This is a genomic window from Veillonella sp. AF13-2 (genome assembly GCF_003603295.1).
GTDB lineage: Bacteria > Bacillota > Negativicutes > Veillonellales > Veillonellaceae > Veillonella > Veillonella parvula_E.
The window spans coordinates 230,687-288,357 of record NZ_QTMT01000002.1; the positions used below are offsets into that span (position 1 = coordinate 230,687).

Consider the following 57,671-nt stretch of genomic DNA (forward strand, 5'->3'; position numbering starts at 1 on the left):
ATGAACATTTACAAGTTGCTCTGCCATTGTCATTCTCCTTATATATCTAGCTTAAGTAGCTTGTTATAACAAAAATAATACCTATAGCTATGCTACTCTTTATCGCTATACTACAATTTCTATTTCGGTATTAGAAATATTTCCACTTAATGTAGTTCAAATCATATCACAATTTTTTAGAATTGCAAGTATTTTATAGTATCATTTTTTAGGGTACAAAAATTTTTGAAAAATTTTTAATCAGTAAATATCACAATTCTATCATATTTGATAGTACCTATCTCAAATAATTCTACTATTCAAAATATTTGCACCAATATATAATAAACTCACTAACTAAATACAATTATCGGTTGGTGAATCAATAACTATTAGATTTAGTCATCAACATTTATAGCTAAACAATTGTATCAATTTTACAGCATTAAACAGATTACACATTATCAATTGAAGGATTAGGTGATATTATGAAACGCATGCCTACACTATTCGTCGGTCACGGCAGCCCTATGATGGCTTTAGAACATACAGAAACAACAAATACTTTCAAAAGTATAGGACAAAATATAATTAACAACTATGGCAAACCAAAAGCCATACTTGCCATCTCTGCCCATTGGTATGCAGATGGCACCTACATTCAAAGTGCAGAGAATCCAAAACAAATTTACGATATGTATGGATTCCCTCAAGAACTCTACGAAGTTGTGTATCCTGCTAAGGGTGACAGCAATTTAACGAAAGAAGTACAAAAATTACTGGGTAACTCCATTTCTATAAATAACACTTGGGGTATCGACCACGGCATGTGGACCGTGTTAGTTCACATGTTCCCTGATGCATCAATTCCTGTTGTCCAACTATCTATCAATAAATACCTAAGCCCAAAAGAAGCCTATCAATTAGGCGTAAAACTTCAATCATTACGCGATGAAGGCTATCTCATCATGGGCAGTGGTAATATCGTTCATAATCTAAGACGCATAGAATGGGATAATCCATCTGGCACCTCCGCCACAATTGAGTTTGACCAATACATTTCTAAAGCAATCTTAGAAAATGATGTAGATACTGTTGTTAATTACACCCAACATCCTCAGGCTAGCTATGCTGCACCTACACCAGATCACTATCTACCATTAATCTATATTATGGCCGCTAGCGAAGGGACAAAACCGACTGTATTTAATCAAACCTATAAGTCGGGCTCCCTATCGATGACGGGATTTATCTTTAAAGATGAGCCTCAAAACATACTTTAAGCCCATAATGATACAAAAAATCTCCTAGGAAATTTTTATTTCCTATTCACATAAAACCTTACATTACTATGTATAAACAAAAATAAATATATATATATATATATTTATTTACGCAAAAGAACCGCTAGTTACAAAAACTAGCGGTTCTTTTCTTTACCATACTAATGACTCTACTAAATGAGTTTTTTAATGAAAGCTTCCATTTCCATCGGTTTTACAACAGGCTCGAAGCGTCCTACCACATTACCTTTACGATCTATAACAAACTTAGTGAAGTTCCACTTTACCTCATCGTCCTTTAAATAATTAGGATCGATACCATTGAGATAATTTAAATCCACATTTGCTCGCCGTGTTAACAATGATAAGAACCTTACCTTCATAAGTTTGTAAGGATTGTAATTCACCAGACTTAGTAGGCAGGGAAAATTGATATACAGACATGGAATCTCCTAATTTAAATTAAAAATCTTTATTACACTAATAATGTTTTCACATCATAATTAAATTTTGCCGTTGTTTCCGCCGCAGTTTTTTGCCATTCTGTTGTTGCTGTACCATCTTTTTCAAGGAAGAATCCAGAGTCAAGATAGCGAATAATAATATAGTTGGAATCATTTTGATCAAAGCCATTACCGCGGGAGAAATCGATACCATGGCCTGTATTACGCGTTACGATAGCTTCCAACAAAGGCAACGTAATAGCATTCAACGTGATTTTCATATCACATTTGTCGAAAATCTTTTTGAAGAAGGAACTAGGTTTTTCTTCTTTATATACTAATAGTTTACTAATTGTACCATTAGATGCACACACTACGCGACGAATTTCATTAATAGGAATATCTACCTTACCATTCGAGATAACACCGTTTTTAATGGTAATTTCTCGTTTACCCATGTAGGAGTAATCTAGTGGTAATTGAAGAGTGTCTAAATTTGCAGGGAAGTCCGCTGTCAATTTATGGCGAGCAAAGGCAGCAATGATTGCTTTAGTTTCACGAATATTATGACCAGCATTAGATTCTGTACGGTCCGTATCTAAATCTTGACCTTCTATATTTTTCCAATTATGGTCTCTAAATATAATCGAATAATTACTATTTGAATTTAAATATCTTGTAAGATGAAGCTCATTTACATCATCAAAATCAATGTCAGTTATCACCTGACCATTTGCATCTTTGCAGAGTACACCATTGTAACTAACCGTCAATATACGATCCGTACTTTCAAAAACAACAGGATTTGTGTCGAATACAGAAATCATAGCCCTCTCCTTTTCACGACTTCAAACATAACTACACCTGTATATATCAAGTGCATTTACTCAATATATTGATTAAATATATTAATCAAATATAACTAATTTAATCATACACCTTCTATATGAATTTACGCAAATGATGTATTTCCCCCATACTATAGCTACAAACTCATGATTCTCAAGAAAACAAAAGACACCAACCATTCGATTGGTGTCTTTACTACATACAAGGAGCCATTTTGCAATAGCTCCTTGTCATTATACAGATGATATTATAATCTATTTCATGTCAAACAAAACAGAATTTTCTAAGAAAATATGTTCATGCAGGCCTTCTTCTAAGGCTTTCATGGTCTTAAATACATAAACATAAGTAGCACAACCATCTGCTGGTGCCGTGTACTGATTGGTCAATGCACTTAAGGATTCCAAAAGTACACCTGCAGCTTCGTGTTCAGCACGAAGTTCTTCAAAGTCTACGGGTTTACCCGCTTTAAATTCAGGGAAGTCTACATGTTCTTCATGCCGGAAATGAGGTACAAGAGCAGATTTGAGGTTCAAAAAGGTTTGATAAATCTTTGTCAATTCCTCACCATGATGGTCATAATGTACATTTAGCAGTTTTGCCAACCCTTGGTCAATTTCATCAATCATATTTAATTGTTCTCTATGATAGGTATGAACAATGTAATCAATCAATTGGTCTTTAGAATAGCTAAGCACCTCTGCACGAGAAGATTTCTGAGCAACTTGTACATCATTTAGCATAGCAATGTATGCATCCACATCTTTACCTTTTTCTGCAATAGCCTCCGCTAAAGGATGTCCACCACCACAGCAAAAATCAATTCCATCTTTTGCTAATACATCCATTAACTCTGGATTTACTTTAACCGCATCAGCTACGGTCATGGATTTATTAATAGTCCCAAAACTCATAAGATACACCTCCAATGGTTTACGCCGATCTATTTTCTTATAGTTATACTATACGACCAACCATGGATTCTGTCTGTCGCAGTGGCTACGAATTTGAAAGTAACATAACAATAATGGTAATGCTGTAGAAAATAATATAGAGTAATGAATATAAAAATATATGGATATATATTGAACATACAAAAAGCTGGCCCTATAGAGCCAGCTTTCAGCATATCAAAACATATATGACATATATGTATATATAAAATTATGTAGGCAGCTATTAGATACTTTCAACAGCAGCGATAGCAGCAACGTCTACAACGTCTTGAGCAGAGCAGCCACGGGAAAGGTCATGAACTGGTTTAGCCAAGCCTTGAATCAATGGGCCAAGAGCATCAGCGCCGGAGAAGCGTTGTACCAATTTGTAACCAATGTTAGCAGCTTGAAGATCAGGGAAAATCAAGATGTTAGCTTTACCAGCTACATTGGAGCCAGGAGCTTTCTTTTCTGCTACGGAAGGAACAATGGAAGCATCCAATTGTAATTCGCCGTCGAATTTGAAGTCAACGTTGCGTTCTTTCAAGATGTTAACAGCTTCAACCACTTTATCTACTTCTGGAGTGGAAGCAGAACCTTTTGTGGAGAAGGACAACATGGATACGCGAGGGTCAGCCATGCCAACAACTTTGCGAGCTTTTTCTACAGTGGATTCTGCAATATCAGCCAATTGTTCGCTAGTTGGATTAGGCAATACGCCGCAGTCAGAGAATACAAGCATACCGTCGTCGCCATATTCTTTTTTGCTTGTGAACATGAACATGGAAGAAGATACAGTTTTAAGACCTGGTTTAGTACCTACAACTTGCAATGCAGCGCGCAATACGTTTGCAGTTGGGCAAGCGGAACCAGCAACCATGCCATCTACTGCGCCAAGGCGAACAAGCATAGCACCGAAGAACAAGCAATCGCCTTTCATAGTTGCGTCAGCTTTTTCAGGAGTCATGCCTTTTTTAGCGCGCAATTCTACGAATGTATCAACCATTTCTTGGTAACGATCGTAGTTAGCAGGATCGATGATTTCAGCACCTTCGATGGATACACCAACAGCTTTAGCAGCCTCAGCGATTTCAGCAGGATTACCAACGAGTACAGGTGTTACGAAACCTTCTTTCAAAATAATTTCAGTTGCTTTCAATACGCGTTCATCTTTGTATTCTGGCAACACGATTTTTTTACCTAATGGTTTTACTTGGTCTTTTAATTTTTGAATTAAATCCACGATTTTTGCCTCCTTAACATTGGCATTACGCCATATCAATACTATTATTATAGCAAGTTAACGACTCTCTAACAACCATTCTAAAACATTTCGTTGTTGAATTCCGTCGTAGTTGGCATTTTTATTTAGTTCATCTAAGGTGAGCAAAAACTTAGAGTATTGGTCTTGTACCGCCTCAAGCGGTGCTAGTTCTCGGCTCAAAGTATTAGAGTCAAGTACGGTCTCACTAACTTGATAATATTCGGTAATTCCCCCTTTTTGTGCTACAAAATCTATTTCACCCTTAGCCAGTTGCCCTACATATACGGTGTATCCTCGTCTAATGAGCTCTAGAAAAACGATATTTTCTAGAATATGACCTGTATCACGGCTCGCATTCCCAACTAGCAAATTTCGTAATGTTACATCAACACTATAATACTTTGCATTGATACGTAGTAATTCTTTACCTCGTACGTCATAGCGATTTACCTTATATAACAACAAGCTATCCTGTAATCCTTGTAAATACCGTTCTACAGTTTTATTATCGATTTTTCGACCTGCATTAACGAGAGAGTTGGCTATTTTATTTGGTGAAAGTAAACTACCAACATTCGCCATAATATACCGCACTATATCTTGTAAAATTGTGACATCATTAATTTTCAATCGAGCCACAACATCATGCAATAACAAAGTATTATATAATCCACGTAAGTATTCTTGAATATCAAAGTCTTCGCCCCCTAATTGCTGAGTATAAGGGAAGGAACTTTCACGAAGATAGGCCTCATAGGCAGGAATCAAAGAATACTGATTACCCTCATACTTGCTATGGTAAAACTCACTGAAGGACAATGGCAACATCTGAATTTCCACATATCGTCCAGTCAATAATGTGGCGATATCAGAAGACATAAAGTATGCATTGGAGCCCGTAATATATAAATCTGTGTTCTCTTTTACAAACAAGCTATCTACGACACGATGAAATTGTTCTACATGCTGAATTTCATCAAGAAAAATGTAATTCGTTTCATTAGGCTGCATACGTTCTAAAATATATTGATACAACGCATGGTAATCTCGCAAATGCTCGTATTCCAATTCTTCAAAATTAATGGAAATAATCTGTTCAGGCTTCACATTATCTGCCAATAACTCATCTTTAAACAGCCTAAACAATGTAGATTTACCACAACGGCGTATGCCTGAAACGACCTTAATAATAGGCCGCTCTCGATTACGCCGTAAAAAATCTAGATATCCTTGGCGCTGAATTAACTTCATAAGGGCCTCCTCATCTATGTACCTTCTCATAGATGGAACCCATGTATTAGTAATATCAGATATCATATCACTTACCTAATAAATTTGGATTCCATTCCAACTTTATATTAATTTTATCATAAAGTTGGATTTCATTCCAAATTTTTATTATTTTAAGTATAAAATTGGATTAGATTCCTAAAGTTTTACTTTAAATTTTAACATACAGCACTTCAATTAATGTTTATCTATGAACTACATACCAATAATTGAACTCTTTACACATAATACGCTACAATAATAGAAACAAAATACGGATAGCCAAATGCCAATTTATATTCCTTATACACCCATTTAGGAGGTCTTATGGCGAATACAGAGACAACGATCAATGCTGTTATACATCCAAAATACAATGACACACCTATAGACATAGAGAAAACAATTAAAGCCTTGGAACGCAATAATTTTGTAGTCCATTATTTCGAAACAGGTACTGAAGCTATTTCCTATTTAAAAGATCGTATTCAAAACAAACATGTAGCCATCGGGGACTCTCGCACATTACTAAAACTCAATGCTTATGAAGCCCTATCCGAAGTCAACGAAGATGTAACGGATATTCAACGTCCCCTTCCTAGTGAAAGCTTCCGCGACACCGCATTGCGCACCATGGGACGTGATGTATTTCTCACCTCTGTCAATGCTCTTGCTCAAACGGGGGAAATGATCAATATTGATGGTACGGGTAATCGTGTTGCCGCCTCACTCTTTGGCTCTCAAGAAGTATTTTTTGTGCTAGGCATCAACAAAATCACGCCGGATTTAGCTTCCGCCATCTATCGTGCACGTAATGTGGCCGCTCCGCTCAACAGCAAAAAGAACAAAAAGAGCTCTCTCAATCCATGTGCCACATTAGAAGAAAAATGCTATGACTGTGGTTCTCCCGACCGCATATGTAATGCATTAACCATTTACTATAAAAAGATGCGCAATATGCAAACTATGGAAGTCATCATCATTAATGAATCTTTAGGCTTCTAATGGTTTGCGGCCCATTCAAAAAATCTTGTATGTTCATCTCTCCAAGTCCATATACGACTCTATAAATTGTGGACCACCGAGGATCTACGGCACCACTTTCAAGGTCACTAATATAAGATTGGGCTAAACCAGATTTATCTGCCAATTGATATTGAGTCATTCCCAATTGTCTGCGCCAAAGTAAAATCAATACACCAAGCTTGTGAACTTCTTGTCGAACTTGTAGATCTTGACAACATACGATAGGATTCATGCCAACCTCTATCTACTTTCTCCCTCAACACATATTTATGCCTTTACTATAAATCTGGGCTCAATCATTTCCTAGTAGTGGTTGAAAAGCGATAACACAAAAGCCTTAACAAAAACTAATGTGTAAATCATTTTAGTTAAGGCTTTTGTGCTATGCAGATTTCATTACGTAGGATTTCATCATTTCGTGGAATTTTAGTATATATAAAAGTTATTATCATTAAAAATACAGATAGTAAATCAAAAATACAGGTATTATCTATATATTGCAATTCTTATACAGTATTCATATATTATGCATACACTTGATTTATAAAATTACCTAGTTCTATCCATAATACAAGAAGACTATACGATATATAGTAAATGCGATATATAGTAAATACGCAATATTGTTAAAATACATTTAGGAATAATAAGTTTATTAACAATACAAAAGGACTATACAGCTGAACTGTATAGTCCTTTCTATGTATTCATATAAAATTATTGATTTGCGCTTTCTTGTGCTTTTTTGATTTCCATGTATTTAACCATACCATCAACAGCTTTTTTAGCTTCACGCATAGCCAATACTACGGTAGCAGGTTTATGAACAACGTCACCACCTGCAAACACGCCTTCACGACTAGTCATACCATATGGATCTTCAGATGTAATAATATAACCTTTTTCATCTACCTTTAAGTTATTACCTTCACCTACAAGACGAGCATTTGGTTTATGACCTGCGGCGATAATGATTTTATCAACAGGCATTACTTGGAAATTACCAGTGCCGTGGATACCTGCACCATCTTCGTTAAGCGCCATCACTTCATATTTGAAGCCTTCAACCTTATCTGTACCTTCTACGCCTACTGGAGAAGCGAACCATTGGAATTGAACGCCTTCAGCGCGCGCTTCTTCGTATTCAGACAACAAGGCTGGCATTTGTTCTTGGCTACGACGATATGCTACTGTTACCGCTTCGCAGCCTAAACGTACGCATGTACGAGCCGCATCCATCGCTACGTTACCACCACCGATGATGATAACACGGTCACCTTTTTTAACAGGAATTTGATTTTCATCAAGTTCCCCATTTTCTACCAATTGTACATTCGTCAACAAGTACATTGCTTGGAATACACCAGGTACTTCATCGTTTTCCATGCGCACGTCTTGAGGAATATGCGTACCAGTACCGATGAAGATAGAATCATATCCTTCAGCAAAGAGATCGTCCAAAGTTTTATCTTGGCCGATAAATGTATTGCATACGAACTTAACGCCTAACCCTTCAAGACGAGCGATCTCACGACGTACAACGGCTTTAGACAAGCGGAATTCCGGAATACCAAATAAGAGTACGCCCCCTGGTTCAGATTGACCTTCAAATACGGTTACTTCATAACCGAGTTTAGCCACATCACCTGCTACGGACAAACCTGCAGGACCAGACCCTACTACCGCTACCTTACCAAGATCTTGTTTAATCTTCTTAGGTTTGCGAAGTTCATTGATGCTTTCAAAGTCAGCAGCGAAGCGTTCTAATTTACCGATGTTAATAGGCGGTTTTTTCGCCTTATTCATGATACAGTTGCCTTCGCATTGATTTTCTCGTGGGCATACGCGACCGCAGATAGACGGTAAATTTGTTCGTTCCGCTAAGATATCATTAGCTTCACCAAAATTACCACGTGCGATAGCTTGGATGAAACGAGGTATTTCGTTTTCAATAGGACAACCCATACGGCATAAAGGTTTTGGACAATTTAGACAACGTTTCGCCTCCGCGAGCGCTTCCTCCATCGTATAATCCGCATCAAAATGTAGTGGTTTTAATTCGTTACTCATGGCACATGCCTCCTAACAAGGATCCAGTATACTATACTTACAGCGTTGCATGCACCTAAGCATTCCGATGAGCCCTCTCACATAGGGACGCCGCCACATGCTGCTAACATTTATCTTTTGTAACCATTCGATAGACGTGTGGTCACTGGTCAGACTCACACTATTCTATAGTATATTCTAAATTGTGAAAGTCCCAACAGTCAAGCAAATATAACACCTTTTGTATACGAATATAGCCCCTATTCATGCAAGGATTGCATAGATTTTATACAAGTCCATTTACATATAATAGGATGCATGTATACTGATAATAGATACAATAATAAGAATTATAGATACACCTTACGAAATAGAAATATCTATTTCGTAATTGAATATATACATACATATAAGAATTAAAGATATAAAAGTCAAGGTATATCCTTATATGAGGTTTCTTATGAACACAGCAGAATTCACTAGCAAATACTATATAGACCGCCACGGTTCTCATTCCCGCAAATGGGACGGTGAGCACTTAAAATTCAGTCGCACCGACCTATTACCATTATGGGTGGCAGATATGGACTTTATGCCGCCTCAGTGCATCCAAAATGCCATCTGTAGCTATGTGAAAGCCAATCCTCTAGGTTATACTATGACAAATCCAAATTATATAAAGGCGGTCATAAATTGGTACAAACGGCGTCACAACTGCGGCATTGAACAGGACTGGCTCACTAGCGCCCCCAATGTCATTACCGGTATTATGTGGTGTATTGGGGCTTTCACAAAACCAAACGATTCCATCGCCGTTCTAAGTCCTGTATACGGCGCCTTTGATACGAGCGCCAGCGATGCACAACGTCACATCATCGCAGTTCCGATGAAACGGAACGAAGATAATCGCTATACTGTCGATTATGAGACCTTTGAAATAGCAATTATCGAGCACGATGTGAAGCTGTTCATTCACTGCAACCCACACAACCCTGTGGGCCATGTGTGGACGGAAGAGGAGATGGTCCGATTATTTGGCATCTGTAAGCGCCACCATGTGCTCATCATAAGCGACGAAATCCATCAAGATCTCATCACAGGCCCAACACCATTTACATCAGCCTTAACCGTAAAGAACGGAGCCTATGCAGATAACATGATTGCCATGTCCTCCTTGTCCAAGTCGTTCAATATGGCTAGCTTGCACCACGCAGAGGCTATCATTCCTAACGAAAAGCTACGAAGCCAATTCAACGCCTATAAAGCTCATGTATACCATACGGACTCAGACGTTATTGCCGAAACTGCCGTCACAGCAGCCTACACTCACCCAGAGGGCGAAGCATGGTTAACAGATATACTAGCCGTCGTTCGTAAAAACTATGAATATCTGTGCCGAGAGCTTTGTACGGCATTACCAAAAATCTGCATCAGCCCTATGGATGGCACCTATTTAGCCTGGATTGACTTTGGTGCCTATGTAAAGCCCGAAGATATGCACGACCTATTCGAAAACAAATGCCGCCTCGCACCTAGCTTTGGCGAATGGTTCGGAGGCGAAAACTACGCAACCTTTGTACGTCTGAACTTAGCTACAAGCCTAGAAAACATAAAAACCGCTACCCACAGCATTATTAGAAATATTTAACATATCAGTCATATTAAGCATAATAATCGTATCTAATCATACTATTTCCCTACACAACCTTAGTACATACAAGGATGTATGTACGGTAAATTATGAGGCATACAAAAAGACTGCTCTACCACCAAATCGTGTAGAGCAGCCTTTTTTCTATATATGTCTTACTTTTCTATATATGTCTCATATATGTTACCTATTCAGGTTACCACATATATAGGGTCTTATTTAGTTCTAGCGAAATGATCTTTTGCAAATTGCATGTCTTGTACGAGTTCCAATGTACCAATATAGTTATTGTTTTGGTCACGAACAGCCATGTAATTAACATAGAAAGGACGGCCTTGCTTTTCAAGCCATACTGCTACATTATCGCGATCACCTTTACGGAAGGAATCGATGATACCACGTACGATTGGTTCTACCTTTGGCGGATGGCAGGAATACACATCGCGACCAATAGCTGTCGTAGGGCGTTTGAAGACCTTTTCACCATCGTTGAAGTAACGGTTAATGTCTTCGTGATCAACGAAAGTTACTTCCATTGGCATTGTATTAAGCATGGCATTTAATTGATCCACAGTCAAGCTACCACCGATTAGAGCAATGGTATTATCATCGCCACTTGCTTTTGTTGTTTGTGTTGCTAATGCGGTTTCAGCCTCTGACCAAGCAGTGCGTTTTACCCCAAAAATTTCTTCATACTGCGCTGTATCTTTGTAGATTTGGTACCACTCTTCAGTGCTGAAGTTTTCTGCACAGATTGGGAACAAAATATTTTGTTCTTTATAGATCATTTCTTGCGCACGTGTAAGAAGCTCATCAAAACGTCTATACCAATCATCTACGCTTTGGCTAGACTTAGCTAAATCACCTAGTTGGTCCCGAATATCACCATCAACAGTCCACATAACCATAGATGGACCAGAAATATCATAGGCTACTTTCAAATGCGGATACAAAAGGTCACCCTTCTTAGCATAGTGAACAGATACTTGACGCACTGCATTTACATCATCAACGGTTGCCGTTTTATCTGCCACCTTAGGTCGAATGGATTCAATTAACGCATCAAGAGCCTTGTTTTCTTCTGTTAATTGATGGAGTGGATGTCCTACTGTTTCAATTAAGGATACCACACTTTGGCTCTTCTCTTGAGCCTCTAGCACAGCCTCAACCTTAGCATGTTCTGACTCCATTTGTTCATGAATAGTAGAACCGTGGAACAAGGCAGAGTGAAGGTCACATAATTGTTGCACCTCAGCTAACGGTGTACCTTCACGCATGAGACCTTGCTCAGCTTTCATGATTTCACTAGCCTCAACATGGGCGAATTGACTAGCAAAATCTTCACGAACGGCACCAAGGTCTTCACCTGTACCTAAACGTTTCAAGAAACCTTTAAGTTGCTCTACACGTTCGCTGTCTTGAACAGCATCTTCAGCCTTAGCTTCGGAATTTTCTTCCGTGTTAGCTTTCGCTGTAGTAGATGCTGCTGCATTTGTTTCTACTGCGTCTGCTGCAACTGTACTAGAAGCTACCTTAGCAGATGCATCCGTAACATTAGACTTTGTAACCGCTTCAGTAGATGCCACGCCAGGATGCCCCGCAGATTCCGCATCATCACCCGATAAGTTTGGCATGTCACCTTCTAAGGTAAAACCAGCTTTCATAAAAGCACCCACGATATCGATCATGGATACACCTTTCATCTTAGCCCCTTTCGGGATAGTCATGATTTTACCAACAGAATTCAACATCACCTTATTTGTGATTTCGCTGAATCCTAATTCCTTCATAATATCTGTTACTTCAGGATATTCTTTCACCAAATCATATACCGATTTAGATAAATCTAATTTCTTTTCCATTTTGCTCCTCTCGTGTCAAAAATTTCTATACTATACTTATAAAATAGTATCATTCCTCTATATGCGTATATTACACATATGAGGCTATTTATTTACGGTAAAAGGTCTATATGTAATGACCTATGGTTCTATGATAAACGATATCGATTAAAAAATCTGTATCCGTGGCTATACTTTTGAAAGTTATTTATAAGATGAAATAACAGTAATAAAACACCGGATAATCGATCATGTAGACCAACTATCCGGTATTTACGTTGCATTATATTATTATTCTCGTTTCTGTTTCTGTTTCTGTTTCTGTTTCTGTTTCTGTTTCTGTTTCTGTTTCTAACAAGTATACACCTTAATCATGATGTGGTTTCAATGCTTTTTCGTAGTTTTCAGAAACTTTGTCCCAGTTAATAACGCGGAAGAATTCCTTGATATAATCTGGACGACGGTTTTGATAGTGCAAGTAGTATGCATGTTCCCAAACGTCTAAGCATAGAATTGCTGTTTTACCTTCCAATATAGGATTATCTTGGTTTGCAGAGGATGTCACTTCTAGCTTGCCATCTTTGTTAACTACAAGCCAAGCCCAACCAGAGCCAAAACGTGTAGCTGCCGCAGTAGAGAAGCTTTCAACAAAAGCATCGTAGCCGCCAAGTTCAGCGTCAATAGCCTCTTTCAAAGGGCCTTGTAATTTAGAAGTATCTGGTTTTGTCATGATTTCCCAGAACATGGTGTGGTTCTTGTGACCGCCACCATTGTTGATAACTGCTTGACGGATATCTTCAGGCACATTAGCAATATCGCCAAGAATGCAATCTACACAACCATACGCAAGATCCGGATATTTCGCGATGGCCGCGTTCAAATTATTAACATATGCTTGATGATGCTTGTCATGATGCAATTTCATTGTTTCAGCATCGATAACAGGCTCTAGGTAATCATAAGCATACGGTAATGGTGCGAGTTCGAAAGGTTTCATAGTAGTCCTCCTTAAATTTAGGGCATAGAACAATGCTAACTGTTTCATATCATCGTTCTTGTGAAAGCGATTCGATGCACCTGCATCGTAATATAGAATCAATCTACTAGCATAGCATATATACTTCAAGAAGAGACGTATTATCCCAACTTAACCAGAAGTTAGGATATAATATTTCAGCCAATAAATTGATATGAATTATCATTCTTTATCTAATTGTACACATTATATAGAAAAACGTCAATATAGAGGACTAAGAATGCAGATATCAATATACTTTTATTTAAAAATCAATCTACCCATACTCAACTGATTAATTTATCTTAACAATCAACTACAAAATACTCATTTATATTTTTTGCAAGTAATTTTAAAACTTCATTTTTCGCTAAAAAGCGTAATAATTTTTTCCGTTGATTATTTTCCTTATTCTCATAGTATAATGATATCAAATTAGCTTTCAAAGGTTCTTTTATTAATTTAATTTCATCCTCATTATATAAAGACTCTAAATCAGTAATGTTAGAGGCATCATCAGAAAGAATTTCGCTTAATGTTCTAGAAATATTTCCAAACTTATCTTTAATATTTTTACAAGCAGTACTACCTTCTGTATCATTATCAAATAAAAGCAACACACGATTACTTAATCCAAGGCACAATGTTACCAATGTGCTTTGAAATGGTGCACCACCTGCAGGTAATATAATAAGTTCCTTATTTAACAAATTTCTTTCTTGTAATAATTTTAAGATAATCATATCAGTTAAGCCCTCGACTACAATAACATTTTTGCCAGAAATATCTGTTGGAAAACTCTTCAAATGAATTGCATTCCAAATGGGCTCAAAACTACCACATAACTTAGGCCCTTTACTATTATTAAGTGCTTCTACTAAAATACCATTAACACTTTTTGAAACTACATGAATAGTATTTACATTAATAATATCAGGACTTAACAAATTCTCTAAGTGAGTAGTATAAATTATATTGGATTTTTGCTCTTTTGCATCACGTTTTAATAGGCGTAATAATTCTTTTTGAAATGCAGCATGTAAATAAACACCCGGCTCATCTAATAAAATAATACGTTCCTGTTCACTGTCAACAAAAGTATTGCTCCTAGCAATTTTATTATTAAAACTTACTTTAAATAAATAATTAAAATACCATTTAAACCCTTTTGAACGTTGATTGAAGTTATAACTACTTTTAATATTTCCGTCTTTATCTATATCCCTAATTAAAAATTCAAAACAACTATCTCTATATTCTAATTTAATATCCACCCTAAATAAGTTATCTTGGTGGCTACTTTTTAAAATATGATTTTCATTCCAAGCACGCCCAATATGTTCATTTATAACTCTACTAATCTGTGCTAATATTGTAGATTGATCCGCACTACTAAATGAATCCAACTCATCAAAATCTGACTCCGTAATCCTCATATCAATCATATTACATGCAATATACTTTATCCGTTCATATTGTTCAGTATCAGAATGCTCTATTTGATTTGGTATCAGATCTTTAAAATCATCAATATAAATTATAGGTGGTAGTCGATCTAATATATAATCAATTATAATATCATTCGTTGCCAAAAGCTCCTTATCTAAATAATATTTTTCTCCATCATTAAATAGAACTTCTATAGCAGGTATCTTTGAGCCTTTCAATTTAACACGTTTATCTTTATTTATGTTAAACACAATATCAAATATATCATTATCGCCTAATAATAATTTATATTTTCCAGAACCAGATCCAAACTCACGCTGAATTTTTAACTTAGGTAAACCCTGTTCAAAAGTTATATTATTGATTATATCAAGTAAATATTCCTTAATTTCTTCCCATAATTCTTGACTAATAGATTGATAATACGTTTTTTGCTCCTCTTCATAAAAATTAGGAGTATAAACTAAATCATATAATTCAGCTTCAGTTTCAAATAAACCTTTAATAAAAGACTTCGCCTCTGCTTCATTTATAAATATGTCGGCTATAATTTTAGGATTATCCCTTCTATTAAATTTACTTATTATCAAATCGTTATTAATAAACTGACCATCATACAAGATATCATTATCTTTATCAAAACTTGCAATGGCTTCTAAAATAGTACTTTTTCCAGATTCATTAACACCTATAAATGGACTCAGTCCTGAATTTATATTTATATTTGATTCAATAATCCCTTTATAATTAATAATTTTAAAAGATTCATACCTCATAAATAACTCCCCTTAGCTAAATATTAGTCTATAAAACTATACTTAAACAAATTATATATATGAAGTAATTATTCAACAATGCACTGACACATTTTCATGGTTGTTAATGCCGCTTGATGGGACTCCTCTGTTACGCCAGCACAACAGCTCGAATCGATGTGAATCGGAATCTCTGGCAAGCCTGCTTTCAGCATGATTGCATTAGACACAACGCAAATATCTGTGCATAATCCGATGAGTGTAATAGATTCAATAGGATTTACTTTATTCATGCCCTCTAACCGAGTGAGCAGCTCAAAAGAGGCAAAGTTTGGTTTATCTACAAAGGATACAGGGCTCATGATTGAGCGGCCTTCTGCAGCCTCAATCAAGCCATCCACAATATGCCAGCCCTCGGTATTTTTAACGCAATGTGGCACTGGTAAAAGCTTTCCTTCTTGGTGTTCCAAGTAATCTCTATCATGCGTATCACGCGTAAAAATAATAGGGCCATCAAAGCTTTCAATTTTCTTACGCACATTATCTACGATTAACTGTGCTTGCGATGAACCAAGGGCACCATCTACAAAATCATTTTGCATATCGATTACTACTAGAACCTTTTGCATAGCTCCTCCTGTATATAGCTACAAAACAAAGTACTTATTTCCAATCAATATTATTTATACTCTTTATTCTTTATAACATCAATAGTATCTAGCAACTCTATAAATTGTTATCAAGTTGTTGTGAAAGTGTCATCATGTTGTTGTGAAAGTGTTATCAATGAGTCATCGAAGCCCACCTCATACTTTATCGATAAGTAGATATATGACGGACTTCTATTCTTCTGCTATAGCATGTTGCACGCGATTTGGTTCATTATGTGCCAGTTTTCCTGCCGCTGCTGCCGCTACAGCACCTACCAAATCATCGAGGAATGTATTACAATGCCCGCCCTCTTCACTATCTAGTTTTTTGATAATGCCCGGCTTTACCTTATCTAAATATCCATAATTTGTAAATCCAATGGACCCATATAAATTAACGATGGAAAAGGCTAAAATTTCATCAATCCCATATAGGCTTTCATCATTAGCCACTATGCGTTGCAATGGCTGAGATAGTTTATTCTGCTCCGTTAACTTATCAAGCTCTATACCCGTAATAATCGCATTATGCACCTCCCGTTTAGATAGTACAGAAGCCACACTTGTGCGACACTCTTCCAGTTTTAAATTCGGCATATACGGTTTCTGTACGTAAAAAACAAGCTCTGCAATGTCATCTAATGTGACACCACGCTCAGCGAGAAGATCATAAGTATATTTCTCTAAATCTTTCGTAGTTTCCATAAGCCCTCCTTTATCGTTTTTTAGGATTAGTATCAGATAACATGACAATACTAACGGGAATCGTTACAACAAGCGCTTCATCAGTATCAACATGTTTAGTATTCCAAGCCGCTTCTTTAGCAGCCTCCTCAAAGATAGGATACGCTTCACGATCTAGTTTCCAATTATTAGGACCTGCTTCAACAGCTACAATATTACCCTTATCATCCGTCTTAACCTCTATAGGAACGATTAATGTTCCATCTGCACTCGTTTCAAAAGCCTCTGGTGGAATGATCACATTATAAGAAATCTGTTGTTGCAATTCATAATTACGCTTGTCCGCAGGCTTTATATCTGCAGCTATAGAACTAATAGGACTCATCGCAGACACTAATAAGGCCAACAATATAACACGATTAAACATAGTTTCCTCTCATCTAAATACTCTCATACTATATGCATTATAAGTTGATTATACCACGAAAAAATCCCTACCGAATTTTTATCGGTAGGGATTTCTTAGATTAGATTTTCTTAACCATTTCGGATTTCAATGCCATCGCACCGAAGCCATCAATTTTACAATCGATATCGTGACCATCGCTTGCATCGGTGATGAGGCGAATATTTTTTACGCGCGTACCTTGTTTCAATACGCCCGCGCCTTTTACTTTGAGGTCTTTTACAACAACCACTGTATCGCCATCAGCGAGCTCATTGCCGTTAGCATCGCGAATAATACCCGCTTCAGCTGCAGCTTGCGCATCGGCCGCTGTCCATTCGTTGCCACACATAGGGCAGATAAACATATGCCCATCTTCGTATGTGTACTCGTCGCCACACTTAGGGCAGTTAGGTAAATTTGCCATTTAAATCTCCTTTGTTTATTACATAATGAAAGTATTATATCATACCTTGGAAACCAAGCTCTATATTGATATGATGACCATTAGCTCCATATTGATACGATGGCTATATAATGTCTACAATAAAAACCTACTCAATCTCATTTTTCTTTACCAAAGTTTCATACAACTCCAACTTATCTTCAAGATTATTCTTATAGCCTTCCAATCGTTTGATTTCGGCCTCAATAAATCGATAGTGTTCCTGCAACAGTGTCATTCTTTTACGGGCCGTATGAGCTCCGGCATACCGCAAGTCCGCATATCGCTTGATGTTCGCAAGCGGCATTCCCATGTCTTTCAAGCGTTTAATAAACTGCACAAAGCCCACGTCCTCCGCATGGTAATTGCGAATGCCGTTCTGTCGCTCGATGTGAAGGAACCCCTGATCCTCATAATATCGCAATGTAGAAATGGACAGCCCTACCAATTTTGAAAATTCACCGATTTTCATACTTTCACCACCTTGACCTCAAGTATACTCGAGCATATATCATACGTCTAGACGGAGGTAATAATTATGAAAGAAACACGTTTTAACATCGGTATGAACACATTGAAACAAATTGACGGACTGCACGGGGAGGAGGTGTATAACACAATTCAAGAGATTTCACCGGCCATCGCTGATTTATTGGTCGAACTGTTCGGTGATATCTACATGCGCCCCAACCTGAATTTCAAGGAACGGGAACTGATTACGCTCGCGTCCCTGTTAACGCTGGGCGGTTGCGAGGCTCAACTGAAAGTACATACCAACGCAGCACTCAACGTCGGTATTGCGCCCGAGCAAATCGTAGAGGTCTGCACCCACTGCATCCCCTATGCGGGATTTCCACGCGTGCTGAATGCACTGTTTACGGTGAAAGCGGTCTTTGAAGAGCGAAACGTACTGTAATTAAGGAACGACGACAACAAAAATAGAGGATTCCTACGGATCCTCTCAACAGCATTATTATATTATGTACATTACACGACGCATCCAGATTGACGATATACGCCAATATCATTATAATGTAATAAAGAGATAGTCGACGAGTGGTTCCGTCAGGCTCATCCCTGAACACAATTAAACATGTAGAAATGGCCTTTCGTTTTCAGCTACCAGTTGGTAACGAAGGGCTATTTGTCGTTATTACGACAAATCAGCACTATCAATGCTCCAAAGGAAATAACGACAGTTAAGATCCCGAGGACAATCATAATGACTTCATAAGCATTCATAGGCTTTCACCCCCTTCAAAGAAAAAGGGTGGCCCAACCTCGTTCGACTATCTTACGTTCATTATAAACCGAACTTATGTTCTATTCAATAAAAAATCTATTAATAAATATTAGTCTATTTATAACTAACAAAGGGAGACTCTTGATAGAGTCTCCCTTTTATTCGTGTACAAGTTGTACGAAATTAATCCGTGTTTTTCAATCAATAATTTCTGCTATATACTAATAACGAAAGAGCCATTAACGTGAGTTAGGTAAAAAATAAACCTAACGTTTAAGACTAAGTACGGCAATACTTAGACACGTTAGGTTTATCAAATTCACAATTCTTTGATGAGCCTAACGCCTAGAACACGTTAATTGGCTCTTTTGTACTTATAGTATAGTCTGAATTCTAAAGACTGTCAATTTACATCGTCATTAGAGGATATTATAAAATTAATGGGAACATGAAAAACAAGTTCTTCTTTAACATCAATATACCCTATATTCCAAACGGTATCCTTTGCGGACTGTACTAACTCTAAATATATCTCATCATTAGAGGTACTCTCATTTGGATCTAACTCAACAGAAGTAATACGACCTTGAGTATCCGTTTTTATCTGTAAGGCAAAACTATAATCTCTATTAAGCTTCGTTTTAAGGACTTTTGCCGGAATCTTTAACTGAGACTGTATCTGCTCATTAAGAGAGCGTTGTATATCAAGCGTGTCCCTCTGATAATCAGCAAAAGCATTAATAGGACTCAAAACAACTAGCAATAAAAATAAATATAAAACTCTAACCATAAAATTTCACCAATCATAACACACAACATAAAATTATTATTGAGTTTTATATTAACAAAACAAATAAAATATGTCCATTTATCTAAGCATCAATACTTTAAGGAAAATAATGACAATTAAAAGTTCATGGATAATTATAATAAAAACAAAGAAAGCACAGCGCTACTAGCGCTGTACTTTCTTGAGTGTCATCATTAACTATACTAACATCTTTTTCTACATCGTATACCAATAAGTATACTATTACGCAAGTCGTCTCCGTAATATAGCATATAAAATCATGCTAATAATGACACTCATAACGGCTTGAATGGCGTTCGTCAATATACTAGCAATGGCTACGCCTGGGTCGAATACAAAGTATTCAGCGATAAAGTAGCCTGCTACGATGATAATACCACCTAGGATAGTTGCCGCTAAGGCAGAGGTAGTTGTCTTATTTTTATAGACAGTACCGACAAGATAGCCTTCAAGTCCTTTCACCACGAAGGTGATGGGTACAAAGACTACATAGCCGAGAAATAAATCGGCTAGCGCCGGGCCGAGAGCACCAATATAGGCGCCATATTTTCGACCTAATAATAGAGCTGACGTCATAATAACGACATCTCCTACATTGAAATAGCCGCGAATGCCAGGTACTGGAATTTTCGTGTACATGGTAAGCAATGTAGTGAGGGCAATCAATACGGCTGTGAGCACTAACGTGGATGTAGTACTGCGGGTTTGAACGTGTTGCATAGCGTCCTCCTTATAAAGAAAAATAGATATGCGATAAAATACACCGCATATCTATACTATATACCTTTATAACAACACCCGCAAACAGAAGGAATTAATAATACACTCTTCCCAACATTTATCGTTATTTACGTTTAGAATAGGTGCTCTTCACTAGACTTTAACTTAATATAGCTACCATTTTACTATACAGATTCTCTCAACCTGACGATGATTAACAAGAAAGGAACTAGCCATGAATATTTTAATCATTTACACCTATCCTAATCATCAAAGTTTTAATCACGCTATTCTAAAAGTAGTGCAACAGAATCTTTCAAAGGACCACAATGTGAACACCTTGGATTTATATGAGGAGCAGTTCGATCCTATATTGCGATTTGATGACACGCACAAACGTCGAGATTTAAGCACTGTGCCGGACATGGAAAAGTATCGCAACTTAATTACTTGGGCAGACCATTTCATCTTTATCTACCCAATTTGGTGGAGCGGTATGCCGGCAATGCTCAAAGGCTTTATTGATCGCGTATTTACAGCGGGCTTTGCCTATTCATATGGAAAAAGAGGGCTTATAGGTCATTTACAGGGAAAATCCGCCTGGATCATCACCACCCACAATACTCCCGCCTTTTTGACGCCGTTTATTCAGGACTATGGCAAGGTGTTAAAAAATCAAGTTCTGAAATCATGCGGCATTAAACCGGTTACACATACCCAGTTGGCTGGCACAGAAAATAGCTCAGACGAAAAACGCCGGCGCTTCTTAGACAAAATCGCTAATATCGCCGGCAGTATTTAACATTTCTAGTATACTATGATTTTTTACCAAAGATTACTTGGTTACCAAAATCACAAATAAATTTACATTAGACTGCTTACAGTTTGCTCTAAGTCAAAAACAAGCTGTATACGAAAACCTTCCCAATTACATAGATATTACTCTTCAAATCTCTCTTCTACATTGTAGAGAACCTCGCAGTCACAACCGCCACCTTCGTTGACGATCCAGTCTAATACGATTTCTACATCTACCTTTTGTTTTTCCAAGAATTCCCTAGTGAAAGTCAAACTATGATCGCAACCGTCATTTTCCTCTAATTTCTCGTCTACATAATCAAAGAGATTCCAAAACAACTCTTCATCCATAGGTAAACTATCTTTAAACGATTGCTTTTGCTCGTCTGCATAAGCTTTCAGCAACTCTTTTTTACGTGCTTTATCCATGATAATAATTTCCTTTTATGAACTTAACAAATCGATACAAGCACATGCCTATTAGCTTCAAGCACTTGTTTATAAAAGCGTTTCATTTGCTCGAAATCATGAAGAAGTTCGTCTCTGATTTCTTCCTCTTCCTCATCGTAGTCCCAGATATTTGGATATAATTCTGCCTCTTTGCAGGCTTTCATATCAAAAGATTCCAGAGCATTTTCAATATCAAACTTCTCTAAGGCCACCACGATATTGGCTAAATGATTGTGTTCTGTATATGCTACATAGTCTGATACATCCTCCACAGCCGTTACGCCTAATACCGCTTGGCTAAGAGGGTTATTATCGTCCTTATGGTCAGTTCCTACTCCGGTAAGCACGAAATGGAGTACATCCCACATCTTGTCGATATCAAGCAATAACTCATCATTTTCTCCCCACTCTTCAACGCTATCAAGGATTCCCTCTTCTTCTGAGCCCATCGCCTTAAGTTCTTTTAAATTCGCATCGCTTAAACAGTTATAATTTGCAATTAATCCCATAGCCCATAACCTCCTAATCCTGTAATCTCAGTAGATATGTAATAATCTGCTATCCCTTTAGATATTTAGTACTCTATCTCTCATTTAGTACTCTATCTCTGTCAGTAAGTCTAGTAAATTAGCTTCTCCTTCATGAGATTTATCTAATAACGGAATAGCTAATAAAAGCACTTCCAGGGAGTAGTAATAGAAGCTAAAGAATAAATCATCAGGAAATACGTCTTCTTCCTCATATCTAAGAACATCTTCGTCTTCATCGTATTCTTCAGACCAAAGGTATTCTTCGTTAAGCATATCCACAAAATGAGGTAATGGATCTGCATGCTCTAGCACGAGACCATCTCGGATGCACTCAGCAATCACAGTAAATAGGTCTACCAATTGTTCTGCTAAATAATGAGCTACTTCATTCTGAGTTCTCTCTTCTAGGGCTTTCTTAAAAATACGAAGCAAAAAAATCATAGCAAATGGTGTAGCATGCCACAATGTCGATTGGTGCTCAATATTCATTGCTAACGCCTCACCAGCCGCATCAACAGCATCAATACTTTTCATGCTCCACAACACATCAAGCTCTGTAGGAAAATCTGTGGCACGACCGTAAGTTGTGGTTAACCGATGCCACGGTATATCACTGACTTTCACAGTTTCTATATATTGTTTCGTCACAGTATCCATTATAGTTATACCTTTAGCATTATATATACGCCTACCTATTAATGCGTTTACCCCATAATTATTTCTGAATAACCTTTTTCACCAGTTCATAGGTGTCTATGAGACGCAGTTTTCCTATCCTAGGATTATCTGTAATCTCCTCATAAATATCTTCCAACGTGCCTGCTGGTGCTAGTTTCCACAATTTACACGGATATAGTTCGACGTTCCCTATGATTTCTAAATCGTCTAGCAATAGGCCTAGGTCTTTATGATTAAACCAACAATCTGTATCGATACCGAAATTTGTATTATCTTTCCGGCAGGCGATTTTACTATTTAAAAACTGCTCCATTGTAGGTTTTTCTTCTTGTAAAAGTCGCGTACAGGCTAAATGATATTCGATTTTCCGCGGTGATTGATCCACGTCAGAAACAAAAATAGTGCCATACTCGTTTTCAAATTTAACAGCTAATACGTCGCCCACCTTAAAATAAGGTTCTCTCTTTGTTTTAGATTTACGAACCTTAAGCGGCTTTGGATTTTCGCTCTGTAGCTGCAGGGCTAACTTATCTAATACCTTTTGACGCTGTTTAAGGGCCTTACTATCGATGTCTAGCCAAAACTCATGAGGGCCCTTAGCAATTACGTTTAATGCCTTCTCTTTAACGTCATCTGGCAGATGCCCTATCTTCCACAGCGAATAGGCCACAGCAGTCCAATAAATTTCTGTGTAAAACTCATCAGTACAAAAATTTTGTTCCTCACCTAAGATTTCAGAAATTATAGTATCGACACTGATACCATCCTTGTACCGCTCAACAATAGCATTATAAATATCATGACCGTCATCGCTGTCTATGATCTTTACTCCATCAATTGCCATACGATTCTCCTATTACAACACAAAACCTCTTGAAACACTCTTTAATTGCTGATTATTTTCCCATTTTACATATTAAAAGAATAGACCTTCATAAGCCGTAATACTACCATCTTCTTCATGGTAAAAGCCTTGGTATACAGGTTCTCGATGTGCCGCATCGTAAAACTTTTGCAGTACAGCAGCCAAGTTTGCTTCAGAAGGCATGCCTAGCGCCTTAACAACTATTTCCCATTCGTCCATTTCTGTATAAGATGTAATTTGAGCATATCGCTCCTTAGCATACGATTCAAGAATTCCTACATCCGTATATTGGCTAGAGTCACAATAGTCATGCCAGCAAATGCTATACACCAATAAACAAATTAAATCGTCTATACTTTCAGCTATGCGACCACATTCACCTTCGCTGCTCATATAACCGATAGAGCCATCCTCTAATTGATGATACTCACCGCCAGCACCATCTCGAGCAAAAGCCTTCCCATCCAAGGAAAAGGTGCATCGCCCCTCTACCTCATCACGTTCCATTGGCTCATCGAGCAAAAAGAAATCAAACAGAGCATCAAAATCTGCTGCCAAGTCGGAGTCTTCATGTAGTATTTTTAAATAGTCCATATTCTTACCTCTTATAGATTCGCCTATTCTCTCTATTTCATCTCTTATTTTCTCGCAATTCTAACAACGCAGAAACCTCGCTCATACTGAGATTAAACATGTTGCTGTCTAAATCAATAGGTACAAAATAATAACAAACTATATCTGCACCAAACTCATCTTCTAGCTTTAGCCATTCTGCCCCTGAAAGCACGGTAAATCCGAGCGTATCATCGCCAAGGCTTTCAGCAAACCAGCGCACCTCATAATCAGGTTTAACGAAGTCGTTGAAATATTTGATAGTCACATCCCGGTCTTTCTCATCACCGTAGGGAATTAGCAATTTTTTATTGCCCTTTTGTAGTACAATATCGTCACCATACTGCTTTCCATTGCTAACGGTTTGAATGTCGATAGGCTCATCCATCATGTCATTAAAATAGTTCACCACATCTTCGTCATCCTCGCGCCAGTCAATCCAGATGATAGCTTCGGAATCAAATAAATCATCTAAATCCATATCATGACTAAAGAAATCTTTGACTAATTTATACATATCTTCCATAGTCTCTCTCCTGCATATCACTTATATTTTTAGGTAGAATACAACACCAGTATCACCACTTTAAAACAACTCTATAAGGTTTCGTATATCACATCTTGTTGAGCCGTAAAGTTTTCATCAAAAGGAACCAAAACATATAGATGTCCTGCTGGGGATTCTCCCACATCATAGCCTAGTGCAAATGCATCGTAACAACCTGATTTATCCAGCATTATATCCGTTAGCGTTAGTACAACAGACTCTTCTTGCGGTATTCCCTTTTGTATGAGCCCCTTCGCCAGTTGGTCTAATTCATCTAATTGAACATATAATTGCTCCCATATTAATAGTGAAAGTACATCATCTTCAGTATAACCGGTACAACTAATATTAAGTTTTTTAAAGGCTTGTCCTTCATTCTTTAAACGATTAATGCCCAATCGGCGAGATACAAAGTAAACGCCATACGGTTCTTCAGACCAGCTTTCAACATTCCATAATGTCATTAATTCCGATTTTCTCATTAGGACTCTCCATTAATTGGTTATCCTGCAATATCTGCATCAATAAGGTTCCCATCCGCATCAATATGGGCTATGATACAGTGCCCCCAGAAAATATCATCATCGTCATAATAGACCTCTATGGAGCCATCGTTACGAAACGCCAATTCACCCATCGTAATACGCTTAGCAAATACGTCTGACGTAATCGGATCTTGATCGTCATTGTCGAGCCAATAATTAGCGAGTTCTAACAAGGTCTCACTAATATATGCACTAATTCGTTGTTCAAATGCTTTGAAATTCTCGATTGTATTGAAAGCCGCCAATGCTACGGTACAGCTTTCATCAGAACCCTCATCTACATCAAGGGTGAATGCATAATCATCAATTCTGGCTGTGTAATATTGATACTCTCGATTTAAAAGGAAGTCACCCCTGTCGGTATGAAGGTATTTAGGGGTTTTCAAATACGTCGACAACGCCTCTAACTCACTATGTTTAGCATGCTCCTCTAATACCTCAAGCACATAATAGCGATTATTCCAAGAGGGGCGCATATAGCCCAGGTCCTCTAAGGGTTTTGCTTTCTTAACTAACAATTTATAGACCCCATGGGGCTCAAAAGAATACCCCCATCTATCGTCAAGACCCTCAATAATCCACGTCAAAATACCTTCGCTACGGTCAAGCACGCCAGTTCGAGTATCTAGAATAGCATCGGTAGACACTAGTGGTCTATGGTACTTATCTAAATAAGGACTAGCCCCATTCGCATCACTGCGCGGCAATGCGTAGATTTCAAACTCTTCCGGCTCAAACTCTGCTTCATATTCTGGTAGACGTACAATACTCATATAACTCTCTCCTATTTATCACATACAAGCAAATATATAACTAGTCTATAGCCTAACATCATCATAATCGCTCAGCTACATCGATTCTATGTAATAGCTCTTTCGCTAGTTCTTTGGCTGTTTTGAATTCCTCATTTGAAAGCACCATAAGTACAAAGCTATCGGTTCCTGTGTCCATGCCTGCTAACGTATAGTTTTCCCACGTAGAATTAAGACTAGCACACCAGTCCATAATAACTTGATCTTCATCTAATGCTGCTGTATCAATAGTTAGATTTTCTCTAGTATCTAAAGACTTATTACGTATTAACTTCTGTACATGATAAATTAAATCCTCTAGTTCACATTTACAGTCTAACTCTACGGCATATCCTTTAGAGAGTAGTTCCTCATAGAAGTTCCACCAGCTATCTTCCAATTCTTCCAGGGAGCTCAACTTTACCTTGGACATAAACGATTTAGCTTGTTTTGCATCGCCTAGCAACAACGTTGCTAACTCTGTAAATGTCATTTTCATCTGATCGATATCTAGATACGCTACTTCTACACATGAACTACAATCAGGTACTCTACGTTTTTTCACAAAGGCCCTCATCATCTTCACTGCATCAGGATAACTTACATCAGCCATACGATAGGTCTTGCCATCTATATCTAAGAATAAATCTACTGCATCCTGCGTTTTACCTACACGTGCTTTCATGGCTGTACATCCATCGATAGCATGAGGTGGGTATAACTCCATGTACATATAAAATCCATCATGCATAGCCTTTAAGGTATTATCTATTCCGACTATATTAAAACCGTTTCCATTAGAACCAGGGCTCTTCAAGCGCCATTCTTCGTATTCATCAAATAGTTTTTCTTGTATCCAATTATAAATGCTCATATATACTCACTTTATTTACTATATTTTATAATTCCAGCTTATTTACAAAAAAATAAATCACTAATTACTTTATACTCTGTTTCAAATAGACTACGATTAAACAAACTTTGTATAAATTGGCGCTCTTTCTCCAGTAAATTTATAGATCCACTATCCTCTAACAATAAAACTTCAATTTCATCGTAATCATCCATTCCCCATATTTGATTATCTTTAACTATATGATAGCATAAGGGCTTCTCAAATATATTAGTAATAGCACTAGATTGCGTATAAACTATAACATTATCAATATTTGAACATTTTTTATTAAGATAGTCTAACAAAGAGTGAAATTCTTCTGTTGATAAGCCTTGTTCAGGTAAATCTAATAGGAGTAGCTTCTTCTTTCCTATATCTAGTTCAGCAAACAAATCTACCAGCATATATTTCAAGTCATACTGCGATCGTTCATCAAACGTACCATATATTTCCATATCATTAGATAGTACATCTATAATCTTACTAAAACTCCAAAAATCATTCATATTACTCTCGCATATTAAATTATAACGAGATAATAATTCATTAATTGGCGAAAGTATTACGGAATTCAACTGATTAAAGCATTTTTCACGTTCAGATATAGAAACATCTTTATAGATTTTCTCAGTTATCTTACCCAATAAACTCTTTTTTGCAATCTTAAAAAGCTCTGTTGAATCTACTCTTGAAGGAATATATAAAATTTCAAACTCATCATCTCTACATACACTATTATTAAGATTCAATGTATTAAATGGGTATTGTTGGGAGAATCTCCTTTTATCAAAATATCGTTCTATAAAATCAAATATAACCGGCATAGTCCTAAAATCATCTTGTGGCACTACAATTGTTATAGCCTGTAAATTAATATGGACTGGTTCTAAAAGTCTATATCCTGATAATACCAATTCACCATTCATAGACGCCTCCTAGAAAATGATAGTTTTATCAACCGTTAACTTCTCTTCGATAATTTGTTTCTTTCCAGTTAATAGTTTCATACCTTGATACTGCTTCTCTGTAACTTGCAAAACATATACAGCTCCATCTGGCGGTAAATAGCGCTTAATATATTCAATATGAGACTTTATACTATCCCGATTAGGCATAATCTTACAATAAATAGAATACTGAATCATAAAATACCCTTGCCGTATCAAAAACTTCCTAAACTGAGTGTAATGACGAACTGCAACAGTATCATCCATAGGTAAATCAAACATTATTAATACTCTCACCATTCTGTACCTATTCATTTCACACACCAATATCATATATCTAATAATGGTAAATCTAATACTTCATTATCATCAGTCATACATCTAACGAGACTATCTGCAAATCTATTCATTGAATCTGCTATTGAGTAAGATATATTTTGATGACGTACTGTACGCTCAGAAAGCATAATAATTAAATTAAGTTTTATATCTCTTGAAAACAAAACTTCAGGCACATAAATACAAGAATAGACCCAATCATCTATGATGGGCCTATATATTTCCATGCAATCATCAACGAGATTAAAGTGATTATATATATTATGATGTTTTATCCCTATTGATAATATAAGTCCTTTAGCAGCTAATGCTCTTGCCATAAGAGCTCTAATAATAGAGTATCCATAATTCAAAGCATTATTGATAGGATCTCCCTCTTCTCTATCACGTATAAAATCAATACCAAATAAAGCTTTAAAATAGACTTTTGCAGCAATACCTTCATGATTTTCCGTATCAAACGGCTGAATTGTATCTCTTAAAGATTCCATTATCTCAATTGTATCTAATGACAATGAATAATGATCTAAAACAAACATTTGATTATTTATCTTACGTTCAATAATTGCTTTCCACAAATCACCTGGTCTAGATGGATTCATATTCAGTTGTATTTCTTGATTTTTAAATGTTACATAATTTCCTGCTATAGGATTCATAACAACAGACGGTAATCCATTCTTTTCACAAATGATTACACAAATTTGATAGCGACTCATCTTACATAATAGTTGCGTTGTAACATTTAATTTATAGTTATTAAAAATAACTATACTAATATCTTGTAAGGGGACTAAATAGTCCCCTTCAAGCATTTTTATTTTTAAGTTGTCTAAATGTAATGAAACTTGCTGACTCTGTTCTATAATAATTGTTCGCCAACCCATAATGTGCACTCCCTGCAACATTAAATCGTAACATCAAACTCTAGTTTTTCATCTGTAACTTTATATTTATTACCTAATACATCAACATTATATTTGGTCAAATTTTTAATACTTGTCTTAATCCCCTTCATAACCTGTTTATCTGTTGGACGATTTACATAAGAAATCTCTATTTTATGGGCCTTTTCATTATTAATACATTTAAAAATACATTCTACTATTTCACCGTTTTCTTCATATGTTATGTGATCTCCTCTGTATAAGGAGGTTACAAAGGTAGCAGACTCAGGAATTTTTTGAGCCTGTTTTGATTTATTGTATTTGTCTTGATCAATTATATACTTACCATTAACAAAGCTAACCATATCATATGGCACATTAAGCACTAGGTAATTTTCTCCATCTTGGTACACATCAGTACGTAAGCTTTTTATTTTCAAAAATACCGATTTATTATATCCATTTTGTTTTGTATTAACACGATGAGAACCTAATTGCTTATCTCGGAATTTAACTGATTCAATAATTGGACCATTTCCTTTTTTTGAATATTTACGAATTGGCCCATGATCTTCTTTATAAGCTGCAAATGGATTAGATTCGTCACCATATTGTTCTACAATTTTTTGAAAAATCTCAAAAGTTTTAGGATCATGATGATACATTAACAATTTATCAGGAGACTCTAAAATCATTTTTTTTAGTTTACTGCCAGAATTACCAGTCCCGGTATTATAAATATCGCTATATTTAGTGATAATATAGGTTACTTCTTTATTATCTTCAACAAAGCTTCGAGTCGCTTTTATCTGTTGATCATATAAAGCTCTATTAGGTTTACGATCCACCTTATGAGAATATAACGGTTCTATACTTTCAATACGTTTTAAGAACTGAATATAGTTAGATACATTCTCTGATTTATCAAATAACTCTTGTTCTAGTACCTCGCCCGTTTCAGAATTTATAATATTGCCATCTACCTCTACAATAGAGTCCTTATTGTTCAAACTTTCAGAAAAGGCACCTATTTTCGAGAAAAATTTCATCAGTTTCGTATTCGCAAAACCAGCAATAATCATAGCATCTTGCGCATGATGGGCATATGTTTCTTCTCTATTTTTTGATAGATACGCTTTTTTTCTAAAATAACTTGTTGCAGAACCGTTTATAACTTTAACCTTGGTATTTATATTATGGTAATCAAAAAAGGATTTTAATAAATTGTAGGTTTCACGAGATGCATAACGTGTATCGACCAAATTGCGATTAATAAATCCTTTCATATCTTCAACTGGATTTCCAAGATATAGTAAATTTCTCTTTTTAGCATTACTAAAATTCAAGTTTTTAGTAACATATTCTTTAAATCTTTCAAAGGTTATTTTTGCTTTACCACTACTGAAATATTGGAATGGTGACCGTTGTCCTTTGGCTTGATTTTCACTCTGATAGACAAGTACTTTATTAGACTGAGCATCACTTAGAGATATAGATAATGGAATAATATGATCAACTTCTAAAAGGCCTGCTTTAAACACATCAGATAACTCTATAGGCTCTAAAGAATATGCACATTTAAAATCCTGCTCTAACAGTAAACTAATACGTTCAAACTCTGCACTTGTAAGTTTCCTGTTTTCAACAAGTTCCATAATTTTATAACGTTTTTCTTCATTGGCCTTCTGAATTTTCTTAATCAGATCTTTCTTCTCTTGACTATTCTTTTCTCGTGCTAATTCAACTACTACATCACTAAATTCAGTATCATCACTATTTTGGGTTTTAAGATATTTACGCAATGCATTAAACACCTTAATAGTTTCATTAATAGAGCGTTTAACAACAGGTGATACAATCCAATCAGATAAATTAGCACTTAACTGATAACTTTGAGAAAATTTATGATTATATGGTTTTATACCTGCCTCCGTAAATAATTCCATTTGATTTTTACTAGTTTTCAATAAATCATCTAGAATTAAATTAATAGCCTTAAATGATAAAGAATGATATGTAGTAAAGCCCCCCGATTTTGCAATTTCTTTGGCTAAACTAGTAGATAAATTTAAATCATCTACTAATTTTCTTTCACGCACATCTATACTTTTCTCTTTAGTTAGAATCTCAGATATATCATCTACTAACTGTTTTTTACCTTCAATTGCATCTTCTTCGTTTACAGACTTTGCGATTTTCAATAACTCATTATATCCTTCAAATTTTGTAAAAATTGGTTTTTCCGACTTATCTATTCTAAAACCAAAAATATCTTCCTTTTTAACACCGCATACTTTTGCAATTGCAGGAATCGTTACCGTTTTACCTTTATTTACATATTCACTAATCAGCTCTTGTTTCTGAACTTCAGTTATCTTCACACCTTGAATCGTTAAATTATTTAGATCATTTAACAAATTAAATAAGCATGCACTATTGCTCCATTTAGGTGCTCTTAATTCATCAGGAAAATACGTACACGTACCACGCATTTTATCAATCAAATTAATCTTAATAACATTGCCACTTTCATCTAATTGGTAACTCCCATAAGGTGTAGGGCTTTTATAACTACCAGGCCCCTCATAATATTCACGTTTAGAATCATATATACATAAAACCTCATCCATTATCCCTTTTAATTTTGGATAAAATGATGATTGAACTTCAAGAAGCTTAATTAATTCACTACGATATGATCCATGAGTAAATTTATTTTCAATACCTCGTACTTTTCCCGTAGTATTCAACTTTTCTAATTGAACATGGCAAGGATATATTCCATCTTTAAGCTTATTCTCATTAGTTCGAATAATATCTGCTGAACTCCGGTTGCTTCCGTCCTCAGTCGCAAGATCCTCTGGACTTAAATAAAATATACCTCTATGTTTAGCCAATTGAATGATTGCAGCAATCAATTCATCAGGCAAAAGCTTATTACTAAGCCCTCTAACTCTAATTTCATAGAGATTTGTATAAGATTGATCTCCACTCACACCTAGTGCACTCGACAAGAGTTCTTTTAGTCGATCCAATCTATGACGGCTCCGCCTCATACTTCTACGACTACTTCTGAACCCTCTGCGTGCTACATTCTCTTCTGCCGTACCCTCACGAAATAGTCTTACGCCACTAATTAAGACATTATAATTTTCATCAATAATTGCATAACCAACAGAAGCAACTCCGATATCTAATCCTAGTATATATCCCATATATACCCTCCCCTAAAAATTATTAATCCTATTTAATACATAAAATTATAATAATTAAAAAAATTATTCTCCTCTATTATTCTAGATTTATCATAAGCAACGATCACAAAGTACTAAAACTAGGTGGTTTTTTTGTAGGCTTTTAGACAAGTTTTATCATAGCGAAAAATTACAGAGTACTAAAACTTCGGTAGCAGTTCCCTTTTGAGCTACTACGTTTTATCATAGCGAAAAATTACAGAGTACTAAAACTCATTAAGTTGTGTGTGCAATATCCGGCTTGTTTTATCATAGCGAAAAATTACAGAGTACTAAAACGTCATGGGGGATACTATGGGGCAATGGCTAGTTTTATCATAGCGAAAAATTACAGAGTACTAAAACTGTTAATTTAATTGAGGGATTAAAGAAACGGTTTTATCATAGCAAAAAATTACAGAGTACTAAAACCTTGTAACCATTCAGCAGTTCGATCCTGGAGTTTTATCATAGCGAAAAATTACAGAGTACTAAAACAAGGGCAAAATGTATCAACTAAGCAATACTGTTTTATCATAGCGAAAAATTACAGAGTACTAAAACGCCGTATCGAGAAGATGTGGAGAAACCAGAGTTTTATCATAGCGAAAAATTACAGAGTACTAAAACGGCAGTCTAGTTTGGGTACTAATACGATGAGTTTTATCATAGCGAAAAATTACAGAGTACTAAAACCACCGTGGAGGCGATAATAATGAACTTACCGTTTTATCATAGCGAAAAATTACAGAGTACTAAAACGTGCCATAACAGCAACCAATGCTTGAGCCGGTTTTATCATAGCGAAAAATTACAGAGTACTAAAACCTTTCTATAAATGTACTATTTTATTTTCAAGTTTTATCATAGCGAAAAATTACAGAGTACTAAAACCTTTCTATAAATGTACTATTTTATTTTCAAGTTTTATCATAGCGAAAAATTACAGAGTACTAAAACCTTTCTATAAATGTACTATTTTATTTTCAAGTTTTATCATAGCGAAAAATTACAGAGTACTAAAACAATAGAATAGCTTTTAGTAGCATTGTATTTGTTTTATCATAGCGAAAAATTACAGAGTACTAAAACTATCATTCTTAAATTGTTGTTGAATTTTCTGTTTTATCATAGCGAAAAATTACAGAGTACTAAAACTTTTAAGGTACCTGATGAGTCTACTATGGAGTTTTATCATAGCGAAAAATTACAGAGTACTAAAACATCAAGACGTTCGATACTATGAAGCAAAGAGTTTTATCATAGCGAAAAATTACAGAGTACTAAAACAAGAGCTGGCTTTAACTGGGGTATTGGTAGGTTTTATCATAGCGAAAAATTACAGAGTACTAAAACTCATCCTTAATAATAACTTTAGCACCATATGTTTTATCATAGCGAAAAATTACAGAGTACTAAAACTCAAATGATTTGAAATCTTTCCTAATTCATGTTTTATCATAGCGAAAAATTACAGAGTACTAAAACACATCTTAGCGATATTTGTAATCTTTGATTGTTTTATCATAGCGAAAAATTACAGAGTACTAAAACAGTACACCACCGATAACCTTACCGCCAGTTGTTTTATCATAGCGAAAAATTACAGAGTACTAAAACAAGCGCTAACAGATATCTTATCTGGGCATAGTTTTATCATAGCGAAAAATTACAGAGTACTAAAACAGCCCCAGGCTTCTCGTTCTGCACGTCCTCGTTTTATCATAGCGAAAAATTACAGAGTACTAAAACTCGATGAGTACGAAAGGCAAAAAGCTAGAGGTTTTATCATAGCGAAAAATTACAGAGTACTAAAACCCTCAGCACGTGATGAGTTAAAAGGTAAGGGTTTTATCATAGCGAAAAATTACAGAGTACTAAAACTATTGCAGTTAATGAAACAGATGCAGCTTTGTTTTATCATAGCGAAAAATTACAGAGTACTAAAACCATAATAACATCTCCCCAGTTATATAGTTAGTTTTATCATAGCGAAAAATTACAGAGTACTAAAACTCAATCGCCAAAAAGCATCATGCGCATTACGTTTTATCATAGCGAAAAATTACAGAGTACTAAAACCTCAACAACGAAGTTAAGTACTTTTGTAGCCTTTCGCTATAATAAATCAATAAACAAAAAGAGCACAGATCATAAGACCCGTGCTCAAAATTTCACACAAAAAACATTAGTAATATGTACTACTAACTCAATTTACATATACTATTGTTAATAACTACTTAAAAGTAGTGATTTCGACATAAAGTCTTATTTTAGTAGATTCTGTAACCTTTCGCTATGGTAAAATCTAATTACATAATATATCAGCATTACTTATATGTCAAGCTTTTCTAATTTTTATTCATCAATCAGTTTTAATTTTTACTAAATAACCATAATTACTCAACTATTATCTTGATAAAAAGATAGTTTTAATATGATTAAAATAGGAAAAGGACACAATAAATTGTGTCCTTTGATTTCGGCATAAGGCCCTACCTTAATAGATTCTCACGAGTATTAAGGCGAAACTGCAGCTCTATCCTTCTGGTGCGCCTAGAGGGAATCGAACCCCCAACCTACAGTTTAGGAAACTGACGCTCTCTCCGGTTGAGCTATAGACGCATGTATACTTTATTATATCGTTTTTAATAAAGTATACGCAAGACATCCTTATTGTTGTAGGTATTGGTTATTCACTTGTTTTTGTTCTTCTGGGCTTAGGTTTTGGTAGCCTTTCGCTAGTGCACTTACCCAGGATCCGTAAGCAGGGTTTGGAAATACGACAAAAGTAGTACCAAAGTCCTCTTTATGATTGTCGATGATGGCATTTCTTTCAGCTAGTGTCTTGCCTTTTGTGCCAATAGGGAAATCACCGGCGTTATCGCCCATGTATACAACGACATAATATTTTTTAGCAATCATATCAAAGCGAGGTTGTTTATCAGAGTCTTTTTCGAATAGTAGTACATGGTCTTTATCGACAGATGGGAATCCTAGTTCTTTAAAATTCTGTATCGTTACGTCAAGGTTTACAGGTGCGTAGCGATTTGAAACATAGAAGATTTCTACCCCTTGTTTATGAACTTCATTTAAAAATTCAACGGCTCCAGGCATGGCTTGCGATTTTCCTTGATGCACGGCTTGACGCCACCAAGGAGCATCAAAACGACCATTACCGTTTGCTATACTTTCACCCATCAACTTGGTATTGTCCACTACGGTTTCGTCCGCATCAAGAACGATAGCTAAAGGTTTTCTTTGATGAGATGGATCAGTAACGGCCATCTTAACGGCATTCATTGCCACATTGTACCCTTGATACGCCAACGCTCTGTACTCTGCAGAGGTGCGCATCCATAGCAAGCCCATCGTTTCAGTTTCGGCTTGGTACTGTTGCTTTTGCTTGAGGGCTTCCTGTGCCACTACATCATTAGCTACTACATTATTAGCTACTACATTATTAGTTACTGTATGATTTGCTGTAGCACTAACTCCATCATTCTTAACTGCTGTAACAGTAACAGGCTGAGCTGGTTGAGCCTGCGTTACAATAGCTGCGGGAGCAGAGTTATTTGCTTTCACCGTCGCAGGAGAATTCGCCTGTACTACAGATCCAATACAAAGGCTTCCTCCAATACAAGCCACCGCCACATACCATGCCAAACTACTAGATTTCATAACTGCCTCCTATTCACATGTAACATTTCGTGCAAATTCAACACATCATATAATTCTACATAGTTATACTAAAATCCTTTTAAAATTTGTATATTTCTGAAAGTAAAAAAGAGCCTATGCACCATACCATAAATCGATTAGATTCAGGTAGTTGCTTAGGCTCTTTTAGGAGTTAATAAGTACGGTTTTAAATCTATCTATGCAAAAACTATGCTATAATACAGCTATTGATGGTATTAGAGATTTCTTACTAAAGAGAGGTATATGTAATGAAACTATGTAAACGATCAATTATTGTCAGTTCACTATTAGCTGTATTAGCTATATCATCTGCATATGCAGCTGCCCCTGTGCAATCTACCGAAAACACAGATACTGCTATAGTTGATATGGATTACTCCAATCTTCCAGAGCTAAAAAAATCTATCGAAAGTGCAACACCGGCTATGGTCCAATCTACTCTTGCTGCTTCTAAGGGAAAGCCTACTAAAGATAAGCCCGTCTATTCGACAGTCACTATGACCGGTAACCGTGTTGTATCCGTAAAGACCTACAAAACTAAAGAAGAACAAGAAAAGGCCATGTTAAAGGAGCGTGAACGCTTAGACAAGGTCAGTGCGAAACGTCATGCTAAACGGAAAAATGAAACTCGCGCAGATATGCTAAAAGGTTTAAAAGCAATACCTATGTATCCACCTGTTAATGAAACACGAGCATTACAAAGCGAAATGTTCTCTCAACCATTTGGGAGACAACTCGATTTGCGTTTAGTAGAGGCCTACACACAAGATTATGACAAGGCCAAACCCGGCGATATTTATGTCTATGCAGATTATGTGGACTATACATCTAAGCAGCTATTAGGTGAAAAAGATGGTACTACGGCTATTTCAGCCATGATTCTACGTACAATCATGAGAAAAGACGAAAACAAAGCTTTCAGCATCGATGTAAATGCGTACTTCATAAATCCAACAACACATACGATTTCCATAAGTCGTTCTGAAGATGTAAAAGGCATCAATATCAAGAAAAGTGAAATAGCTGAAACCGTATTTAAACTACCGACACACCAGCTACAACCGGGTGATCCACAATATGAAATTGCTAAGCTTATGTATCAAGACCTAACAAGTAAAAAATTTGATTAGTAATATTAAAATACACTCTCCACAACAAAAGCCCCTCCTTACTATGAACTACATAGCAAGGAGGGGCTTCGTGTTAGTTTAAGGAAGTTCTTTTATCGCGTTAGTATTGTGTAGATAAACTATTTTAATATTGTTTAAATAGTATCGTTAGTCTTATTTTACATCGCTAAAATCGATGTTCATGCCCAAGGCTTTAGCAACGCCTTCACCATAAGCAGGATCACATTGATAGCAATGTTTTGCATGACGTTCTTTGATGAAATCAGGTACACCATTCATAGCCGCTGCGGTATTTTCAAACAAAACTTGTTGTTGTTCAGGGCTCATGAGGCGGAATAATTTACCTGGTTGTGTGAAGAAGTCAGAGTCGTCTTCATAGAAATCATATTGGTAAGCTGGACCAGATACATCGAGAGGAGGATTTTTGAATTCTGGTTGTTCATCCCATTCACCAAAGCTATTTGGTGCGTAGCCAATTGTTGACCCATGGTTTCCATCTATACGACCTTGACCATCGCGATGATAGATATTTACAGGGCATTTAGCGGCATTAACAGGGATTTGATAATAATTTGCCCCTAGACGATAGCGTTGCGCATCGGCATAAGAGAACAAGCGACCTTGAAGCATTCTATCAGGAGAGAAGGATACACCTGGAATGATAGTTGTTGGTGCAAATGCAGCTTGTTCTACATCTTGGAAATAATTTTCTGGGTTACGGTTAAGTTCCATCACACCGACTTCGATCAATGGGAATTCGTCATGATACCATACTTTTGTTAAATCGAATGGATTGTATGGCATATTGTTAGCTTGTTCTTCCGTCATCACTTGGATGCATAATTTCCATTTAGGGAAATCGCCTCTTTCAATAGCCTCAAAGAGGTCACGTTGGTGACTTTCACGGTCACTAGCCACCACATTAGCCGCCTCAGCATCGGAAAGATTTTCAATCGATTGTTGGCAAACCCAATGGAATTTAACCCATACGCGCTCATCGTTTTCGTTGATAAGGCTGTATGTATGACTGCCAAAACCATGCATTGTACGGTAAGATTTAGGAATACCACGGTCACTCATAACGATTGTTACTTGGTGGATTGCCTCTGGCAAGCTAGTCCAAAAATCCCAGTTTGCTGTCGCATCGCGAAGATTTGTTTTCGGATTACGTTTTACAGCACGGTTCAAATCAGGGAATTGCAATGGATCGCGAATAAAGAATACAGGTGTATTGTTACCTACGAGGTCCCAGTTCCCTTCTTCCGTATAGAATTTTACGGCAAAGCCACGAATATCGCGTTCTGCATCGGCCGCACCACGCTCCCCGGCAACTGTGGAGAAACGCACGAATAACGGCGTTTGCTTGCCTACTTCAGAGAAAATTTTTGCTTTCGTATATTTTGTAATATCGTTAGTTACTGTGAAAGTACCAAATGCACCGGATCCTTTAGCATGCATGCGGCGTTCAGGAATCACTTCGCGCTCAAAATGAGCTAATTTCTCCATGAGCCAAACATCTTGCATCAATACAGGACCACGTTTACCTGCTGTAGCAGAGTTGCGATTATCTGGTACGGGAGCACCAAAGGCTGTTGTTAGTTTTTTTTCATTATTCATGTTACAAACTCCTACTTAGAGATCAAAATGAAAGTAATTTACTTTACATAATTTTTAAATCATACATCTTAATTACGATAAAAATTATTAATAGATAATTATTATCCGTTAATATGTAATTAGAATATCACAAATTTTTTAACATAACAACCCTAAACTTTTACAAATCTTGTATACACGATATCATTTATAATTTTAAAATGAGAATTTCAATGCTATATATTTAAAACTTATTAAGATATACCTACAAAAATACGCAAAACAAAAAACACCTTGTTTCTACTAACTTGTAGATCACAAGGTGTTTTCATTCAATTTATGCTGGACGACTCCAGTCAACTTGTACGTCGATTGCTTCCCACATGCGTGTTAAAGCTAACTTAAGGTTATCCAAAGATTCTAATGGTTTTACGGTCAACCGTTCATACGTATCAAGACCTGTAGCATGCTCAATAGCATGTTCATTATTTAAGTAAGCGATTACCTTATCAACCCACTCTTGTTCAGGTAAATCTACGGACACTGTTTTTGTTTCTGTGTCATAGGACAAGAAACCATTACTGTTTACGCCATAATGGATGGCCACACGAAATAAACTCATATCTATACCTCTCTTGCGGTAATTTATTAACACTACACCCATATTGTAACATGAACAATTATATTAGTGAAAGTATTCAATATAAACTTTATAAGTCCTTTTTGAGGATCTTTTTAGGTTCTTCAATAGATGGGTGTATATCTGTAACTGTAGACCGATCAGCCTTTTTAGTCGAGCCTGCATCAACTTTAGTAGATGCTCCATCCTCTTGAGCAGTCTGTGCATCCACGGCCGCTTTCAACTCTGACCGTTTTCTGCGTATTCCATTGTCTCCGTGAAAGCGCTGCCATAATGCACCACTCATAACAGCAGTCTCACCAAATTTAGACTCTAAGGAGTCTAACACGCTAGCAAGCTTATCCTCTGTTTCATCCTGTGGGGAATCAAAGAGACTATCCTGCATAGGAACCTCCTCATCGAGACCACTCACAGTAAGACCTAATAGTCGTATAGGGCCAGGCGGATCCATACAGGTAAGCCCTTTAGAACTACTATATTTAAAATTCATAGACTTTACCTTTGTAGTAGCGCCTAACGGTTCCATATCTTTCTTAGACTCTTTAGGCCGCTTACTCGTCTTATCCTGCATCAATTTATTCCACAGAATCAATGCTGTTTCAAAAAATACATGTTCCTGGTCTGATGGTATATCTAGCCGCTTCTGCCGTGATACGGTGGTAAAATCATCATACCGAACCTTGATAGATACAGTATGTCCATGAAGGTTACGCCTCCGAAGCCGTTTCGATAAACGGTTTGCAAAATACCTAAATTCTAATTCAATAGCACGGCCCTCTGTGAGATCTTCTTCGTAGGTCTCCTCCGCTCCAATTGATTGTATCTTGCGATCTGTTTCAACAGGTCTATCGTCGATACCATTCGCCAGTTCCCATATGCGCTTTGCCTGATTCCCCACGAGAGGAATTAAACTGCTTTCATCAGACAAAGACTGAATATGACGCATCAGGTGAAAGCCACCTGCTTTCAAAATTTTCTCTGTCCGAGGGCCAACACCCCAAATACGTTTAATCGGCAAAGGAGCCAGCACCTCTTTTTCACGACCATATGGGATGACTACAAGACCATCAGGTTTATCTAAATCAGAGGCCAATTTAGCAAGAAATTTATTGGGTGCTAAGCCTGCAGAAATAATAAGTCCTGTTTTCTCGAACACACGATCTTTAATGGCTCGCCCTAGCGCTTTAGGGCCGCTATACATGGTGGACATGCCGCTCACTTCAAGAAAAGCTTCATCAATAGATAGAGGCTCAATGTAAGGGGTAAATTCTTTCATAATGGAAAAAATTTGGTTCGACACCTCTTTATAGCGATCCATTCGAGGATATACATAGATCCCATCAGGACAGAGTTTCTTAGCCCTCGAGATTGGCATCGCAGAGTGAACACCAAATTTTCGGGCCTCATAGGAACAGGTAGCTACGACACCACGTGAAGAAAGACCACCCACGATTACGGGGTGGCCTTTATACTCTGGATGATCCAGTTGTTCTATGGACGCGAAGAATGCATCCATATCAACATGCATAATCCAACGTCTCATTGTTACGCTTCTTTTTCGTGCTCAGAAATGCGGCAGTATTTAATCTGCGCGCAAATGCACTCATCTTTAGTTTTGTATAATTGAGGGAGAATATGTAAAATATCCGCAAATGTAGCTTCATTAATGGAGTAACGAGTCCATAAACCATTACGTTGAGAGTTAACTACACCTGCATCAATTAAGATTTTCATGTGGTAGCTCAACGTAGATTGAGACAAATTGAAGCTCGCTAAAATATCGGCTGCACATAATTCATTGCAAGACAACATATCGATGATGTGTAATCTTGTTTCATCGCTTAATGCCTTAAAAATCGTCGCTAAACGTTCGTAAGAAACTTCAACCATATCTTTAACTCCTCAGATCCTTATCAAAAAATATCAATCTACTTCTTGGTACTATTATATACTATTTCTTAATGTAAATCTATTTTTTTCTTTATATTTGTATCTTAATAATTTATTATGAATACAAAAAAATTATAGATAAGTAAATTTTGCCCCATTGTAAACTAATTTAAGCACGTGCCTATTTGTATAAAATGAATATTTTAAACAATTTTTCATTCTATAGATTTATTTGGATATACATTTTTCTGTATATATAACAATCATGTTCTATTATTTGTTATATATTTCTCGATATACTCACGCTTTAATAACTATATAGCATACTTCGATATACCGCACTACTGTAGCAACCTAAAGGATTAGATATAGAGCATACACGTTTATATTCTATATCCATTCAATACAAAAGACCCCTCTATGAGGGGTCTAATCTGTATAATTCTATAAATCGATTGCATAGCGAGAAATGTTAAAATATATAACACTCTATCAATACTACCACATGAAAATTTTCTATTATATCAAATTAGTATAGCTTAGAATACATTTACTAAATCGATAGTTTGGCTACGGTTAGGACCGACGGATACAATACCTAAAGGCACACCTGTTACTTCTGCAATACGTTCTACATATTTACGGGCATTTTCAGGCAATTTATCATATTCACGGATACCAGAGATATCAGTTTCCCAACCTGGTAATGTTTCATAAACCGCTTCACAAGCTTCAAGATCTTTTAAATTAGCTGGGAATCCTTCTACGTCTTTACCATTCAATTTGTAACCTACGCAGATTTTCAATTCTTTAAACGTATCAAGAATATCCAAGCGTGTAATAGCTAAGTAATCTAGGCTGTTAAGACCTGCTGCGTATTTTACAACCATGAGGTCTAACCAACCACAGCGACGAGGACGACCCGTTACAGTACCGAACTCATGACCAAGTTCACGAAGGTTATCCCCAGTTTCGTTAAGAAGTTCTGTAGGGAATGGACCTGCACCAACACGTGTAGCATATGCTTTTACAACACCAAAGATATTTTTTAAGTAGTTAGGACCCACGCCAGCACCTGTGGAAGCACCACCTGCGATTGGATGAGAGGATGTTACGAATGGATAGGTACCATGGTCAAGGTCGAGCATAGTAGCTTGAGCACCTTCGAACAATACCTTTTTATCCTCTTTTATAGCTTTAAGAACAGCTGCATTAGTATCTGTTACATAAGGCTTCAACGCTTCAGCGTACTTGATGTAATCCGCTAAGATTTCATCATAGTTAACAGGTTCAGCATCGTAAACCTTAGTAAGCATTTTATTTTTGAGCTCTACATTGTACGCTAATTTTTGTTTGAATGTTTCCATATCATACAAATCGCAGATACGGATACCGATACGGTTTACCTTATCAGCGTAGCAAGGACCAATACCATTTTTAGTAGTACCGATTTTAGCATCCCCTTTAGATGCTTCTTCTGCAGTATCTAGAGCGATATGGTATGGCATGATGACATGTGCACGGTTAGAAACTTGAAGGGATTTAGCAGATCTGCCTTGCTTTTCTAGACCTTCAATTTCTTGTAGCAGAACTTTAGGGTCGATAACAACACCAGTACCCACGATATTTTGTTTGTTATCGTATAAGATACCACTTGGCAAAAGGCGGAGTGCAAACGCTTTATCATCCACTACAACAGTATGACCCGCGTTATTACCACCTTGACTGCGCACCACAACATCCGCACGTTCCGCAATCCAGTCAACAATTTTACCTTTCCCCTCGTCACCCCATTGAGTGCCGATAACCATACTAGTTGCCATATCTATATCCTCCATATAAAAGCCTAAATAATCCAATATCATTATACAACAATGTTCGGATTCTGTGAAAGTATTTATACAAATTCAATCTTTAGTTTCTTCCCAAACGCATGGGCTATTTTGGTTCTTTTAACCAAAAACTCATCAATAAGCCTATAACACCTACCGGTATCAAGGTCATCAATGCCGTTTGTACGTCATAGATATCTGCTAGATGTCCTACATAAGGAGCCACAAGGCCACCCAAGGTAATACCAAGACCTAGCGTAATACCTGATGCAAAGCCTGCATTTTTTGCAAGGTATTTTTGACCTAGTACCGTAATTGGTCCGTATTGTGAGAATACGCCAAAGGCCATTGGAATCATGGCTCCAAAGAAGCCCCACATATTAGGCACAAAAATAAATACTAAAACGGATGGCAAGAAAATCAGATTACCTAAGCGCACAGTTTTAAGAAATCCAAGTCGGTCAGATAAGGCCCCGCCCATATAGGTAAGAACGGCACCCATAGCAAAGTACGCAGTAAGGGCCAAACTAGATGCACTAGCTTCACCATTAATAACAGTAATATACAAAATAGGAATAAAGATAGCCAATACAGAGAAGAGTATAGATCGAGAAGCAATCACAAAAAATAACTTACCGAAGCTCACCCAATCATTTGTACCGGTACTAAGAACCTTAGCACGGCTTTCACGGTTACCAGTATCAGCAGAATCAGCAGAATCAGCAATATCAGTATCATCGGTATCAGCTTCACCCTCACCCATAAAGGCATAGAGATATAATAATACACCAAGTAGAGCGATAAGCGTAAATACCCAAAGGAATTGTCCCCCAAAGACATATACACCTCCGGCGAGGAGAGGTCCAAGTGCAAAGCCCGCGCTACCACCGACGGCAAATCGGCCCATAGCATTACCAAGCTCATGAAATTGCGTACGATTTACCAGCAGAGCTGCCTCAGGATGGAATAACGCAGCACCGACTCCAGATAGGAGCGCTAGAGCGAGAATCATTTCATAGCTCATAGCAATCGCTATGGCACTAATGGATACAAGTGTGACAGAAAAGCCTACAGGAATAAACCACGGCACACGCCAACGATCTGCTACATAGCCCAAGACAGGCTGAGCTATGGAGGCCACTACAGTGTTACAAAATATAATAAACGCCGATTGATAATAATTAAGTCCAAAGTTAGTAATAAAAAATGGTATCAACGCGGCTAATGAACCTTGACCAAAGTCATTAATGCAGTGAAAAATAACCGGTCCGTATTTTCGTACAATACGTTTCATATAACCTCCTAAAACAAATAGATGGTTTCTAATGTAAGACGAGTATATAAAAGCCTGCTAGAAAACTAATTTATAATTATCTGTTAAAATAATATACTTCTATCTAAAATGGTATATTGCTTTCAAAACAAAAAAGGTAGATATAGCCAACACCTAATGCATGTACCATAGGCTTGTTGATCTATACCTACCCTAGTCTTTCATATGTTATGTGGGAAGTACCCTACAATTATAGGCCAAAGCGAGCCATGATTGTATCTACATGTCTTAGCAATTTATATGGGTCAAAGCATGCATCAATTTCCTCATCAGTCATGTACTTCTTAATATTTTCATCAGCTTTTAAACCTGTTGCAAAGTCTTTGCCTTCAAGCCAGCGTTCCATAGCATGTTTTTGAACCCAACGATATGCTTCGTCACGTACCGCACCTTTGTCTACAAGATGTGTCAAAATTGTTTGGCTAAATACGAGGCCCCCTGTAAGGTTAAGGTTTTTAAGCATAGTTTCAGGGTATACCAACAATTTATCAATGGTTCGAATTGTTAGGTGCAACATATAATTTAACGCAATTGTCGCATCCGGCAAGATAACCCGTTCCACAGAGCTATGAGAAATATCGCGTTCATGCCACAATGCTTGATCTTCGTAAGCAGATTGTGCATAGCCACGAAGCAAGCGAGCCATACCGCAAATTCTTTCACATGTGATAGGATTGCGTTTATGAGGCATCGCAGAGGAACCCTTTTGTTTAGGGCTGAAATATTCTTCCGCTTCGCGTACCTCTGTACGTTGTAAGTGACGGATTTCCAATGCAATTTTATCCAATGTGCCGCCTACAACAGCAATAGTGGACAATAATTCAGCGTGACGGTCACGTTGTACTACTTGTGTAGCGATTTTAACAGGTTCAAGACCTAATTTTTCGCATACGTATTGTTCTACGAATGGATCGATATTGGAGTATGTACCAACAGCGCCAGACAATTTACCAACGGCAACGCTTTTACGCGCATGTTCCATGCGTTCAATATCACGTTCTACCTCTGCCATCCACAACGCCAATTTCAAGCCAAATGTAGTTGGTTCGCCGTGGATACCATGGGTACGGCCAATCATAGGAGTATATTTGAACTCCGCTGCACGACGACGCAATACTTCGTGCAAACGCTTTAAGTCATCAATTAAGATATCGCAGGCTTGTTTCATCATATACCCAAGCGCCGTATCTTTCACATCTGTAGAGGTAAGGCCAAGATGGATGTATTTAGCCGCTTCAGGACCTACATATTCGCCCACTGCTGTTACGAAGGAAATGATATCATGATTCGTTTCCTTTTCGATTTCATGAATGCGCTCAACGTCGAAATTGCCCTTTTCCCGAATTGTTTTCGCCGCTTCTTTAGGAATAACGCCCAACTCTGCTTGTGCCTCAGAGGCGAGGGTCTCCACCAATAACATTGTGTCGAATTCGTTGCGTTCGCTCCAAATATGGCCCATTTCTTCTCGTGTATAACGTGGTATCATGATGTCTCCTTTGCATGATAAAAGCTAGATTTATAGGATTATTGTACCATATGTGAAAGCTCCATTCAACGAACGGAGCTAAATTTTCCGAATGATAATTATATTAATTTTACTTATCGTTCGACTTTAGTCGTCAAACCTTAGTTGTTCAATCCTAGAAAAAAGGATGTACATATTGAACTACAGAGTCTAAAACAGAAAAAACAAACACAATCATACCATTAATAGCATAGATAAGAATAACCTGAACTATACTCTCTCTTTAATTTCTCATATAGAATTCCTCATATAGTTATATAGTAATAAATTAATCAATACTATATCATAGCTATGCATTGTGATATATAATAAACATACAGACTAAATGTACTGCGAATAATTGCTCAATCTATACACGAGCTTTATACTAATAGTAACAAACATTTCTACTATGGGGGAGGCTTTCATGGCAACTTTAAATCGTAAGGAACGCCGCGCACAGCGCAACGAATCTAATACTATAGGTATTCTATTACGTCTATTCTTTGGGCTCAGCTTTATCGGCTTGGCGGTAGTCCTTTTTGGCGAGTTTGATTACAACTTCATCTTCTCCATCTTTACGGCAGACATCGTAGTATCTTTAATTTACGTAATGACGAATAAATCGCGTATTACTACATCCTTGGCAATAAACACAAATGTACGCGTTATCATCGCATTTCTCATCATGTTGATTACCATGTTCTTCTACGCTTTTGCATTGTGGCGAGCTGATCAATTCAGCACTCCTATGCAGGTCACATTATTCATCGGTGGCGCCATCGTATATCTAGCGGTCTTCAACTCTACGAAGACGATGCTTACCAATCAAAATTAATACAATCTTTTTTTACAACCATAACAAAGAGGCATATCCCATACTAATGTATGTAAGATATGCCTCTTTATTGTCCTAATACAACAGGAACTGCTAGATATACAGGTTCTCCTCTTCGATTGATAATAGAACCACTGCTTTTAACGATGCGCATTGCTTCCTCTTTGACTGGTTGCGGTACATCCTCTGCGATGAGCGGTGTATGTTCTCCTACGATGATATGTCCATTAACGTCAAAGTTAACGCGCACTACAACCTTACCTGTTACGATTGACCCCTTCCCCTGCTCTTGTACCGTTCGTAAATATTCTTGGGGGTTGATATCCGACTTTTGTAAAAGCGCTTGTTGCCCTGGTGTTAGGAGCCCCCACGCAAGATCAGATAGGAAGGATAAATCACTAGCTTCGGCAAAGCCGTTTCCATTGGCATTCGTATCAGATGTTATATCCTTACCCATAGGAGCATTGTCAGGCTTAGAGGATTTCCCGTCTTTGGAATCATTTCCACCCATAACTACAGCTTGTTCATTATTAGTCGTTTCCGATTCTATAGCCTTGGGAACGGCCCATTCGCGACGAGCATTAGATGTAGTCTTATTGGCATTTAAATTATGAACACTTTCATCACCTGTATTTTCCGTTACAAGAGGATCTGCCTTAGGCGCAGGGCCTTCTGGAGTCGGAGGTTCAACCGGTGGCTTATCCTTAGGTATAGGCTCAATAGCCATAGTTTCCGCATCACTTTCACTATCCTCAGGCAGATGAAAGCTAACCTCTGCGGCATCATAAGCCACACCGGTTCCAACGATGCCACGCAAGGAAAGCCCCATGCCAAAGATAAGCATGATGGTAATGCCTAAAGATACAATAAAAGGTTTCAGATAATGTGATTCAAACATGGAATCACTTCCGTTCCGTAGCGACGCTAATATATTTAGCACCGTTCACCTTGAGCATGTCCAAAAGCTCGATAACATCGTTATAATATACATCTTTTGAAGCGCGAATCACAAAGGCTTGTTGAGGTGCTTGTGTAACGATAGATTTGACCTCTTGCGCCAAGCGATCCGAAGAAATTTCCTGATTATCGATATACAGCGTGTGCGTTGTGGTCAAGGTGATGGTGATAGGTTCGATAGATTTCGCCGTAGACGTCGATGCAGATGGTAAATTAAGCGGAATTTGTTGCTCTGTATTCATGTACAGCGTGCCTACCATGAAAAATACTAATAAAAAGAATACGATATCAATCATAGGAATAATCATGATGGTAGGCTCTTTTTTAACCCCTAATGTGCGTCGTCTCATATATCATGTTCCTCGTTGTACGCATCAAGGATGTTGCCGCACTCATGTTCTAATGTCGCCACAGAATCATTGACCTTTGCTGCACAGTAACTGTGAAAGCCAAGGGCAATAATGGCCACGGTCAAACCTGTAGCCGTTGCCACTAAGGCTTCAGAAACACCACCTGTAATAATGGTCGGAGCCCCAATATCGCCGCCTACCACAGCAAACGCACGAATCATGCCGAGGACCGTCCCTAGCAACCCCAATAACGGAGCCATTGTTACAACCATGCTGAGCCAACTAAGGCCGCGTTTTAAACGTTCATCAGCGTACGACACCACATCTTGAAGGCGATTTTCCAAGCCATTATAATTCTTTGCATTGCGGATAGCACGGGCAAATAAAGAACCAAGTTCCTCTGTATCCCGTTCTAAAACACTTGGTAACAGAATCCAAGATTGGTTCTTCTCTAAGACCTTATTAAAACGGCGCAAGTCCTTTGTAAACTTGCGATATAGAAAGATACGTTCAATGCCAATCATCAAGGTAAACAGTAAAAAAATCACCAGCGGATACATAACAAATCCACCAGCTACAAATAAATGCGCTATACTACTCATACTAACCTCCAAAAGCCACATACCGTTAGGCTCTATCCGGGTTAATTATACCACGTTTTATCCCCTCTAAAACAGATATAGAGCGTAAAACCACAACATTAATAGATATAGGATGATTTGCAAGATAAATATAGACTAATTCGCTAGATAGACATAGGGTAGCTAACGTCCACAGGATAAAATTAGAGTTATAGGGCAAGACCAACACGTTTTGTCCTATAACCCTAAAATTAAAATACAAAAAGGCTGCACTAGAAACGATATATATTCTAGTACAGCCTTTTATGCGTTCCTAAATAGATTAGTCTTTTTTAATAAAGCCTACAATGAAGCCACCTACTGACAGTGCAATGCCTAAACCGCTACAGAACATACCAATAGAATACCACAATGTGTAAGATTGGTTATTCTCAGAAATCGCCTTTGCTGCCGCTTGAGCATTTGTAGCGTTTCTCGCAATTTCCAAATTAGCCGCCCCTGGATCTGGATTTAATAATAGAATCGCAATACCAATAATTAGAACGACTACACCTACAGGTAATAATAATTTTTTGTTCATTTAAATATTCCTCTCCTAACAGTTCATAACATGGCATATACGATTAGGTATTATTTATCGAGTTTGTTCATATCCAAGCGATTTACACTGCCAATAAAGCTATTGTAGGATTCAATCATATCATTGTAATGATCAGCTGTTTGGTCACCTAAGAATGTACGAATTCTACCAATAGTTGTATTTAAATGAGATTTAGCAGAGTTATAGTCTGGACTAGTAATGCTGCTGGACACATCCATGATAGCTTGCAACTCTTGGTTCGCCGCATTTACATCGATTTGCTTGCCTTCTTCAAAGCTATCCAATAATGCAGTTAAACGTAAATGAACTTCTTGAGCAGCAGCTGCATTTTTCTTACCGGAATCTTTAAGTTCTTTCAACTGTTCTTGTTGATTTTCCGTATTATGTTTGTGAATTACAGCATCTAACTGATTATATGCTGCATAGAATTGATCATATAGTTGAACGTATTTAGGTCCTAATTGTTGTTCCTTAGCATAATTATCTGCTTGATATGAATTAGTTTGATAGTACGTATCCAATTCACTTGCTACTGGTACAATGTCCTTTAATACAGCTAATACGTTATCAAGAGGTTCCTTCATATCATCATATGGTATACCAGCATCTTTAGCGGCTTGTAATTTTTGTTGTAAACTATCAAATTTTGGTGCCATAAAGCTTGATAAATGTTGACCCTCTCTTAGTTTTTGAATGGAAGGATTAATAGCATATCCAAAGCGTACGGTGCCACTGTTAAAATTACCAACTGCTTCGATATACTGATTAAACACTTGAATGTCTTTTTGCGATGCCTTTTGAGCGCCTTGCTGCACCCCATTGGCAATCTTAGAAAAACTACATCCACTCATGAATAATGGTGCTGTTAGAGTAGATGCACACAATACGGCTGTTAACATTTTCTTTACTAGTGGTTTCATAATGACCCTCTCTTTTTAATCACACACACAAGTAACAGTTTATGATTAAATTATATATCATATATGTTTTTTATGAAAGTATCAACCGTATTTTTTATGAAATTTGTTTCATGAATATACTTTCACAGGCACATAAAAAGGCATAGTATCTGACTACTACAAGTTTTAACCAATAATAGTTTCCATACTATGCCTTTTATGGATACATTTTATAGATCTAAATAAGCATGATAGCTAATCGGAGTGTCTTAATAGATAAGTTACGCCAGCTTATCAAATAGGTATGTAGCTATCTACTTATTGTAAAGACTTATCGAAAACGCCAATAAGTTCTTCAACGGCTTGAGATTCGCTCATTTCACCGTCTAAGACAGCAGCTTCGACTTCGCCCATGCGACCTTGAATGACTACATTGTTAAAGAATAGGTTGTGCAAGTGTTCGTCAATCATATCGCGTACCCAACGGAGGGATTGTTCTTGACGGCGTTTTAAGAATACGCCATTCTCTTTACCTTGTTCAGTAAATTCTTGGATTACATCCCACAATTCATCGAGGCCATCCTTTGTGACAGCTGAACATGTATAGGCTTGAGTCTTCCATTTTTCCGTAGCCGGACGGATGTAATGCAACATCCGGTCATAATCGCTACGAGCAATGAGAGCTCGTTTGAGGTTATCCCCATCAGCCTTGTTGACCACAATAGCATCAGCAAGTTCCATAACGCCTTTTTTGATGCCTTGCAATTCATCGCCTGCCCCCGTTAAAACGATGAGCATAAAGAAGTCAACCATGGAGCGCACGGTAACTTCGCTTTGCCCAACCCCAACGGTTTCAACGAGAATGATATCGTACCCAGCAGCCTCGCAAAGTAGCATAGTTTCTCTACTTTTACGAGCCACACCGCCTAGCGTACCACCAGCTGGCGATGGACGAATATAAGCCTCTGGGTGTTTCGTCAACGTTTCCATCCGTGTTTTATCACCCAAAATACTGCCTTTTGTGACTTGGCTCGTAGGGTCTACAGCCAGTACGGCAACCTTGTAACCAGCTTCAATGAGCATGTTACCGAAGGCTTCAATAAACGTACTTTTACCAGCCCCAGGCACACCAGTAATACCGATGCGCAATGCCTTGCCCGTACGAGGCAATACGGCTTGCAACACTTGTTGAGCTAGTTTGAAATGGTCCTTATTATTACTTTCTACTAATGTAATAGCCCGTGAAAGTATAACGCGGTCCCCCTGCTCGATACCGCGTACATAATCAGCGACAGTTAATTTCTTTCGCCGCTGTACGGGACGTACCGCTGGAGCCAGATGAGCTGAGCTGGATAAGAGGCCGTCATGCATTTCCTTGACGCCTTTCATTACGTGACACGCGTAAGTGTCATCTTTCTTCGCTTCTTCTGGCACCCAGTCGGGACGATAAGTACTACCCTCGGTGCTTGCGTTTTTTACACCTAATTCAGGGGCCTTGCCTTCACCAGTGGTGAAAGTTGCGTCCTGTGTATTGCGCAATTCATCCGGAGTAGGCCGTTTGTTATCAGTCATGAGACTCGTCTTGAACGTGACTAGTCAATGTTTCTAGTAATTTTTTCGCCGCTACTGGCAAAACTGTACCAGGGCCAAAGATAGCCACTGCGCCATGTTCGCGTAGGAATTCATAGTCCTGAGCAGGGATTACGCCGCCGATGGCAACTAAAATATCTCCGCGGCCCCGCTTGTTGAGTTCCTCTACAAGTTGAGGCAATAATGTCTTATGCCCCGCCGCAAGAGAACTAAATCCGACAATATGAACGTCATTATCCACCGCATCTTGTGCTGTTTCTTCTGGAGTTTGGAACAAAGGTCCGATATCCACGTCAAAGCCCATGTCCGCGAAGGATGTAGCGATAACTTTGGCACCACGGTCATGACCGTCTTGGCCCATTTTCGCAATCATGATACGAGGACGACGACCTTCGAGTTCTTCAAAGTTATCTGCCATTTGGCGTACTTCTTTGATTACATCGTCATCTTCAAATTCGCTGGAGTATACACCGGAAATAGAGCGAATAACCGCTTTATGACGACCGCATACCTTTTCAACAGCAAAGGAAATTTCACCCAAGGATGCACGAGCACGAGCCGCTTCAAGTGCAAGGGCAAGCAAGTTGCCTTCGCCCGATTCGGTAGCTTTTGTGATCGCTTCAAGACAGGATTGAACCTTTTCTTCATCCCGGTTAGCGCGCAATTGTTCGAGACGACGAATTTGCGCTTCCCGTACAGCCGTGTTATCTACGTCGAGGATATCCAATGGATCTTCTTTATCTAGACGATATTTATTGATACCGATGATTGCTTCACGACCAGAGTCGATACGAGCTTGGCGACGTGCAGCAGCTTCTTCGATACGCATCTTAGGAAGCCCTGTGTCGATAGCTTTCGCCATACCGCCAAGGGATTCGATTTCTTGAATATGACCCCAAGCGCGACGAATCAATTCATCAGTCAACGCTTCTACATAGTAGGAACCGCCCCATGGGTCGATAACCTTACATACCTTAGTTTCGTCTTGGATGTAAAGCTGAGTATTACGCGCAATACGTGCGGAGAAGTCCGTAGGCAATGCGATCGCTTCGTCAAGCGCATTGGTATGTAGAGATTGAGTATGGCCCAAAGCCGCGCCCATCGCTTCCATACATGTACGAGCCACGTTGTTGAACGGATCTTGTTCTGTAAGAGACCAACCAGATGTTTGGCTGTGCGTACGAAGTGCCATGGATTTAGGATTTTCAGAGCCGAAACTATTGATAATCTTAGCCCATAACATACGAGCCGCACGCATTTTTGCCACTTCCATGAAGTAGTTTTTACCGATTGCCCAGAAGAAGGACAACCGTGGTGCGAACTGGTCAACGTGAAGGCCTGCATTAACACCGGTACGGATATATTCAAGACCATCGGCCAATGTATAACCTAATTCGATGTCCGCAGTAGCGCCCGCTTCTTGCATATGATAGCCAGAAATGGAGATACTGTTGAACTTAGGCATGTACTGGGATGTGTACGCGAAGATATCGCCGATAATACGCATGGACGTAGCTGGAGGGTAAATATAGGTATTACGTACCATGAACTCTTTCAAGATATCATTTTGGATTGTACCAGCCATAACCTTTTTATCTACGCCTTGTTCTTCACCAGCCAAGATGTAGAACGCCATTACTGGCAATACAGCACCGTTCATGGTCATGGATACGGACATTTGATCAAGAGGGATACCGGAGAATAGAATTTCCATGTCGAGGATGGAGTCTACCGCAACGCCCGCTTTACCAACGTCACCTACTACACGAGGATGATCGGAGTCATAACCACGGTGAGTAGCAAGGTCAAAGGCGATAGACAAACCTTTTTGGCCCGCTGCCAAGTTACGACGATAGAACGCATTGGATTCTTCCGCTGTGGAGAAACCAGCGTACTGACGTACTGTCCAAGGACGAGTAACATACATTGTGGAATAAGGTCCACGCAAGAATGGAGGTACACCAGCCATATAGTCAAGGTGTGTCATCCCTTCATAATCCATCTCTGTATAGAGAGGTTTTAGTTGGATTTGCTCCATTGTTGTATTATATAAATCTTCAAAGCTTTTTCCTGTTTCTTTTTGAAGTTCAGCAAGCCATGCATCGCGAGATGTTGCTTTCTGAGATTCCAAGCCAAGAGAGGAGAAGTCTGGATTTTTGAACATGAGCTCACATCCCTTTCTTATCTTGTAACGTATTCAAGATTTCGTAACAATTTGCACGAACAGAAATGAAGTCGTCCACGCCAGCTTCACGGTACACAGGTTCTAAGTCCTTAGGCGGTGCCCCTGCTAAAATAACCGTTACATGCGGCATAGTTTCTTTCAATTCCTTAGCGAGTGGTGGCACCAATTCTGGATAGGTATCATCTGTAGAACAGATAACGACAACATCAGCACCACTTTCACGAGCAGCTTTCGCAGCATCAGCCGTTGTTTCATGGCCATCATTTTTGATAACTTCAAAAGCACCTACTTCGAAGAAGCCTGTGGAGAAGTCCGCACGAGGTTTATGTTGAGGGATTGGGCCCATATTAGCCAAGAATACCTTCACATTATCTTTCGTACGTTGTTTATAATTCTCGGTGCGCATGCGAAGTGCTTCAAACCGTTCAGTCCAACGATGAGCTGAAATGGATTCAATCGTTTCAGAAGCAATATCACCAGCGTCTAAAGCCTTCCGGATTTGACGTATTGTTAATTTATGTAATGCACCGAGTTCAATAAGGCCAATCAAAGCGCCTGGTTCCGTAGTACCTGCTTCTAGGGTAGCCTGTGCTTTCACAACCGCATCTGGCTCCGCACTCGCCAAGTACTCTTCGATTTGAGCAACCCGTTTTTGACGCAATGTTTCTTGATTTTCTGGTTTTGGATCAAGCAATTCTTCAGTCATGTTCGCATACATGTTGTTACCTACAGCCACATCTTTGCGGAATGCAAGGTTTTTGAAGCGTTCATCAAGAACTGCTTTAACTTGAGCTTGTGGATAGCCTTCTTTCAAAGCTGCTATGATGCCACCTTTAGACTCAATAGTTTGGAACTCAGCCCAAATTTTTTCGCATAATTCAGCTGCCAATGTTTCCACATACCAGGAACCGCCTACAGGGTCCACCGGTTGACGCAACTCGAACTCAGTTTGCAACATAACTTGGATGTTACGGGCAATACGACGAGAGAAATCGTCAGCCTTGCGAATTGGTTGGTCGAATGGGGACACTTCAAGACTGTTCAAACCGCCTACAACACCAGAGAATGCTTGTGTTGTATTACGCAACAAGTTTACATATGGGTCGTATACAGTTTTTGTGAAAGCCGATGTTCTGCCGTGTACATGAACGGCACGGTCAGCTTCTTCAGCACCGAACGCTTCCATGATGCGCGCCCAAAGTACGCGCAATGCACGCAATTTAGCAATTTCCATAAAGAAGTTTGCACCCAAGGAGAATGTAAACATCATGCTGTTAGCAATAGTATGAATATCGATGTTCCGTTGTGCTAATTGACGCACGTAGCAAACGGCTGTTGCCAATGTATACGCAACCTCTTGCACATCATTAGCGCCGCCATTAGCATATACATCGCCAGATACGAGTACAGTTTTAAGCTCTGGAGCTTGTTCTTTAGCCCATACAACAGTATGTGCCATTTCATCAAAGGCTGTATCTAAAGACATATGCAATGTGCCATCTTTAGCCCAAACACCAATAGGGTCTGCACCAACGAGACCTTTCAAGTCAGAAGTCTGTTTTTTAGAGCCTTTCACCGTAGCCGCTAACATACCGAGCAAGATAGCTGCAGAAGCACCTGTTTCAATGTATAAAGGATTTTCCTTCAAATTAAAACGCTCAATCAATTGTCTACAATCATCCATAGTAGACAGAGATGTACCGCCGATACCAACAGCTGCGCCTACTTGCACATCTTGATCATGGCGTGTTGCTTCATCAAGGCGAATATTGTGAATGGTGCCACCTTTTACAATTTCGTATAAACTTGCATGATTAGCATCCTTAGGAAAGGATTCGTCTACATATTGGGATACGCCCCAAGAGTCTTTAATATAACCACTTGCCTTTGTGCCACGTAGGAACTCACCTGCTCCAGGATATACACCCTTTGGAATTTTTTCTCCATGCAATGCAGGCGTGTAAATTGGTTGTAACGTAATTCCCTCATAGGTTTTAGTGAACATCTTCTTATGAAAGTCGCCACCCTTTAACGCTTTTTCAACCTCGGTCTGCCATTGTTCATACGTAGGTTTCTTAAACTCATCAAAGGATACAGGTGCTAATAAATCGCGTTCAGCATCCTTTGAAGTCTTTTTGTCAGACATATATGTGCCTCCTTTTCAACTCGAAACCATACCGAGAAACAGCGCACCGTACCTGCGAATTGTTAGATATATGAATCAATCGAGCTTTATCTTATTGGACCACATCAACCTCAAAATGTGTCCATCTGTTTGATATCTATAAAACCTGATTCCTATACTCAACATCCACTCTAAGGGCAATAAAAAACGTGCCACCTAAAAGTGACACGTAAGGTTTCTTATTGAAAGGTACACTAAAAATACTGTATCCAGCATACCCCAATCCCCTTCCTATCGCTCGTAGGTACATAACGGTGATTATCAAATAGGCAGTTCTCCTGGCTCGGGATCATCACCTCGCTTTCGCCTTCCCAGATTACTCCAGTGACATGTATGAAAGCAGACTCATCCTTACAGTGGCGGGACCGCATCGGCTTATACCGATTTCTCTATTAAGTCTTGCGACACCTATTCTCTATATTCGTTGTTCTAAGTCCAATATAGTGTAACAATATGCACAAAGTCAATGAACATAACATTTAATCATAAGTACCAAAACTAAAGTTATAACTGAAAATCATATGCAATAACTAAAACGCATGATTTGAGAATTAGTGATATAATAAATACTATCACGAGGAGGCATTATGGAACATACAAGTAAAAAAGGGTTAATCACAGCCCTTAGTTGTTATATCATTTGGGGCTTACTCCCTCTATATTGGGCATTATTAAACCATGTTTCACCGTATAATATACTGGCACAGCGCATTATCTGGTCAGGTGTTTGTATGGCTATCGTTGTATTTGGTCTACATTTTAAGCAATTCAAAAAGGACTTTCAATTACTAAAAGAACAACGTTCACAACTATTCCTACTTTTAGTGGCGGCAGTCATCATCAGTGTAAACTGGTTCACCTACATTTGGGCCATCGCCAATAATCAAGTTATGAACACGAGCCTTGGTTATTACATCAATCCACTCTTTAATGTA

54 protein-coding genes, 1 tRNA gene, 1 pseudogene, 1 CRISPR repeat array and 1 riboswitch (2 of these 58 running past the window's edge) are annotated in these 57,671 nt (G+C 37.9%); of the genes and pseudogenes, 8 read left to right on the forward strand and 48 right to left on the reverse strand.

Annotation, left to right across the window (positions count from 1 at the left end; all coding sequences use genetic code 11):
- Window positions 1-27, reverse strand: the beginning of a protein-coding gene (locus tag DWV85_RS04935; protein WP_004694640.1) for a helix-turn-helix domain-containing protein. 330 nt of this gene lie to the left of the window's left edge; only the first 27 of its 357 coding nucleotides appear in the window; the start codon lies at window positions 25-27; its stop codon lies beyond the left edge, outside the window.
- Between the two features lie 440 nt (window positions 28-467).
- Between DWV85_RS04935 and ygiD the strand changes: the two genes are divergently transcribed.
- Entirely contained in the window at window positions 468-1,262 is a 795-nt protein-coding gene (ygiD, locus tag DWV85_RS04940) for a 4,5-DOPA dioxygenase extradiol (RefSeq protein WP_123138173.1), read from the forward strand.
- A 173-nt stretch (window positions 1,263-1,435) separates the two neighbouring features.
- On the opposite strand, the pseudogene DWV85_RS04945 reads toward ygiD, so the two are convergent.
- The 5 genes and pseudogenes from DWV85_RS04945 to DWV85_RS04965 all read right to left on the reverse strand — a co-directional run bounded on the left by DWV85_RS04945 (window position 1,436) and on the right by DWV85_RS04965 (window position 6,004).
- A pseudogene (locus DWV85_RS04945) lies at window positions 1,436-1,706 on the reverse strand (hypothetical protein).
- A gap of 31 nt (window positions 1,707-1,737) precedes the next feature.
- The gene (locus DWV85_RS04950; RefSeq protein WP_123138174.1) at window positions 1,738-2,532 is read right to left on the reverse strand and encodes a hypothetical protein; all 795 of its coding nucleotides are present in this window, start codon (window positions 2,530-2,532) and stop codon (window positions 1,738-1,740) included.
- A gap of 276 nt (window positions 2,533-2,808) precedes the next feature.
- Entirely contained in the window at window positions 2,809-3,468 is a 660-nt protein-coding gene (locus DWV85_RS04955) for a DUF542 domain-containing protein (protein WP_123138175.1), read from the reverse strand.
- 265 nt (window positions 3,469-3,733) lie between these two features.
- Window positions 3,734-4,732, reverse strand: a complete 999-nt coding sequence (gene pta, locus DWV85_RS04960) for a phosphate acetyltransferase (protein WP_008602113.1) — start codon at window positions 4,730-4,732, stop codon at window positions 3,734-3,736.
- A 57-nt stretch (window positions 4,733-4,789) separates the two neighbouring features.
- Complete coding sequence (locus tag DWV85_RS04965; protein ID WP_123138176.1) at window positions 4,790-6,004, reverse strand: ATP-binding protein; 1,215 nt, start codon at window positions 6,002-6,004, stop codon at window positions 4,790-4,792.
- Window positions 6,005-6,349: 345 nt separating this feature from the next.
- On the opposite strand from DWV85_RS04965, the gene DWV85_RS04970 reads away from it, so the two are divergent.
- The gene (locus DWV85_RS04970) at window positions 6,350-7,027 is read left to right on the forward strand and encodes a lactate utilization protein (protein ID WP_123138177.1); all 678 of its coding nucleotides are present in this window, start codon (window positions 6,350-6,352) and stop codon (window positions 7,025-7,027) included.
- On the opposite strand, the gene DWV85_RS04975 is transcribed toward DWV85_RS04970, so the two are convergent.
- Complete coding sequence (locus DWV85_RS04975; RefSeq protein ID WP_004694625.1) at window positions 7,005-7,280, reverse strand: helix-turn-helix domain-containing protein; 276 nt, start codon at window positions 7,278-7,280, stop codon at window positions 7,005-7,007. The two genes, DWV85_RS04970 and DWV85_RS04975, sit on opposite strands and share 23 nt — an antisense overlap.
- A 485-nt stretch (window positions 7,281-7,765) precedes the next feature.
- Complete coding sequence (locus DWV85_RS04980) at window positions 7,766-9,118, reverse strand: NAD(P)-dependent oxidoreductase (RefSeq protein WP_004694624.1); 1,353 nt, start codon at window positions 9,116-9,118, stop codon at window positions 7,766-7,768.
- Window positions 9,119-9,557: 439 nt separating this feature from the next.
- On the opposite strand from DWV85_RS04980, the gene DWV85_RS04985 reads away from it, so the two are divergent.
- Window positions 9,558-10,745: an aminotransferase class I/II-fold pyridoxal phosphate-dependent enzyme gene (locus DWV85_RS04985; RefSeq protein ID WP_123138178.1), complete on the forward strand. Its 1,188-nt coding sequence runs from the start codon at window positions 9,558-9,560 to the stop codon at window positions 10,743-10,745.
- Between the two features lie 218 nt (window positions 10,746-10,963).
- Here DWV85_RS04985 and DWV85_RS04990 read toward each other — a convergent pair whose 3' ends face one another.
- The 8 genes from DWV85_RS04990 to DWV85_RS05025 form a co-directional block, all read right to left on the reverse strand.
- Entirely contained in the window at window positions 10,964-12,610 is a 1,647-nt protein-coding gene (locus tag DWV85_RS04990) for a DUF438 domain-containing protein (RefSeq protein WP_123138179.1), read from the reverse strand.
- Between the two features lie 346 nt (window positions 12,611-12,956).
- Window positions 12,957-13,586, reverse strand: coding sequence for a superoxide dismutase (locus tag DWV85_RS04995; protein WP_123138180.1), 630 nt, complete (start codon window positions 13,584-13,586; stop codon window positions 12,957-12,959).
- 323 nt (window positions 13,587-13,909) lie between these two features.
- Complete coding sequence (locus DWV85_RS05000; RefSeq protein ID WP_060918941.1) at window positions 13,910-15,829, reverse strand: AAA family ATPase; 1,920 nt, start codon at window positions 15,827-15,829, stop codon at window positions 13,910-13,912.
- Window positions 15,830-15,897: 68 nt separating this feature from the next.
- The gene (locus tag DWV85_RS05005) at window positions 15,898-16,437 is read right to left on the reverse strand and encodes an isochorismatase family cysteine hydrolase (protein ID WP_123138181.1); all 540 of its coding nucleotides are present in this window, start codon (window positions 16,435-16,437) and stop codon (window positions 15,898-15,900) included.
- A gap of 213 nt (window positions 16,438-16,650) precedes the next feature.
- Window positions 16,651-17,163 carry a phosphatidylglycerophosphatase A gene (locus DWV85_RS05010; RefSeq protein WP_123138182.1) on the reverse strand — a complete coding sequence of 171 codons (513 nt, stop codon included), beginning with the start codon at window positions 17,161-17,163 and terminating at the stop codon, window positions 16,651-16,653.
- 10 nt (window positions 17,164-17,173) lie between these two features.
- Window positions 17,174-17,569 carry a hypothetical protein gene (locus tag DWV85_RS05015; protein ID WP_123138183.1) on the reverse strand — a complete coding sequence of 132 codons (396 nt, stop codon included), beginning with the start codon at window positions 17,567-17,569 and terminating at the stop codon, window positions 17,174-17,176.
- A 100-nt stretch (window positions 17,570-17,669) separates the two neighbouring features.
- Window positions 17,670-18,014: a zinc ribbon domain-containing protein YjdM gene (locus tag DWV85_RS05020; protein WP_004698208.1), complete on the reverse strand. Its 345-nt coding sequence runs from the start codon at window positions 18,012-18,014 to the stop codon at window positions 17,670-17,672.
- 127 nt (window positions 18,015-18,141) lie between these two features.
- Window positions 18,142-18,504, reverse strand: a complete 363-nt coding sequence (locus tag DWV85_RS05025) for a MerR family transcriptional regulator (RefSeq protein ID WP_058948280.1) — start codon at window positions 18,502-18,504, stop codon at window positions 18,142-18,144.
- Window positions 18,505-18,570: 66 nt separating this feature from the next.
- On the opposite strand from DWV85_RS05025, the gene DWV85_RS05030 reads away from it, so the two are divergent.
- Entirely contained in the window at window positions 18,571-18,948 is a 378-nt protein-coding gene (locus tag DWV85_RS05030) for a carboxymuconolactone decarboxylase family protein (RefSeq protein WP_123138184.1), read from the forward strand.
- A gap of 730 nt (window positions 18,949-19,678) precedes the next feature.
- Here the strand turns inward: DWV85_RS05030 and DWV85_RS05035 are convergent.
- Both DWV85_RS05035 and DWV85_RS05040 read right to left on the reverse strand, forming a co-directional pair.
- Window positions 19,679-20,065, reverse strand: a complete 387-nt coding sequence (locus DWV85_RS05035; protein WP_042986556.1) for a hypothetical protein — start codon at window positions 20,063-20,065, stop codon at window positions 19,679-19,681.
- A 243-nt stretch (window positions 20,066-20,308) separates the two neighbouring features.
- Window positions 20,309-20,806, reverse strand: coding sequence for an ECF transporter S component (locus DWV85_RS05040; protein WP_123138185.1), 498 nt, complete (start codon window positions 20,804-20,806; stop codon window positions 20,309-20,311).
- Between the two features lie 235 nt (window positions 20,807-21,041).
- Between DWV85_RS05040 and DWV85_RS05045 the strand changes: the two genes are divergently transcribed.
- Window positions 21,042-21,608 carry an NAD(P)H-dependent oxidoreductase gene (locus DWV85_RS05045; protein WP_123138186.1) on the forward strand — a complete coding sequence of 189 codons (567 nt, stop codon included), beginning with the start codon at window positions 21,042-21,044 and terminating at the stop codon, window positions 21,606-21,608.
- A 137-nt stretch (window positions 21,609-21,745) separates the two neighbouring features.
- On the opposite strand, the gene DWV85_RS05050 is transcribed toward DWV85_RS05045, so the two are convergent.
- The 15 genes from DWV85_RS05050 to DWV85_RS05120 all read right to left on the reverse strand — a co-directional run bounded on the left by DWV85_RS05050 (window position 21,746) and on the right by DWV85_RS05120 (window position 36,604).
- Window positions 21,746-22,033, reverse strand: a complete 288-nt coding sequence (locus DWV85_RS05050) for a DUF2695 domain-containing protein (RefSeq protein ID WP_105087237.1) — start codon at window positions 22,031-22,033, stop codon at window positions 21,746-21,748.
- A gap of 23 nt (window positions 22,034-22,056) precedes the next feature.
- Window positions 22,057-22,563 (reverse strand): YfbM family protein, encoded by a 507-nt coding sequence (locus tag DWV85_RS05055; RefSeq protein ID WP_105087238.1) that lies wholly within the window; start codon window positions 22,561-22,563, stop codon window positions 22,057-22,059.
- Window positions 22,564-22,647: 84 nt separating this feature from the next.
- Entirely contained in the window at window positions 22,648-23,241 is a 594-nt protein-coding gene (locus DWV85_RS05060; RefSeq protein ID WP_038125659.1) for a hypothetical protein, read from the reverse strand.
- Between the two features lie 58 nt (window positions 23,242-23,299).
- Entirely contained in the window at window positions 23,300-24,106 is an 807-nt protein-coding gene (locus DWV85_RS05065; protein ID WP_123138187.1) for a hypothetical protein, read from the reverse strand.
- Between the two features lie 72 nt (window positions 24,107-24,178).
- Window positions 24,179-24,721 (reverse strand): hypothetical protein, encoded by a 543-nt coding sequence (locus tag DWV85_RS05070; protein ID WP_123138188.1) that lies wholly within the window; start codon window positions 24,719-24,721, stop codon window positions 24,179-24,181.
- A gap of 37 nt (window positions 24,722-24,758) precedes the next feature.
- The gene (locus tag DWV85_RS05075; protein ID WP_123138189.1) at window positions 24,759-25,265 is read right to left on the reverse strand and encodes a hypothetical protein; all 507 of its coding nucleotides are present in this window, start codon (window positions 25,263-25,265) and stop codon (window positions 24,759-24,761) included.
- A 71-nt stretch (window positions 25,266-25,336) separates the two neighbouring features.
- The gene (locus tag DWV85_RS05080; protein WP_004694583.1) at window positions 25,337-25,768 is read right to left on the reverse strand and encodes a hypothetical protein; all 432 of its coding nucleotides are present in this window, start codon (window positions 25,766-25,768) and stop codon (window positions 25,337-25,339) included.
- A gap of 20 nt (window positions 25,769-25,788) precedes the next feature.
- Window positions 25,789-26,604, reverse strand: coding sequence for a DUF2262 domain-containing protein (locus tag DWV85_RS05085; protein WP_123138190.1), 816 nt, complete (start codon window positions 26,602-26,604; stop codon window positions 25,789-25,791).
- 61 nt (window positions 26,605-26,665) lie between these two features.
- The gene (locus tag DWV85_RS05090) at window positions 26,666-27,496 is read right to left on the reverse strand and encodes a DUF6630 family protein (RefSeq protein WP_123138191.1); all 831 of its coding nucleotides are present in this window, start codon (window positions 27,494-27,496) and stop codon (window positions 26,666-26,668) included.
- A 38-nt stretch (window positions 27,497-27,534) separates the two neighbouring features.
- The gene (locus DWV85_RS05095) at window positions 27,535-28,443 is read right to left on the reverse strand and encodes a hypothetical protein (RefSeq protein WP_123138192.1); all 909 of its coding nucleotides are present in this window, start codon (window positions 28,441-28,443) and stop codon (window positions 27,535-27,537) included.
- 9 nt (window positions 28,444-28,452) lie between these two features.
- Window positions 28,453-28,797, reverse strand: coding sequence for a CRISPR-associated endonuclease Cas2 (gene cas2 / locus DWV85_RS05100; protein WP_347736146.1), 345 nt, complete (start codon window positions 28,795-28,797; stop codon window positions 28,453-28,455).
- Window positions 28,794-29,690 carry a type II CRISPR-associated endonuclease Cas1 gene (gene cas1, locus DWV85_RS05105; RefSeq protein ID WP_165851642.1) on the reverse strand — a complete coding sequence of 299 codons (897 nt, stop codon included), beginning with the start codon at window positions 29,688-29,690 and terminating at the stop codon, window positions 28,794-28,796. Before cas1 ends, cas2 begins: the two co-directional genes overlap by 4 nt.
- Before the next feature lie 20 nt (window positions 29,691-29,710).
- On the reverse strand, window positions 29,711-32,905 hold the full coding sequence (cas9, locus tag DWV85_RS05110) for a type II CRISPR RNA-guided endonuclease Cas9 (protein ID WP_123138195.1): 3,195 nt from the start codon (window positions 32,903-32,905) through the stop codon (window positions 29,711-29,713).
- Window positions 32,906-32,989: 84 nt separating this feature from the next.
- A CRISPR array of direct repeats spans window positions 32,990-35,005; the repeat unit is 36 nt; unit sequence GTTTTATCATAGCGAAAAATTACAGAGTACTAAAAC.
- Window positions 35,006-35,471: 466 nt separating this feature from the next.
- Window positions 35,472-35,548 (reverse strand) — tRNA-Arg (locus DWV85_RS05115).
- Between the two features lie 48 nt (window positions 35,549-35,596).
- A complete protein-coding gene (locus DWV85_RS05120) occupies window positions 35,597-36,604 on the reverse strand; it encodes a 5'-nucleotidase, lipoprotein e(P4) family (RefSeq protein WP_058948285.1) in 1,008 nt (335 codons plus the stop codon).
- A 269-nt stretch (window positions 36,605-36,873) separates the two neighbouring features.
- Here DWV85_RS05120 and DWV85_RS05125 point away from each other — a divergent pair, with 269 nt between their 5' ends.
- On the forward strand, window positions 36,874-37,755 hold the full coding sequence (locus DWV85_RS05125) for a hypothetical protein (RefSeq protein ID WP_123138196.1): 882 nt from the start codon (window positions 36,874-36,876) through the stop codon (window positions 37,753-37,755).
- A 153-nt stretch (window positions 37,756-37,908) separates the two neighbouring features.
- Here the strand turns inward: DWV85_RS05125 and DWV85_RS05130 are convergent, their stop codons facing one another.
- From DWV85_RS05130 to purB, 7 genes are all read right to left on the reverse strand, one after another.
- Window positions 37,909-39,372: a catalase gene (locus DWV85_RS05130; protein ID WP_123138197.1), complete on the reverse strand. Its 1,464-nt coding sequence runs from the start codon at window positions 39,370-39,372 to the stop codon at window positions 37,909-37,911.
- A 316-nt stretch (window positions 39,373-39,688) separates the two neighbouring features.
- Entirely contained in the window at window positions 39,689-39,973 is a 285-nt protein-coding gene (locus tag DWV85_RS05135; RefSeq protein ID WP_004694573.1) for a hypothetical protein, read from the reverse strand.
- Between the two features lie 88 nt (window positions 39,974-40,061).
- Window positions 40,062-41,534: a DNA polymerase IV gene (gene dinB / locus DWV85_RS05140; RefSeq protein ID WP_123138198.1), complete on the reverse strand. Its 1,473-nt coding sequence runs from the start codon at window positions 41,532-41,534 to the stop codon at window positions 40,062-40,064.
- Between the two features lie 2 nt (window positions 41,535-41,536).
- Window positions 41,537-41,881 carry a metalloregulator ArsR/SmtB family transcription factor gene (locus tag DWV85_RS05145; protein WP_123138199.1) on the reverse strand — a complete coding sequence of 115 codons (345 nt, stop codon included), beginning with the start codon at window positions 41,879-41,881 and terminating at the stop codon, window positions 41,537-41,539.
- Window positions 41,882-42,420: 539 nt separating this feature from the next.
- The gene (locus tag DWV85_RS05150; RefSeq protein WP_123138200.1) at window positions 42,421-43,704 is read right to left on the reverse strand and encodes an adenylosuccinate synthase; all 1,284 of its coding nucleotides are present in this window, start codon (window positions 43,702-43,704) and stop codon (window positions 42,421-42,423) included.
- A gap of 115 nt (window positions 43,705-43,819) precedes the next feature.
- Window positions 43,820-45,007, reverse strand: a complete 1,188-nt coding sequence (locus DWV85_RS05155; protein ID WP_123138201.1) for an MFS transporter — start codon at window positions 45,005-45,007, stop codon at window positions 43,820-43,822.
- Between the two features lie 229 nt (window positions 45,008-45,236).
- Window positions 45,237-46,532: an adenylosuccinate lyase gene (purB, locus tag DWV85_RS05160; protein ID WP_004694564.1), complete on the reverse strand. Its 1,296-nt coding sequence runs from the start codon at window positions 46,530-46,532 to the stop codon at window positions 45,237-45,239.
- Window positions 46,533-46,977: 445 nt separating this feature from the next.
- Here purB and DWV85_RS05165 point away from each other — a divergent pair, with 445 nt between their 5' ends.
- Window positions 46,978-47,388 (forward strand): CAAX protease, encoded by a 411-nt coding sequence (locus tag DWV85_RS05165; RefSeq protein WP_123138202.1) that lies wholly within the window; start codon window positions 46,978-46,980, stop codon window positions 47,386-47,388.
- 67 nt (window positions 47,389-47,455) lie between these two features.
- On the opposite strand, the gene DWV85_RS05170 is transcribed toward DWV85_RS05165, so the two are convergent.
- The 8 genes from DWV85_RS05170 to DWV85_RS05205 form a co-directional block, all read right to left on the reverse strand.
- Window positions 47,456-48,286 carry a hypothetical protein gene (locus DWV85_RS05170; protein WP_123138203.1) on the reverse strand — a complete coding sequence of 277 codons (831 nt, stop codon included), beginning with the start codon at window positions 48,284-48,286 and terminating at the stop codon, window positions 47,456-47,458.
- 4 nt (window positions 48,287-48,290) lie between these two features.
- On the reverse strand, window positions 48,291-48,695 hold the full coding sequence (locus tag DWV85_RS05175; protein ID WP_004694558.1) for a biopolymer transporter ExbD: 405 nt from the start codon (window positions 48,693-48,695) through the stop codon (window positions 48,291-48,293).
- Window positions 48,692-49,297, reverse strand: coding sequence for a MotA/TolQ/ExbB proton channel family protein (locus DWV85_RS05180; protein ID WP_060919467.1), 606 nt, complete (start codon window positions 49,295-49,297; stop codon window positions 48,692-48,694). Before DWV85_RS05180 ends, DWV85_RS05175 begins: the two co-directional genes overlap by 4 nt.
- A 301-nt stretch (window positions 49,298-49,598) precedes the next feature.
- The gene (locus DWV85_RS05185) at window positions 49,599-49,856 is read right to left on the reverse strand and encodes a hypothetical protein (protein ID WP_004698152.1); all 258 of its coding nucleotides are present in this window, start codon (window positions 49,854-49,856) and stop codon (window positions 49,599-49,601) included.
- 50 nt (window positions 49,857-49,906) lie between these two features.
- Window positions 49,907-50,797, reverse strand: a complete 891-nt coding sequence (locus tag DWV85_RS05190) for a DUF3829 domain-containing protein (protein WP_120055083.1) — start codon at window positions 50,795-50,797, stop codon at window positions 49,907-49,909.
- A gap of 297 nt (window positions 50,798-51,094) precedes the next feature.
- Entirely contained in the window at window positions 51,095-52,348 is a 1,254-nt protein-coding gene (gene meaB / locus DWV85_RS05195; protein WP_004694551.1) for a methylmalonyl Co-A mutase-associated GTPase MeaB, read from the reverse strand.
- Window positions 52,341-54,530: a methylmalonyl-CoA mutase gene (scpA, locus tag DWV85_RS05200; protein WP_060919469.1), complete on the reverse strand. Its 2,190-nt coding sequence runs from the start codon at window positions 54,528-54,530 to the stop codon at window positions 52,341-52,343. The genes meaB and scpA overlap by 8 nt, the downstream gene beginning before the upstream one ends.
- Window positions 54,531-54,534: 4 nt before the next feature.
- Window positions 54,535-56,697 carry a methylmalonyl-CoA mutase family protein gene (locus DWV85_RS05205; RefSeq protein WP_060919470.1) on the reverse strand — a complete coding sequence of 721 codons (2,163 nt, stop codon included), beginning with the start codon at window positions 56,695-56,697 and terminating at the stop codon, window positions 54,535-54,537.
- Between the two features lie 289 nt (window positions 56,698-56,986).
- A riboswitch (cobalamin riboswitch) is annotated at window positions 56,987-57,163 on the reverse strand.
- 160 nt (window positions 57,164-57,323) lie between these two features.
- Between DWV85_RS05205 and rarD the strand changes: the two genes are divergently transcribed.
- Window positions 57,324-57,671, forward strand: partial view of an EamA family transporter RarD gene (rarD, locus tag DWV85_RS05210; protein WP_123138204.1) — the 5' end (the start) only. It continues 549 nt past the right edge of the window; 348 of the gene's 897 nt are visible here — the first part of the coding sequence; its start codon is at window positions 57,324-57,326; the stop codon falls past the right edge of the window.

Coding starts and splice junctions, on each gene's coding strand:
- ygiD (WP_123138173.1), top strand. CDS start 468: ATGAAACGCATGCCTACACTATTCGTCGGTCACGGCAGCCCTATGATG.
- DWV85_RS04950 (WP_123138174.1), bottom strand. CDS start 2,532: ATGATTTCTGTATTCGACACAAATCCTGTTGTTTTTGAAAGTACGGAT.
- DWV85_RS04955 (WP_123138175.1), bottom strand. CDS start 3,468: ATGAGTTTTGGGACTATTAATAAATCCATGACCGTAGCTGATGCGGTT.
- DWV85_RS04965 (WP_123138176.1), bottom strand. CDS start 6,004: ATGAAGTTAATTCAGCGCCAAGGATATCTAGATTTTTTACGGCGTAAT.
- DWV85_RS04970 (WP_123138177.1), top strand. CDS start 6,350: ATGGCGAATACAGAGACAACGATCAATGCTGTTATACATCCAAAATAC.
- DWV85_RS04975 (WP_004694625.1), bottom strand. CDS start 7,280: ATGAATCCTATCGTATGTTGTCAAGATCTACAAGTTCGACAAGAAGTT.
- DWV85_RS04980 (WP_004694624.1), bottom strand. CDS start 9,118: ATGAGTAACGAATTAAAACCACTACATTTTGATGCGGATTATACGATG.
- DWV85_RS04985 (WP_123138178.1), top strand. CDS start 9,558: ATGAACACAGCAGAATTCACTAGCAAATACTATATAGACCGCCACGGT.
- DWV85_RS04990 (WP_123138179.1), bottom strand. CDS start 12,610: ATGGAAAAGAAATTAGATTTATCTAAATCGGTATATGATTTGGTGAAA.
- DWV85_RS04995 (WP_123138180.1), bottom strand. CDS start 13,586: ATGAAACCTTTCGAACTCGCACCATTACCGTATGCTTATGATTACCTA.
- DWV85_RS05000 (WP_060918941.1), bottom strand. CDS start 15,829: ATGAGGTATGAATCTTTTAAAATTATTAATTATAAAGGGATTATTGAA.
- DWV85_RS05005 (WP_123138181.1), bottom strand. CDS start 16,437: ATGCAAAAGGTTCTAGTAGTAATCGATATGCAAAATGATTTTGTAGAT.
- DWV85_RS05010 (WP_123138182.1), bottom strand. CDS start 17,163: ATGGAAACTACGAAAGATTTAGAGAAATATACTTATGATCTTCTCGCT.
- DWV85_RS05015 (WP_123138183.1), bottom strand. CDS start 17,569: ATGTTTAATCGTGTTATATTGTTGGCCTTATTAGTGTCTGCGATGAGT.
- DWV85_RS05020 (WP_004698208.1), bottom strand. CDS start 18,014: ATGGCAAATTTACCTAACTGCCCTAAGTGTGGCGACGAGTACACATAC.
- DWV85_RS05025 (WP_058948280.1), bottom strand. CDS start 18,504: ATGAAAATCGGTGAATTTTCAAAATTGGTAGGGCTGTCCATTTCTACA.
- DWV85_RS05030 (WP_123138184.1), top strand. CDS start 18,571: ATGAAAGAAACACGTTTTAACATCGGTATGAACACATTGAAACAAATT.
- DWV85_RS05035 (WP_042986556.1), bottom strand. CDS start 20,065: ATGGTTAGAGTTTTATATTTATTTTTATTGCTAGTTGTTTTGAGTCCT.
- DWV85_RS05040 (WP_123138185.1), bottom strand. CDS start 20,806: ATGCAACACGTTCAAACCCGCAGTACTACATCCACGTTAGTGCTCACA.
- DWV85_RS05045 (WP_123138186.1), top strand. CDS start 21,042: ATGAATATTTTAATCATTTACACCTATCCTAATCATCAAAGTTTTAAT.
- DWV85_RS05050 (WP_105087237.1), bottom strand. CDS start 22,033: ATGGATAAAGCACGTAAAAAAGAGTTGCTGAAAGCTTATGCAGACGAG.
- DWV85_RS05055 (WP_105087238.1), bottom strand. CDS start 22,563: ATGGGATTAATTGCAAATTATAACTGTTTAAGCGATGCGAATTTAAAA.
- DWV85_RS05060 (WP_038125659.1), bottom strand. CDS start 23,241: ATGGATACTGTGACGAAACAATATATAGAAACTGTGAAAGTCAGTGAT.
- DWV85_RS05065 (WP_123138187.1), bottom strand. CDS start 24,106: ATGGCAATTGATGGAGTAAAGATCATAGACAGCGATGACGGTCATGAT.
- DWV85_RS05070 (WP_123138188.1), bottom strand. CDS start 24,721: ATGGACTATTTAAAAATACTACATGAAGACTCCGACTTGGCAGCAGAT.
- DWV85_RS05075 (WP_123138189.1), bottom strand. CDS start 25,265: ATGGAAGATATGTATAAATTAGTCAAAGATTTCTTTAGTCATGATATG.
- DWV85_RS05080 (WP_004694583.1), bottom strand. CDS start 25,768: ATGAGAAAATCGGAATTAATGACATTATGGAATGTTGAAAGCTGGTCT.
- DWV85_RS05085 (WP_123138190.1), bottom strand. CDS start 26,604: ATGAGTATTGTACGTCTACCAGAATATGAAGCAGAGTTTGAGCCGGAA.
- DWV85_RS05090 (WP_123138191.1), bottom strand. CDS start 27,496: ATGAGCATTTATAATTGGATACAAGAAAAACTATTTGATGAATACGAA.
- DWV85_RS05095 (WP_123138192.1), bottom strand. CDS start 28,443: ATGAATGGTGAATTGGTATTATCAGGATATAGACTTTTAGAACCAGTC.
- cas2 (WP_347736146.1), bottom strand. CDS start 28,797: ATGATATTGGTGTGTGAAATGAATAGGTACAGAATGGTGAGAGTATTA.
- cas1 (WP_165851642.1), bottom strand. CDS start 29,690: ATGGGTTGGCGAACAATTATTATAGAACAGAGTCAGCAAGTTTCATTA.
- cas9 (WP_123138195.1), bottom strand. CDS start 32,905: ATGGGATATATACTAGGATTAGATATCGGAGTTGCTTCTGTTGGTTAT.
- DWV85_RS05120 (WP_058948285.1), bottom strand. CDS start 36,604: ATGAAATCTAGTAGTTTGGCATGGTATGTGGCGGTGGCTTGTATTGGA.
- DWV85_RS05125 (WP_123138196.1), top strand. CDS start 36,874: ATGAAACTATGTAAACGATCAATTATTGTCAGTTCACTATTAGCTGTA.
- DWV85_RS05130 (WP_123138197.1), bottom strand. CDS start 39,372: ATGAATAATGAAAAAAAACTAACAACAGCCTTTGGTGCTCCCGTACCA.
- DWV85_RS05135 (WP_004694573.1), bottom strand. CDS start 39,973: ATGAGTTTATTTCGTGTGGCCATCCATTATGGCGTAAACAGTAATGGT.
- dinB (WP_123138198.1), bottom strand. CDS start 41,534: ATGAGACGTTGGATTATGCATGTTGATATGGATGCATTCTTCGCGTCC.
- DWV85_RS05145 (WP_123138199.1), bottom strand. CDS start 41,881: ATGGTTGAAGTTTCTTACGAACGTTTAGCGACGATTTTTAAGGCATTA.
- DWV85_RS05150 (WP_123138200.1), bottom strand. CDS start 43,704: ATGGCAACTAGTATGGTTATCGGCACTCAATGGGGTGACGAGGGGAAA.
- DWV85_RS05155 (WP_123138201.1), bottom strand. CDS start 45,007: ATGAAACGTATTGTACGAAAATACGGACCGGTTATTTTTCACTGCATT.
- purB (WP_004694564.1), bottom strand. CDS start 46,532: ATGATACCACGTTATACACGAGAAGAAATGGGCCATATTTGGAGCGAA.
- DWV85_RS05165 (WP_123138202.1), top strand. CDS start 46,978: ATGGCAACTTTAAATCGTAAGGAACGCCGCGCACAGCGCAACGAATCT.
- DWV85_RS05170 (WP_123138203.1), bottom strand. CDS start 48,286: ATGTTTGAATCACATTATCTGAAACCTTTTATTGTATCTTTAGGCATT.
- DWV85_RS05175 (WP_004694558.1), bottom strand. CDS start 48,695: ATGAGACGACGCACATTAGGGGTTAAAAAAGAGCCTACCATCATGATT.
- DWV85_RS05180 (WP_060919467.1), bottom strand. CDS start 49,297: ATGAGTAGTATAGCGCATTTATTTGTAGCTGGTGGATTTGTTATGTAT.
- DWV85_RS05185 (WP_004698152.1), bottom strand. CDS start 49,856: ATGAACAAAAAATTATTATTACCTGTAGGTGTAGTCGTTCTAATTATT.
- DWV85_RS05190 (WP_120055083.1), bottom strand. CDS start 50,797: ATGAAACCACTAGTAAAGAAAATGTTAACAGCCGTATTGTGTGCATCT.
- meaB (WP_004694551.1), bottom strand. CDS start 52,348: ATGACTGATAACAAACGGCCTACTCCGGATGAATTGCGCAATACACAG.
- scpA (WP_060919469.1), bottom strand. CDS start 54,530: ATGTTCAAAAATCCAGACTTCTCCTCTCTTGGCTTGGAATCTCAGAAA.
- DWV85_RS05205 (WP_060919470.1), bottom strand. CDS start 56,697: ATGTCTGACAAAAAGACTTCAAAGGATGCTGAACGCGATTTATTAGCA.